The 52,249-nt window shown below is 45.7% G+C and carries 45 protein-coding genes; 8 read left to right on the top strand and 37 right to left on the bottom strand.

Features of this window, described 5'->3' with window-relative positions:
- Window positions 1–61 precede the first annotated feature (61 nt).
- The 15 genes from ABEQ74_RS14715 to ABEQ74_RS14645 all read right to left on the bottom strand — a co-directional run bounded on the left by ABEQ74_RS14715 (window position 62) and on the right by ABEQ74_RS14645 (window position 19,864).
- The gene (locus tag ABEQ74_RS14715; protein ID WP_430122910.1) at window positions 62–733 is read right to left on the bottom strand and encodes a bifunctional 2-keto-4-hydroxyglutarate aldolase/2-keto-3-deoxy-6-phosphogluconate aldolase; all 672 of its coding nucleotides are present in this window, start codon (window positions 731–733) and stop codon (window positions 62–64) included.
- Between the two features lie 26 nt (window positions 734–759).
- Window positions 760–2,421: a hypothetical protein gene (locus ABEQ74_RS14710; RefSeq protein ID WP_430122909.1), complete on the bottom strand. Its 1,662-nt coding sequence runs from the start codon at window positions 2,419–2,421 to the stop codon at window positions 760–762.
- Window positions 2,422–2,690: 269 nt separating this feature from the next.
- On the bottom strand, window positions 2,691–4,550 hold the full coding sequence (locus ABEQ74_RS14705) for a glycoside hydrolase family 35 protein (RefSeq protein ID WP_430122908.1): 1,860 nt from the start codon (window positions 4,548–4,550) through the stop codon (window positions 2,691–2,693).
- A gap of 35 nt (window positions 4,551–4,585) precedes the next feature.
- Window positions 4,586–5,839 carry an alpha-L-fucosidase gene (locus tag ABEQ74_RS14700; RefSeq protein ID WP_430122907.1) on the bottom strand — a complete coding sequence of 418 codons (1,254 nt, stop codon included), beginning with the start codon at window positions 5,837–5,839 and terminating at the stop codon, window positions 4,586–4,588.
- Between the two features lie 117 nt (window positions 5,840–5,956).
- Entirely contained in the window at window positions 5,957–7,324 is a 1,368-nt protein-coding gene (locus tag ABEQ74_RS14695; protein WP_430122905.1) for an ABC transporter substrate-binding protein, read from the bottom strand.
- 154 nt (window positions 7,325–7,478) lie between these two features.
- Window positions 7,479–8,315 carry a carbohydrate ABC transporter permease gene (locus ABEQ74_RS14690; protein ID WP_430122903.1) on the bottom strand — a complete coding sequence of 279 codons (837 nt, stop codon included), beginning with the start codon at window positions 8,313–8,315 and terminating at the stop codon, window positions 7,479–7,481.
- An 18-nt stretch (window positions 8,316–8,333) separates the two neighbouring features.
- Window positions 8,334–9,254, bottom strand: a complete 921-nt coding sequence (locus ABEQ74_RS14685; RefSeq protein ID WP_430122901.1) for a carbohydrate ABC transporter permease — start codon at window positions 9,252–9,254, stop codon at window positions 8,334–8,336.
- A 293-nt stretch (window positions 9,255–9,547) separates the two neighbouring features.
- Window positions 9,548–11,143 (bottom strand): response regulator transcription factor, encoded by a 1,596-nt coding sequence (locus ABEQ74_RS14680; RefSeq protein WP_430122900.1) that lies wholly within the window; start codon window positions 11,141–11,143, stop codon window positions 9,548–9,550.
- Window positions 11,143–12,867 (bottom strand): cache domain-containing sensor histidine kinase, encoded by a 1,725-nt coding sequence (locus tag ABEQ74_RS14675; RefSeq protein ID WP_430122899.1) that lies wholly within the window; start codon window positions 12,865–12,867, stop codon window positions 11,143–11,145. Before ABEQ74_RS14675 ends, ABEQ74_RS14680 begins: the two co-directional genes overlap by 1 nt.
- 69 nt (window positions 12,868–12,936) lie before the next feature.
- Window positions 12,937–15,105, bottom strand: a complete 2,169-nt coding sequence (locus ABEQ74_RS14670) for an alginate lyase family protein (RefSeq protein WP_430122898.1) — start codon at window positions 15,103–15,105, stop codon at window positions 12,937–12,939.
- Entirely contained in the window at window positions 15,095–16,216 is a 1,122-nt protein-coding gene (locus ABEQ74_RS14665; protein ID WP_430122897.1) for a glycoside hydrolase family 88 protein, read from the bottom strand. Before ABEQ74_RS14665 ends, ABEQ74_RS14670 begins: the two co-directional genes overlap by 11 nt.
- A 217-nt stretch (window positions 16,217–16,433) precedes the next feature.
- Complete coding sequence (locus ABEQ74_RS14660) at window positions 16,434–16,943, bottom strand: ClbS/DfsB family four-helix bundle protein (RefSeq protein ID WP_430122896.1); 510 nt, start codon at window positions 16,941–16,943, stop codon at window positions 16,434–16,436.
- Window positions 16,944–17,048: 105 nt separating this feature from the next.
- Window positions 17,049–18,956, bottom strand: coding sequence for a threonine--tRNA ligase (gene thrS, locus ABEQ74_RS14655; RefSeq protein WP_430122895.1), 1,908 nt, complete (start codon window positions 18,954–18,956; stop codon window positions 17,049–17,051).
- Window positions 18,957–19,323: 367 nt separating this feature from the next.
- Complete coding sequence (locus ABEQ74_RS14650; RefSeq protein ID WP_053493681.1) at window positions 19,324–19,467, bottom strand: hypothetical protein; 144 nt, start codon at window positions 19,465–19,467, stop codon at window positions 19,324–19,326.
- Window positions 19,468–19,642: 175 nt separating this feature from the next.
- Window positions 19,643–19,864, bottom strand: coding sequence for a hypothetical protein (locus tag ABEQ74_RS14645; RefSeq protein WP_430122894.1), 222 nt, complete (start codon window positions 19,862–19,864; stop codon window positions 19,643–19,645).
- 143 nt (window positions 19,865–20,007) lie between these two features.
- Between ABEQ74_RS14645 and ABEQ74_RS14640 the strand changes: the two genes are divergently transcribed.
- Complete coding sequence (locus tag ABEQ74_RS14640) at window positions 20,008–20,700, top strand: YetF domain-containing protein (protein ID WP_430122893.1); 693 nt, start codon at window positions 20,008–20,010, stop codon at window positions 20,698–20,700.
- Between the two features lie 112 nt (window positions 20,701–20,812).
- Here the strand turns inward: ABEQ74_RS14640 and ABEQ74_RS14635 are convergent, their stop codons facing one another.
- Genes ABEQ74_RS14635 through ABEQ74_RS14625 form a run of 3 tightly spaced genes read right to left on the bottom strand, consistent with a single transcriptional unit; the run spans window position 20,813 to window position 23,049 of the window.
- Complete coding sequence (locus tag ABEQ74_RS14635) at window positions 20,813–21,010, bottom strand: hypothetical protein (protein WP_430122892.1); 198 nt, start codon at window positions 21,008–21,010, stop codon at window positions 20,813–20,815.
- Between the two features lie 57 nt (window positions 21,011–21,067).
- Window positions 21,068–21,859: a GNAT family N-acetyltransferase gene (locus tag ABEQ74_RS14630; protein ID WP_430122891.1), complete on the bottom strand. Its 792-nt coding sequence runs from the start codon at window positions 21,857–21,859 to the stop codon at window positions 21,068–21,070.
- A 17-nt stretch (window positions 21,860–21,876) separates the two neighbouring features.
- Window positions 21,877–23,049, bottom strand: a complete 1,173-nt coding sequence (locus tag ABEQ74_RS14625; RefSeq protein WP_430122890.1) for a GNAT family N-acetyltransferase — start codon at window positions 23,047–23,049, stop codon at window positions 21,877–21,879.
- Window positions 23,050–23,320: 271 nt separating this feature from the next.
- Between ABEQ74_RS14625 and ABEQ74_RS14620 the strand changes: the two genes are divergently transcribed.
- Window positions 23,321–23,860 (top strand): NADPH-dependent FMN reductase, encoded by a 540-nt coding sequence (locus ABEQ74_RS14620; RefSeq protein WP_053493687.1) that lies wholly within the window; start codon window positions 23,321–23,323, stop codon window positions 23,858–23,860.
- A gap of 98 nt (window positions 23,861–23,958) precedes the next feature.
- On the opposite strand, the gene ABEQ74_RS14615 is transcribed toward ABEQ74_RS14620, so the two are convergent.
- The 3 genes from ABEQ74_RS14615 to ABEQ74_RS14605 form a co-directional block, all read right to left on the bottom strand.
- Window positions 23,959–25,152, bottom strand: a complete 1,194-nt coding sequence (locus tag ABEQ74_RS14615; RefSeq protein WP_430122889.1) for a DUF4179 domain-containing protein — start codon at window positions 25,150–25,152, stop codon at window positions 23,959–23,961.
- Window positions 25,118–25,711, bottom strand: a complete 594-nt coding sequence (locus tag ABEQ74_RS14610) for an RNA polymerase sigma factor (protein WP_430122888.1) — start codon at window positions 25,709–25,711, stop codon at window positions 25,118–25,120. The genes ABEQ74_RS14615 and ABEQ74_RS14610 overlap by 35 nt, the downstream gene beginning before the upstream one ends.
- A 159-nt stretch (window positions 25,712–25,870) precedes the next feature.
- Window positions 25,871–26,740: a LysR family transcriptional regulator gene (locus tag ABEQ74_RS14605; RefSeq protein WP_430122887.1), complete on the bottom strand. Its 870-nt coding sequence runs from the start codon at window positions 26,738–26,740 to the stop codon at window positions 25,871–25,873.
- A gap of 127 nt (window positions 26,741–26,867) precedes the next feature.
- Here ABEQ74_RS14605 and ABEQ74_RS14600 point away from each other — a divergent pair, with 127 nt between their 5' ends.
- Window positions 26,868–27,782: a DMT family transporter gene (locus tag ABEQ74_RS14600; RefSeq protein WP_430122886.1), complete on the top strand. Its 915-nt coding sequence runs from the start codon at window positions 26,868–26,870 to the stop codon at window positions 27,780–27,782.
- A 78-nt stretch (window positions 27,783–27,860) separates the two neighbouring features.
- Here the strand turns inward: ABEQ74_RS14600 and ABEQ74_RS14595 are convergent, their stop codons facing one another.
- The 6 genes from ABEQ74_RS14595 to ABEQ74_RS14570 all read right to left on the bottom strand — a co-directional run bounded on the left by ABEQ74_RS14595 (window position 27,861) and on the right by ABEQ74_RS14570 (window position 36,879).
- Entirely contained in the window at window positions 27,861–29,690 is a 1,830-nt protein-coding gene (locus ABEQ74_RS14595; protein WP_430122885.1) for a sensor histidine kinase, read from the bottom strand.
- A 15-nt stretch (window positions 29,691–29,705) separates the two neighbouring features.
- Window positions 29,706–31,280 carry a response regulator gene (locus tag ABEQ74_RS14590; RefSeq protein ID WP_430122884.1) on the bottom strand — a complete coding sequence of 525 codons (1,575 nt, stop codon included), beginning with the start codon at window positions 31,278–31,280 and terminating at the stop codon, window positions 29,706–29,708.
- A 43-nt stretch (window positions 31,281–31,323) separates the two neighbouring features.
- Window positions 31,324–32,910: an extracellular solute-binding protein gene (locus tag ABEQ74_RS14585; protein ID WP_430122883.1), complete on the bottom strand. Its 1,587-nt coding sequence runs from the start codon at window positions 32,908–32,910 to the stop codon at window positions 31,324–31,326.
- Window positions 32,911–33,198: 288 nt separating this feature from the next.
- Complete coding sequence (locus ABEQ74_RS14580) at window positions 33,199–34,896, bottom strand: extracellular solute-binding protein (RefSeq protein WP_430122882.1); 1,698 nt, start codon at window positions 34,894–34,896, stop codon at window positions 33,199–33,201.
- A gap of 72 nt (window positions 34,897–34,968) precedes the next feature.
- Entirely contained in the window at window positions 34,969–35,832 is an 864-nt protein-coding gene (locus ABEQ74_RS14575) for a carbohydrate ABC transporter permease (RefSeq protein WP_430122927.1), read from the bottom strand.
- A gap of 66 nt (window positions 35,833–35,898) precedes the next feature.
- Window positions 35,899–36,879 (bottom strand): ABC transporter permease, encoded by a 981-nt coding sequence (locus ABEQ74_RS14570; protein ID WP_430122881.1) that lies wholly within the window; start codon window positions 36,877–36,879, stop codon window positions 35,899–35,901.
- 524 nt (window positions 36,880–37,403) lie between these two features.
- Here ABEQ74_RS14570 and ABEQ74_RS14565 point away from each other — a divergent pair.
- A complete protein-coding gene (locus ABEQ74_RS14565) occupies window positions 37,404–38,228 on the top strand; it encodes a TerC family protein (protein WP_430122880.1) in 825 nt (274 codons plus the stop codon).
- Between the two features lie 125 nt (window positions 38,229–38,353).
- Here ABEQ74_RS14565 and ABEQ74_RS14560 read toward each other — a convergent pair whose 3' ends face one another.
- Together ABEQ74_RS14560 and ABEQ74_RS14555 are read right to left on the bottom strand one after the other, a co-directional pair.
- Window positions 38,354–39,262 (bottom strand): NAD(P)/FAD-dependent oxidoreductase, encoded by a 909-nt coding sequence (locus tag ABEQ74_RS14560; RefSeq protein WP_430122926.1) that lies wholly within the window; start codon window positions 39,260–39,262, stop codon window positions 38,354–38,356.
- Window positions 39,263–39,320: 58 nt separating this feature from the next.
- On the bottom strand, window positions 39,321–39,815 hold the full coding sequence (locus ABEQ74_RS14555; RefSeq protein WP_430122879.1) for an RrF2 family transcriptional regulator: 495 nt from the start codon (window positions 39,813–39,815) through the stop codon (window positions 39,321–39,323).
- Window positions 39,816–40,004: 189 nt separating this feature from the next.
- On the opposite strand from ABEQ74_RS14555, the gene ABEQ74_RS14550 reads away from it, so the two are divergent.
- Together ABEQ74_RS14550 and ABEQ74_RS14545 are read left to right on the top strand one after the other, a co-directional pair.
- Window positions 40,005–41,063: a cytochrome P450 gene (locus tag ABEQ74_RS14550; protein WP_430122924.1), complete on the top strand. Its 1,059-nt coding sequence runs from the start codon at window positions 40,005–40,007 to the stop codon at window positions 41,061–41,063.
- 172 nt (window positions 41,064–41,235) lie between these two features.
- On the top strand, window positions 41,236–42,153 hold the full coding sequence (locus ABEQ74_RS14545) for an aldo/keto reductase (protein WP_430122878.1): 918 nt from the start codon (window positions 41,236–41,238) through the stop codon (window positions 42,151–42,153).
- A 113-nt stretch (window positions 42,154–42,266) separates the two neighbouring features.
- On the opposite strand, the gene ABEQ74_RS14540 is transcribed toward ABEQ74_RS14545, so the two are convergent.
- The 5 genes from ABEQ74_RS14540 to ABEQ74_RS14520 all read right to left on the bottom strand — a co-directional run bounded on the left by ABEQ74_RS14540 (window position 42,267) and on the right by ABEQ74_RS14520 (window position 45,627).
- Window positions 42,267–42,374, bottom strand: coding sequence for a YjcZ family sporulation protein (locus ABEQ74_RS14540; protein ID WP_430122877.1), 108 nt, complete (start codon window positions 42,372–42,374; stop codon window positions 42,267–42,269).
- 134 nt (window positions 42,375–42,508) lie between these two features.
- Window positions 42,509–43,291, bottom strand: coding sequence for a hypothetical protein (locus ABEQ74_RS14535; protein WP_430122876.1), 783 nt, complete (start codon window positions 43,289–43,291; stop codon window positions 42,509–42,511).
- A 111-nt stretch (window positions 43,292–43,402) separates the two neighbouring features.
- On the bottom strand, window positions 43,403–44,368 hold the full coding sequence (locus ABEQ74_RS14530; protein ID WP_430122875.1) for a hypothetical protein: 966 nt from the start codon (window positions 44,366–44,368) through the stop codon (window positions 43,403–43,405).
- Entirely contained in the window at window positions 44,329–44,910 is a 582-nt protein-coding gene (locus ABEQ74_RS14525; protein ID WP_430122874.1) for an RNA polymerase sigma factor, read from the bottom strand. The genes ABEQ74_RS14530 and ABEQ74_RS14525 overlap by 40 nt, the downstream gene beginning before the upstream one ends.
- 180 nt (window positions 44,911–45,090) lie before the next feature.
- Window positions 45,091–45,627 (bottom strand): GNAT family N-acetyltransferase, encoded by a 537-nt coding sequence (locus tag ABEQ74_RS14520; RefSeq protein WP_430122873.1) that lies wholly within the window; start codon window positions 45,625–45,627, stop codon window positions 45,091–45,093.
- 328 nt (window positions 45,628–45,955) lie between these two features.
- Between ABEQ74_RS14520 and ABEQ74_RS14515 the strand changes: the two genes are divergently transcribed.
- Entirely contained in the window at window positions 45,956–46,462 is a 507-nt protein-coding gene (locus tag ABEQ74_RS14515) for a DUF3231 family protein (RefSeq protein WP_430122872.1), read from the top strand.
- A gap of 109 nt (window positions 46,463–46,571) precedes the next feature.
- Here ABEQ74_RS14515 and ABEQ74_RS14510 read toward each other — a convergent pair whose 3' ends face one another.
- Entirely contained in the window at window positions 46,572–47,543 is a 972-nt protein-coding gene (locus ABEQ74_RS14510) for a DMT family transporter (protein ID WP_430122871.1), read from the bottom strand.
- Between the two features lie 132 nt (window positions 47,544–47,675).
- Between ABEQ74_RS14510 and ABEQ74_RS14505 the strand changes: the two genes are divergently transcribed.
- Window positions 47,676–49,070, top strand: coding sequence for a PLP-dependent aminotransferase family protein (locus ABEQ74_RS14505; protein WP_430122870.1), 1,395 nt, complete (start codon window positions 47,676–47,678; stop codon window positions 49,068–49,070).
- 104 nt (window positions 49,071–49,174) lie between these two features.
- On the opposite strand, the gene hisC is transcribed toward ABEQ74_RS14505, so the two are convergent.
- Together hisC and ABEQ74_RS14495 are read right to left on the bottom strand one after the other, a co-directional pair.
- The gene (hisC, locus tag ABEQ74_RS14500; protein ID WP_430122869.1) at window positions 49,175–50,302 is read right to left on the bottom strand and encodes a histidinol-phosphate transaminase; all 1,128 of its coding nucleotides are present in this window, start codon (window positions 50,300–50,302) and stop codon (window positions 49,175–49,177) included.
- A gap of 323 nt (window positions 50,303–50,625) precedes the next feature.
- The gene (locus ABEQ74_RS14495; RefSeq protein WP_430122868.1) at window positions 50,626–52,230 is read right to left on the bottom strand and encodes an alkaline phosphatase family protein; all 1,605 of its coding nucleotides are present in this window, start codon (window positions 52,228–52,230) and stop codon (window positions 50,626–50,628) included.
- Window positions 52,231–52,249: the final 19 nt, after the last annotated feature.

The raw sequence follows: 52,249 nt of genomic DNA, 5'->3' as shown, positions 1-52,249 counted from the left end.
CTACTTTGAGGGGATAATACCAGTTACGGGCTAGTTTAAATCTACCAATTAATAAGTATTGCTATTGCGTCAGCCCTTTAGCCTGCAGATAGGCTCGCTTGTATTCAGCCGCTTTTTGGGCAATCAAGCTGTAATCCTGCTGCTTCAAAGCCTCACTTGTCAGATCTGAACCAATACCGACAGCGATCGCTCCCGCCTTGATCCATTCGCCAAGATTATCAAGCGAAACACCACCGGTCGGCATGATATTCGCCTGCGGGAGCGGGCCCTTGATCGCCTTAATCATCGACGGGTCATACAGGTTGCCTGGGAACAGCTTGACGATGTCCGCACCTAGTTCCAACGCTTCCTGGATCTCCTTAATCGTCATGGCCCCAGGCATGACTGGAATCCGATAGCGGTTGCATAGCATTACGGTTTCCCTGCTCAGACACGGCCCAACAACAAATTCGGCACCATTCAATATCGCAGCACGCGCGGTTTCCGGATCAAGTACTGTACCTACACCGATAATGGCATAGGAGGATGGGTCTTCGGCGTCCCATGAATATTTGCGCGACAACGTTTCAATGGCCCGCAGTGCAAACGGTACGGTCATCGTCACCTCGATTACTTTGATGCCGCCGGCTATGGCTTGTTCAGCCATCTCCACAACCTGCTCCGGCGTTTCACCGCGCAGGACCGCGACCACGCCCTCTTCCGCTATTTTTTGAATCAACTGCAGTTTCTTCATCCTTACTCCTCTTTTCTTATCGAAAGTTACACAGAATACAATTCAAACGTACATTCCGCTCCGTTTATCATTTTCACTGGACTGCCTGAAGCCATATGTTTCAAACATAGTTGATCTTCAGTCGTCCATCCTGTATACGCTACCTCAAGCGCTTCGTTTGTCTTGAATTCCGGCTTCTGCTCAGACATACGTCGTGCGAACGCCGCCATTTCTTCGATTCCCCTGTGCTCCGCATCCCGAACGGACACCGCCTCTACGGTTAGAGCAATGTCGTCGCCACGGCAAACGACCAGATGATATCCGGACTGTTCCCTAATGTCATAAGTCGTCCCAGGGCTCAAATGGATGGCAAAATAAACCTCGTCTACCTTGCCGTACAAAGCTTCTAAATCGTACAACCATTCCCCTTCCGGTAGAACGCCGACAACTTCTCTGCCCCCGGCATCAGCTGATTCAGACAGCGGATATAGAGCCAACACGACATTTTTGTGATACAGCACCTCCATCCACTCGCTTTGGTGGCGGGGATCGCTTCCAGAAGGCTCATATCCCTCCCCCGGGTGAAAGAAGTACAGCTGATTCACTTTGCCTTCGGTGCGGACAGGGAGACTGTACATCCAGCGCAGCTGCTCGTTGTCGAACTCAAGAACCCGTTCCCACAATCCTCCCACCGCAAAATATTCCGTCACATAGGCATAGGAATGCAGCCGCCGCATCTCGCCTTCAACCGATTTCATCACCGCCTTGCGCACTTCCGTCGGTTCGCTCCGATTTAGGGCAAGCTGCCGTTTCGCTTCCGGTGCTTCGTAGAATAGAAAACCGGCATACTCCGTGCGCGGCATCTCCTCCGGCAGGCTGAAATCACCGAACTGAACATAATCGTGAAGCACATTACCATCCCTCGGTGCATCGTGAGGCCATCCCCTGGAGTGGGCTCCTACCCAGGACCCTTTCAAATAATAGAGCGTGCGCAAGCTCCACAGTTCATCCAATAGTTCACGAAGCTCCTGCTTCAATTGCGGATCCTCCACCAATTCCAGCGTACAGGTGAATGCCTGCGTCCAATGCCAGAACCACGGCAGACACCCGTACTCTGCCATACCGTCCTGGCGGAGCACAGTCAGGGTATCCCTAAGACTTTGTTTTCCGTCCTCCAAAAGCTCCTTATCACTGAAACGCTGGCCGAATATTAACTTGGCCGCCGTATACTTAGCCTCATGATGGTTGCACACGGTAAGCGGCTTGCGAAAAAATCCTCCATGATATATGTGCTCCAGCGCAGTCTCAAACTCCCTCGCCAGTCCTTCACTCATCTCACTTTCAAACTTACGATGGAAGTAAACCATCAAGCTCCCCATCAATTCTACCGGCAGCACATGTGGACTCGCCGCTTCCGGCTCAGGCTCCAGGTTCAGCGGCCAGTGTCCGTACATCGGGCTCTTTGCATCCCTATTCTGCAGCCGCAGCACACGACCTAAAACCTCCTCTGCCAGCCGTTTACCTTCCTGCCGACTGAACTGCGGATCATGCTCAAAGTCTAACGAAGCTGCAAACAGATAGGAGGCATAATAGAAGTTGTCACGCACATCACTATGAAACCACAATCCGCTAGAACGCAGAGGTTTACTCCATGCTTGTTCCGCAACGTTTCGAACAATCAGGCTCATTCTCTCTTTATATTCGTTCATAGATACTCCTTTCCCAATCCGATGAAAATTCTGCTTCCCAACACTAATGTACGATAAAAACAAACAAAAATAAACCTATTTGAACTTATATATACATAGCGAACCAAAATATACAATCGAAAAGGTGAATTTTTGATTAAAAACGTATAGGTTTCTGACATTATCCAACTGGACTCCTACTTTAGGAACATACGATAATAGCCCGGCCAGAGAATCTCTCTGGCCGGGTTATCCCGAAAAGGATGAACCGTAAATCCTGTCGTAATGGACTACTTGTCTTCTTCGTCCTGAACGAAATTAAGCACAGCTTCGTCCACTGCCGCAGTCTGACCAAGGTCCGGTTGATCAGACAGTTTAACTTCACAAGATTCGGGTCGGCCATGCAATTCAAAAAGAACCAGCTCATTTTCCCCTTTCCGCAATAAAGGACCAGGAATATACAAGGCCTTCTGAGGCCCGGCGTTCCAGTACCGGCCAAGATTGAAGCCATTGATCCAGGCGACACCCTTTGTCCAGCCATCAAAGCGAAGAAACGTATCTCCGATGTCCTCCACTTGAAAGCAGCCGCGGTAAAAGCCGGGCAGTCCTGCGCTTGCCGACTCTTGCATGGACAGTTCTTCCTGCTCCACCTGACCTTTATCCGTAACCGGTTTATACGAGAGTGATGCCAACATCTCCGGCTCAAGCGGCAGGGGCTGAATTGTCCAGTCATACAGGAACTGGTTATCGATTCTCACGCCTTCCGTGATTCCCTTGGGATCGCGGATCAGCGGTCCGTAATTGATCCGGCCCATGTTCTCAACGAGAATATCCAGTCTCGCTCCGTTTGCTGGTACACTTATATCGAGCGACCCCGAATTCCATCGTTCGATTACGCCAAGCGGCTGACCGTCCAGAAATACCTGGGCGCGATCACGAACCTCCTGAATAAACAGCTGCTGTCCTTGCCGCGGTCCCTGAATAAATGTGCTGTACAATATAAAACCATAGGACTGTCCGAATTTTTCCATCGGCTGGATCGATACGCTTTTTATCGGTTCTGAGAGATGCTGCAGATTGGCATCCGTAAACAGTCCGGCCATCTCAGACAAAGCTACCTTTCCATAGGCTACCTTGGGAATCGGCTCCGGGAAGTCACAATCTGGGTAAAAGCCATGCTTGTTGAGCACTAACCGCACCGCCTCATATTTCTCCGTCTTATCTCCCCATTCTGTCAAAGGGGCATCATAATCATAGCTTGTCGTTGTTGGTTCATATGTCTTTATGTGATTCGCCCCACTGTAAAAGCCAAAGTTGGTTCCACCATGGAACATATACATATTAATCGAGGAGCCCTTCCCGAGCATTTCATCCAGTACGCCGGCGACGTCCGCCGCATCCCGCACATGATGATCCTCCATCCAGTGATCAAACCACCCGTTCCAGAATTCCATGACCATCAGCGGCTCATCCGTACGATATTCACGATATTTGCTGAAGGATTCTTCTACCCGGGAACCGAAATTCACAGTCGCGTGCACATGGTCAATTGACCCGCCTAACAGCATTTCGTCGGTTGGCCCATCGGACGTAAAGAGAAGCACATCAACCCCGCGCCGCACCAGTCCTGCGCGCAAATACTCCAGATATGCGTGATCGTTGCCATAACTGCCGTATTCATTTTCGACCTGAACGGCCAAAATCGGCCCTCCGTTTGTTGACAGCAGCGGAACCAGTCTTGGGATCAGCTCATCGTAATAATGATCCACCTTGCTTAAATAGAGCGGGTCACTGCAGCGAAGCTGAACTTCTCCATAACCAAGAAGCCAACCCGGCAAGCCTCCAAACTCCCATTCCGCACAGATGAACGGGCTGGGTCTGACTATAACGTACAGGCCCAATTTCCCTGCTAATTCGATAAACGAACCGACATCGGCCATACCGCTAAAATTAAATTTCCCTTCTTTGGGTTCGTGCACATTCCATGCGATATAAGTTTCAACAGTATTAAAGCCGCAGGCCTTTAATTTTAATAGTCTGTCTTCCCAATATTCAGGAACGACACGGAAATAGTGAATCGCTCCCGATATGATCCGGTACGGCTGACCGTTCAGCAAGTATCGTCCGTTCTTCCAAGTGAGCACTCCCATTACAGATCTCCTCCACCCATGTTATAATCCAAGGTTTATTGCCCGCAGCGATAAACCGCTATTTTATTGATTTTCGGACTTGCTGCCGATTCCAGTACCCGCAAACGCACCTTGTCAGCAGTTACTGGAGAGAACGCATCGATTTTCTTGTGACCGATCGCGCTGCCGCGTGTAAGTTCGTGCCACTCCCCATCGATGAAGGCTTCCAGCACATATTGACTGATCCGTTCCCCGTATGCAATTTCCTCCATGACAATAACATGGTCGATCACACATGCTTGAGGAAGGCTCAACTGGGTGACCTCTCCCGATCCCGAGCCTTCGGCCAGAGCATGACCAAACCGACGCTCAATCTCTCTGCCAAACTCCTGTAGCCGCTTTACATCTGCTTCCGGAAACAGCCCCCGCGGGTCCGGAGCGACATTGAGCAGCAAAGTCGCCCCGTGTCCAACCGAGCGATAATAGATTTCCATTAACTGATCAAGAGACAACAGCAAATGTTCTTCGTCCGGATGCCAGAACCATCTGTCTTTTCGGATGGGAACATCGCATTCCGCGGGCACCCAGTCCGGCGTCTCCGGTAGCCACTTCAGCGATTCTTCGCTGAACATGCTGCCCCTCGAAGAATCGGCCGTATTCCAGCAAGGATACGGAGCTAACCCATCCTCATTACCAACCCAACGGATCGTGGGCGCACCCATATTAAACACCATGGCGCTTGGCTGATGTCTTTTCACAAGATCCATGATTCGAGGCCAGTCATATTCACGGCCTTCCGACCCTGCGCCGTCAAACCAGATTTCCACAAGCGGACCATAGCCCGATAAGAGCTCCTCCAATTGTCTGCAATAAAAGTCATCATACTGCTTCGGGTCTGCATAACACGGCTCGTGCCTGTCCCAAGGGGATACATAAATACCGAAGCCGATGCCCTCTTCCCGGCAAGCTTCCGCGCATTCTTTTACGACATCGCCTCGCCCCTCCTTCCACGGACTCGAGGCTACGGAGTATTCCGTTGTTGCCGTCGGCCACAGGCAAAAGCCATCATGGTGCTTGGCCGTCAATATGAGATAACGGAATCCGCCTTCCTTCGCGGACCGGGCCCACTGTTTGGCATCCAGGCTGTCCGGATTAAACAAAGAGGGATCATCCTTACCTTCCCCCCATTCCTGGTCACAGAACGTATTGATTCCAAAATGGCAGAACATCCCGAGCTCCATGTCCTGCCAAGCCAGCTGCTCCAACGAAGGAACAGCAAGCCGGTCTTTAGGCTTTCTTGTAATTGCCATGCGTTTTCCCTCCCACTCTCTACCGTCGTCGTAATAAAAAAGGGCTTTGGGGAAGCCGGTTTATTGGCCCCCCGAAGCCCGATTCCTACCAGGATTCTCTACTTTGTGCTATCTCTGTTACTTAATAACGCTTTTTTCGTTAATGATTTTCGTTGCCTCATCGACCATCCATTTTTGAACCTCATCAATCGGCTCATTGCTGAGCATATATTTCGCAAAGCCATCATCAATGATCTTGGTCAATTCTGCTGTAGACGCGATCATAACTTTGGCCGCATCCAGATATTGGATTTCATCACTAAACAGTGTATATTTCAACGAATCCATATCGTACATATCCTCTTTACCTGCAACCAGCTTCGTCAGCAGATCCTCGTTATTCGCCTTCTTGTAACCAGAGAACTCAAGTCTGTTGTCGGAATCAGCTGTTGTCATGAATCTCATAAGTTTGAAGGATGCATCCTTGTTGGCGGAATTGGCGCCCATCGCCAGCATATTACCGCTGGTGAAGTATTTTCCTTCATACTCTTTAGGTTCCCAGCCAGCAGGAGGCACAGGTACAGGAGCGAAGGCTGTTTTGAATTCATGCGGATATTGCTCGGTATTGCCTGGGTCAGCGATCGTAAAGTTGCCTGTAAGAATCATAGCAGCTTCTTCATTAAAGAATTCAGTACGGTAGTTCAGCTTAGCAGCAAGTACGTCACTGTAAGGTTTAGCCGACTTGTCCTTCTCCTCCATGTCTTTACGGAGCTGGAAGAAATACTTGTAAGTCGGATCGGACAGAATAGTTGTTCCGTCCTCATACACAAACGGATCTTTCATCATGGTTTGGGCCGGAGCGTTCATATAAAGCTCCCATGTATGGAAGTAAGTTCCATAACGCTTGTCAACGCCTTCACCCTTGGTCATTTTATTAGCGTAGTCGCGGTAGTCGTCCCATGTCCAACCATATTTCGGTACCTCAAGTCCCGCTTCATCCAGAGCATCCTTATTGAGCATGACATAGTTCGTGCTCTTGGTGTACTGCATTCCATAGTACTTGTCGCTTAGCTTAGGATTTACAAAGTACTCATCTTCCGGAACCAGACTTTCCTTCTCATAGAGCTCGTTCAGAGGAGCAAGAGCTCCACGTTCAGCCCGTTCGAGAACTCCGCCCAAGCTTGGAAATTGAATAACATCAATCGTTTCACCGGAAGAGATCAGGAAATCAAGCTTTTTCAGCATTTCCACGGAATCGCCGGGAACCAGAACCACATGTTCAACCTTGATTTCCGGATTTTGATCCATAAATTCCTGGAGCATGGCATCCGTTCCAGCCTGTTGAGCTTCGTTATCCCAGTTGTAGTACTTGATGGTGGTAACCTCTTTGCCTGACTTGCTGGCATCCGCATCTGACCCGGAGTTTCCGCAACCGCTTAAAATCAGGGTGCTTGCCAGGATCGTGCTAAGAATGACGGATAATCTGTGTTTGACTTTTTTCTTCATCTTACTTCCCCCTGCACAGATAAATTAGTTGTGGTGCTATTTCCATGTTCATTATAGGCACCCGCGAGACCAATCAAGTGCACAATTTTGATGTTCTATGATCACTTTTTTGACTTTTGCGTATACTTTTGATCTCTTTTTCATTAAATTTGTATCAACCTTTTACCCCGCCTAAAGCGATACCATTTATGACTTGCTTTTGCAATACGATGAACACGATGACGAGCGGAATGATCGCCGATACTGCTGCCGTCATCATGATGGCATAGTTGTTGGTGTAGTCATCACGGAATAGTGTCATACCCAGCGGAATCGTGTATAAATCCTTGTTCAGCAAGAAGATGAGCGGATTCTGATAATCGTTCCAAGTCCAAATGAACTTAATAATCGCTACCGTAGCAAGCACCGGCTTGCATAGCGGAACAATAATGGAAGCAAATGTCCGCAGATGACCCGCTCCGTCAATTCTGGCCGCTTCCAAATATTCATCGCTGATCCCGATCATAAATTGACGCAGAAGGAACGTGAAGTAAATCGAGAACATACTCATGAAGATGATAGCCGCATGTGTATTGTAGAGACCAAACCAGCGAATGAGCAGAAACCGCGGAATCAGCGTAGCCTGATCGGGAATGATCATGAACGAGAGCAAGGCCATAAAGACGATATTCCGTCCTTTGAATCGAATTTTCGTTAGAGAATAAGCTGCCATGGATGAGATGATTAGCGTGATTAAAGTGGTGATAATTGCTATTTTAAAAGAATTAAAATAGAAATCATAGAAGGGAACCTTTCCCATCCAAACCGTCTTGAAATTGTACGCCAGATTCACCTTTTCCGGTATCCATTGAATCGGGAAACGCATAACATCCTTCTCATATTTGAAAGCCGCGGAAATCATCCAGATAAGGGGAACGAGAAACACGATGGACAATGCCCCCATGAAAAGGGTAATTACTGCTTTGGACATGTTATTTCGAAGCAACTGCATGTATATTCCTCTCCCTCTTTATTCTTCATTTCTCATTTTCCAGGTGAGCGCGGTAATCAGCCCGATAATCGCGAACAGCAGCCAGGAAATGGCCGAAGCGTATCCCATATTGTAATATTTAAAGCCTTCCTCATAGATACGGAATACGAGCACGGTAGAAGAATTGTTCGGTCCGCCTTCCGTTAAAAAGGCGATGATGTCAAACACTTTAAACGAACCAATCAACATCGTAATCAACAGGAAGAAGGTTGTTGGACGCAGCATCGGAACCGTAATCGCAAAAAACTTTTTAATCGCCCCGGCACCATCAATATCCGCCGCTTCATAAATCTCATTCGAAATGTTCGTGAGACCGGCCATATAGATAATGATCGTATAGCCAAGGCCCGCCCAGGAACTGATAATCGAAATCGCCAAGAGCGACGTTTTCGGATCGACCAGCCATTTCGGCGGATTGCTGATCCCGATATCCATCAGAAACTGGTTGATCGGTCCCAGCGATGGGTGGAATAATGCACTCCACACCGCAGCAACTGCGATAATCGAAGAAATATAAGGAATGAAGAACGCAACTTTAAAATAACTTTTGAAGAACACACTGTTGTGAATCAAAACCGAAAGCACCAGGGCGATGGCAATCGGGATTGGCACCGTAAGAACCATATAGATCAAATTGTTCTTTACCGCTTGAATAATGGTCGGATCATGGAACATCTTGATGTAGTTATCAAATCCGGTAAACTCAATCCCCTTGACACCCGACAGCAGATCCCAATTGGATAAGCTCAAATACAAAGAAAATCCAAGCGCAAATACGTTTAATAGCAGCATCCCGATGATTTCCGGGGCAAGAAACAGCCACCCGATTAAAGCCTCTTTCCGCTTGGGAGTCCAAAACTTCCGCCGGCTCTTTGGCACTGGTCGTTGTACAGCCTCCATGAAGCATCACCTCAACAATTTGTAAGTTGTCATTATAGTAATACATTCGACCTCATCAAGAAGGAGGGATTATGACCAGCCATGTGCAAGATTTTGACCTAAAGAAAGCCCCGCAAAGTGGAGCCTATGCTTCGATGTTTATTCCAAATACTTTGCGGAGACCCCAAAACATATAAATGCGAATACATTATTGCTAACGCTTCGTAGAAAACTCATACATTCTTAAATCTTAAAAAGCCGCCCTTGCCAGGCGGCTTGCTGCTGTAAATGTGAATTGAACTGTAGCGCTCCACTTATTTTCGCGCCGTGTACTTCGCTTTATATTCGCTCGGCGTGCTCCCCACGTATTTTTTAAATACTTTTGAAAAATACGTCCGATCCGAATAGCCGAGTCCCATGGCCAGAGATTCCAGATTTTGTCCGGACATTCTGAGCTTTTTGGTGGCAATCTTCATTTTGTATTGATGCACGTAATCCGTGAAGGTAAGCCCCGTCAACCGTTTGAAATATCGTGAAAAATAGCTCGGGTTCAAATACAGATAGCGTGCCATGTCAATCGACGTAATGTTATCGTCAAGATGCTGATCGATATACTGCTGGATCACCTGCAGCTTCGGTTCGTTCGTGGTACTCCCCATTCCCGTTCCCGTTTGCCGGGCTCCCATCATCTGTACAAGGTTACTCTCCACCAGTTCCATCATATCCTCCAGTCTGCGAGATAAAGCAAGGTAGGCGAACAGTTCCTCTTCGAATTTCAAGCTGGAGAACATCAATTCAATACTGCGAAGCATGGAGGATAAATCCCTGGCAACGTCACCCGGTTCAATCGACAACTCTTTCGCGGATGTGGCGATCTTCTGTAACGTTGTGCGTATACCGTCCAAATCCTGCTTGATGAGCATCCGTTCCAGCTCCGAAACATAGCTGTCAAGAAACCGCTGAGGCGCATTTTGAAACCATCGGGACCTGATTTGCGAAACTTCAGTTATCGTAAAGTCGGCGGTATTCTCATAAAACTCGTACTTGCCATGAAGAATTTCCTGATAAATCGAACCTATCGAGCTTAATTCCATTTTATCCGTGACTGTTATAACATTCGGTTGAATTTTGAGAAAATTAACACACTGGTAACGCAGCCGCTGCAAGTAGTTATGAAGATGCAGACTAGCATTCTGTGCTAGATTGAGACGATAGTTATATAGAATTACGATGTTCCCCTGCTCCATGAACGGCGTAATCCCTTCATATAATTCAGACAATTCCGCCGCGATATTATAGACAGCGTATAAAATCAGTGGAAACTCCGTTTGTCTGAAACGCTTGTCAAAGCTGGGAAGCTGAATGCTGACCAACCCCATCATAAACCACGGATAAGTCCAAGCGATTCCGATCTGCGCCGCATAAGCCAGAGTTGTCTCAGACGGTGAGCCATTGATTACCCTTTGCAGCAAATCTTGACGGTAAAGCTGACTGTTGTAATTCGCCGTCTCGCGCTGAATCAGACCGGATCGCTTCTTTAACAAATGCATGGATTTGCCGAGGCTCTCCTCCAACTGCTCCGCTGTAAGCTGATCCTTAATCAAATAGTCATCCGCTTGCAGTTTTACGGCTTGCTGGGCGTAATGAAAATCCTCATGACAGGTTAGGAAAATAATCCGTACCTCCGGCTTCGTGCGAATAAAATGGTCCGCGAGCTCAATGCCATTTTTTTGCGGGAGTCCAATATCGGTAATGACAATATCCGGCTGCACTTCCTCAAACATGTGCAGGGCTTTGGCGCTGGAATACGTACTGCCGGCAATCTGCAGATTGTTTGCCTCCCAGTCAATCATCTGTTGTAGTACCTTAAGCATAGGAACATCATCGTCTATGAGCATTACTCTATACATTATTCTTCCTCTCCCTCCGGTAGAAAACCGTGATGATGACTTAGGGGCAAATACAGTGAAACTGACATTCCTTCATGCGGAAGGTTGGCGAGTGTCAAACTCGCTTCCTGCCCGAAGGTCAATCGGAGTCTCTGGACTACATTCATAAGACCGACTCTCTCATACGATCCATCTTGCTCTTCGCTTGGTCTACCCAGACTCCGGTTCAGAGATTTGAGCATTTCTTCATCGGCCCAGGCACCATTGTTTGTAATCTCAATCCTGATACCACCGGGGTGGAGCTGGGATCGGATCTCAATACACGGAGTCTGATGATCAACAAGTCCGTGGACGATGGCATTCTCAACGATCGGCTGCAATATAAGTTTTGGCAAAATGAGCCCTTCGGTTTCCGGATCCAGATTGACCACTAATTGAAGCGGGATTTCGTTGCGGATTTTCATGATGTCGACATAATGGGCCAGCAGCTTGCATTCTTCGTGTAAAGTGGCAGGTTCATTGACCTTGAGATAAGCTCGGAGCAAACTCATTAAAGAATCAATAATCCCGCTGTGAAGTGTATCCTTCGTCAAGATCAGGCTGCATTTAATCGAATTCAATGTATTGATCAAAAAGTGAGGACGGATTTGCATAAACAAGGCTTCAAGCTCCATCACCCGCTTCTGTTCCTGCTCCTGTTCGATATCGTGAATCAGATGCTCTAATTGATCCAGCATCGTATTCAGTGTCTGTCCCAATTCGGCGATATCGTCCTTGCCCTTGACCTCCAGTCTGACATCCAGATTTCCCATTCCGAACTGGCGTACCACCCGCTGCAGCTTGAGAATCGGACTGTGCAGCCTTTTGGCGATCAGGATGGACATCCCGGAAAAAACGAGAAACAACAGAAGAACTCCGGTAAGACCGGTATAAAAGGTCCGGGAGATTGGCCCTGACCACTCTTTCTCCGAAGCTTCATAGGTCAGCTTCCAGTTCGATTTCAGAATCGTTCTATCCATTCGGACACTACCCTTGGTCTCCGTCTGTTGCGGGATCAGCCCCTGATGGCCTGCAATGTATTCCCCGTTTGTATCAAAAAGAGTCACCTTGCCAAAGTCGATCGTATCCAGCAGCCTGTTGAAGTATGTATCGGAAATAGCACTAAGCAATACGGACACTTGCCTCTTCTCGCGAGTGTCATAGATGACCCTGGCAATATAGTAACTTTTACCTTGACCTTTCGAGTTGCCACCCGTCATTCCAATCCATTGCAGGGTTTCCGGTTTATTGAGATCGACACGCTCCATCAACTTGTCGACACTTCCGTTAATCTCTGTCATATCCTCCGTCCCGGATGAGATAACGAAATTCTGCCGGTTGACCAAGTACATGTGAACGTTATTGTTCAGCGGCTTGGAATTAATGAGGGAAAACACATCCTGAATCTGTCTAAAATGTACATAATCCTGATAACTAGCCAACCGCTTAGTGTCTGCAAATGACCCCAGGATATTGCGAACATTCTTATCGTTCACGATGAAATGGGAAGCAAACGTAACATCGTCAATCGTCTTACTCAGCTCATTCGTCATGACGTTTAGGACATTCTCGTTGCTGAGCTGAAGCTTCTCTACCATCGTATCCCGGATCAGAACAAACGAAATGATAGAAACGGCTATCAGCGGAATAAAGATCAGCACAAGAAACGACAGCTGGATGCGTTTGTAGAAGGTGAATTTGAACATTTTTCTTCGCGCCTCTCTTTATGCTCTTGTCCTCTTTATTCTATCAATCCTCTCAGCTGGAAGCATTCATTAAATGATGACGGTTACTTTCCTTCTTTCTCCTAGGAAGGTCATCAGCGCAACCTCTCCGAAAATCTGCATACCCTCCACCACATATGAATCATAATGACCGGACGGTGGACGGTGACTAACAACGAGAATAAACTCCTCTTCCATTCCCGGGAGCTGAACCCCACATGCCTCAGCTTGCCCGTCATGAACCCGCTCACCCGTATGGCGATATACGGGTACCTTACGGACTCGCGGAGAGGTTGTCTCCCCTGGACGATGAGGATAAAGAACCTGCATGATGCTGAGCAATCCTCTCCCTATTTTGGAATAAGTTGCATTCGAATTCGGTTCGAGCAAGTTATATTCACGGGATAAGACGCCCTCGCCCACTTCCCCACACAGGTCAACTATGTTTACGGGGATGATTGAGAGATTCGCTTCTCCAAGGGTGTGTGTTCGGCAAATCATTGAAGCCGCTTCCATCATGACTTCTCCAGGCGGGTGTGGAAAATGAAAATGCTGAGTCAGGGTGTGCTGCTCAAGGCAAGTCAGACTGTCGATCAGCAGCCAAAAATACGGCTTGATAAAGATAATCCTTCTACGAGGAATCAACGGTTCACTCCCATAAAGGTAGCCGTCATGTGCCCCCTCAACATAGTCAAAGTCAGGCCTGCTGATCCATTTGCAGCCCAGCGGCCCAGCAATCCGGTCGTAAGACCAGGTGTCCTTGATCCCGGTAAACCCGATCCCATCGACGACCGTTGTGTTGTGGGCGGAGCTCTCTTTTAACGCTTTTCTGAGCGGTGTATGATCGCTATAATTGTATCTTCCAGAATCGGTGAGCAGATCACGGCCGTAGGCATGGAGATCAATATGCAGCATATCAGCGTGCCCGTGTCCTCCCCCGAGCGGACCGCAGTGAAAATAAAGGTACAACGCTTCTTCGTCCCAGCCCGTTCGCATCGTATAATGACCGGAATGGGTAAAAGCCCAGCTCCGGGACGGCGGCTCCCCGGGTGCCATCGCCTCGTAATCACGGATTCCCTCCATGCCGAACAACCACGCATTATCGTAATCCGGCCGAGCATGACCGCCAAAGCGCAGAACGGAATCCTCGAATAACCAGGCGGCATATGTCAGAATGCCACGGATATCGCTATCGTCGCTGTCTCCCAGCATCGGCTGCCTGTGATTCGGCTTCGCCCAATATAATGAGGCTGTCGCCATCTCGCGAATGGTTTGCCGAAATGAACCGTCAAGCTCAACCCCGTTAAGACTAGCGAGGTGAACGCAGTCAAGATAACAGGCCAGCACCTCATGATGATACGTTGGCGATTGCTCCCAGTGGATGCCATCCGCCATAACCTGGAGCCTTGCCGTCTCTTTCAGTCTCTCTTCCCCTAGTACCCGCCAACTTGCCGATTTGCTGAACTCGGGGAAGATCAGTGCAATATGGTATAAACCGCAAGTCTCCAGGACACCCCAGTTGCTGATATGCTTCCAGCTGGTGAAGGAAGCGGCAAGATACTCTCCGTGCTCGTGAAGCGAAATCAGCGCTTTCACGAGCACGGGTGGAGTCAGGGATGGACTACCGATGATGTATCGCAGTGACTTGATCCAGTTCACGCTGCGCAGACCCGCCTCGATCGGGCGCCAAGTCAACGTATCCGTCGTAGGTTCTTCTGGGACAGGATTCCGATCGATCCAGTCTTCAAGCTGGCAGCAAAATGTCTCCGCATACTTCTCATCACCTGTCATCGCATACGCTTGTCCGAGCGCCACCCAATAGCGGTGGCGATTGAGCATATAAGCCCACTCCACGTCTTGATCGGGGATATGGCACCAATCAATATCACCGTCAAATGTAACGGGAACTACGCTCCGTTCCATATCCCACGGAAAGCGGAACAGGAACGTCTGCTGTACCACCTCATTGGCCGTCTTCATTACGGTTTCCAGTTCATCTGCACAGTATTGCTTTACATAATTGGTGATATTCTGCTTATCCTCACTGCTCATCCACCATCCAGGTGTCTTTCGGAAAGAGAAGTATTCATGCAGCTTATTCAGCACATCAGACAGATGATCTTGATTCTCTGCTTCCTGCATCGGACCAATTACGGGATTCTCCGGATTCCAAAGCGCCCAAACGGCATTCACCAAAGCTTTTGTCGCATCAGCGTTCATACCAGTACCCCTTGTTTTCAGTCTCCATTCGAATCAAGGCTTCCAGGTAAAAATAATCCCCCCAGATCATGAAATCATCCGGTGACAACCCTCCGCGCACATGATAAGAACCACGCTGCAGCAGACCCTCTGCCTCTTTGCCGATGGTAGAATAATTTCGTACCAGCGAGGTCATGGAATCCTTCAGCCCTTGTTCAAAAGCGGCTCTGTCCGGATCCCCCTCCTCCAAATGTCCAATCAGTTCCAGCAAGCCCGCTGCCACGATGGCTGAGGCCGAGCTGTCTCGATACGTATCAGCGGTTACGGGAGCATTAAAGTCCCACAGGGCGACATGATCCTCCGGTAAGTGCTTAAGGAAATACCTCGCCATTCGTTTGGAAGTTTCCAGGTATACAGGATCTCCAGTATATTGGTAAGCCAGTGCGAAGCCGTATACCCCCCAGGCTTGTCCCCGTGTCCATGTCGAACCGTTCGTATAACCTTGGTGCGTCGCACCTCCAATCGGCTCCCCGGTTTGCTGATCGAAGAAGAAGGTGTGGTATGAGCTGTCATCTCCCCTTACCAGATAGCGTCTTGTCTTTTCCGCCTGCATGATTGCAATGTCCCGATATTGGGACTTACCGGTTTGCTGTCCCGCCCAGAAGAGGAGTGGTAGATTCATCAAACAATCGATAATGATGCGGCCGCCCTCCTGTTCATCTCCTTCAGGACCCCATGCTTGAATATATCCTCCACGTGAACGCCAACGTTTCAGCAGCAAGTCCGCAGCCTGAAGCGTCAACTCGCGGGCACTCTCGTCCTTCTCAACGATCCACTGTGCTTTGGAGGATAAGGAATACAGAAATCCGATATCGTGATGATCAAGCACCTTCTTTTCCGCAAAGCGCTGACGGAAGTCTTCTACCGTTCGTACTGCTCCCAATCGGAAGGCCTCGTCACCTGTGTATTCATAACATAGCCAGAGAAGACCGCTCCAGAAGCCGTTCGTCCAATCATCGTTGTCATTCAGCAAATAAGCCCCATCCCTGCTAACGTGGGGAAATCTTGTCCCAAAGCTATCCATGTTCTTCCGAATTTTCTCTACGGCATCTTTAATCGCACTGCTCCACATACCCTCGTGCCCCCTTCAAAACGTTCTGATTACGATTCATGATAGGGGGAGTCACCCGGATCTTATAGAGGCTATTTTTGCCTTGATGTGCACTATTTTGACTTTTGCGTGCCTATGGCGGTAAAAATGGAACAAGCCTGTTCCTTTTCGCTCGAATCCAGCCAAAAAAAACGATCCGAGGTAACCTCGAATCGTTCCGTTCTGCAGACCGATAGGTCTAGCCGTCGTACTTCTTCCACTTTCTGATTTTGGTTCTGAAGCTTTTGAACGGTGCGACGGAATTGATATGCAGCCATTTCCACATCGGCCAGTTGGCACTGGTTACCGTCCACTTGCGAACACCCGAATGAAATAATTCTTCCTCACTCAATTGGCTAATCCATTCACACCATTCTTCCGTCCTCTGCTTCAACAACGAACGTAATTCTTCCAAAGAATATCCATCATACGTATGATAGAATTGCTGATACAGCGCCCCCAATTGATTCCATTTATAGTCAGGGGTTGGCGTCGTAACTTCTTTACCCGCAAGTTCATCCTTCTCCCAGCTCATCACCAGCATTAGCCATCCAAGCTGATAGGCGATCATTTCTTGGGGTGTTCTGTCCACTTCGCCAATACGAAGATTCCTTTTATCCTCTGGAACATCATCAAATTCTTGGTCAAAAAGCCTGTACGTCTTCTGGATTTCAGTGATTAAAGCTTCTTTGCTCTGGTACGTTGGCAACGGGACTCTCCCCTTCATCTTTCCATGTTCCGCTTAACAGGTATATCCAAATGATACCATGCCTAAGCATCATGAACGGTGAAGAAAATCATCCAATCCCTTTTCTTATTTCCTAGTCTCGATCTCACTCTGAAGCCGTTCAATCACTTGGTCAATGGAGCTTTCACCAAGTTCGCCCTCGCCCCGTTTACGGACCGATACATGATCGGAGTTCATTTCCTTTTCCCCAAGGACTAATGTGTATGGCGTTTTCAGCAGACCTGCTTCGCGGATTTTATATCCCAGCTTTTCATTTCTGACATCGACGTCCACCCGTATGCCCGCATTATCCAGACGTTTCTTCACCTTTAACGAGTAATCGATATAGTGATCCGACACTGGAATGATCATGACTTGTATGGGAGCAAGCCACATTGGGAAAGCCCCAGCGTAATGCTCTGTAAGGATACCAATAAAGCGTTCGATCGATCCAAAGACTGCTCGGTGGATGACAACCGGTCGATGCTTCTGGTTATCTTCTCCTATATATGATAGATCGAATTTTTCTGGGAATTGAAAATCCAATTGAATAGTACCGCATTGCCAGCTTCGTTTTAAGGAATCCAGGATATGAAAATCGATTTTCGGCCCGTAAAACGCTCCATCTCCTTCATTAATCCGGTATGACAGCCCTTGTTGATCCAATACCTGCTGCAGGGAGGACTCCGCCTGTTCCCACAATTCTTCAGACCCCATGGAGTCTTCCGGTCTTGTCGATAACTCTATTGTATATTCAAAGCCAAATACTTGATAAACCTGGCTGATAAAATCGATAACCTGCTTAATCTCCTCTTGAATCTGGTCAGGTCTGACAAAAATATGAGCATCATCCTGGCAGAATGTCCGCACCCGCATCATGCCATTCAATGCGCCCGAGAATTCATGTCGATGTACCTGCCCGAATTCTGAAATTCGAATTGGGAGCTCCCGGTAGGAATGCAGCGAATTTTTATAAACTAACATATGCCCCGGACAGTTCATTGGTTTTAATGCATATTCTGTCTCGTCCACCTGGGTAAAGTACATATTATCCTTGTAATGATCCCAGTGTCCGGACATTTCCCACAATCGTTTGTTCATCATCAGCGGAGTGCGTACTTCATCATAGTCGCGATGGAACTGAAGCTCTCTTGCGAATTGTTCCAGTTCATTGCGGATGATCATCCCATTAGGTAAGAAAAAGGGCATTCCCGGCGCCTCTTCGGAGAACATGAATAACCCCAGCTCTTTTCCCAGCTTGCGATGATCCCTTTTTTTGGCCTCTTCCAGGAAAAATAGATGTTCCTCAAGCTGCGACTTTTTGGGAAACGCTGTACCGTAGATTCGTTGCAGCATTTTATTGTCCGAGTTCCCCCGCCAATAGGCGCCTGCCACACTCATTAACTTGAATGCCTTAATTTTGCCTGTTGAAGGCAGATGAGGCCCCCTGCACAAATCAACGAACTCGCCCTGCTGATAAACGGAAATGACCTCGTCCTCCGGCAGCTCACGGATCAATTCCATTTTATACGGATCTTCTTTGAACAGCTGTTCAGCCTCCTGGCGACTGACCTCTTTGCGTACGATTGGGAGATCTTCCTGAACGATCTTCTGCATCTCCCGCTCAATGACAATCAAGTCATCATTCGTAAGGGAATGCCCCAGATCCATATCATAATAAAAACCATCCTCAATAACGGGCCCTACACCGAGATGTACCGACGAGCTGCCATAGATCCGTTTAACAGCCTGGGCCATCAGATGGGCCGCGCTATGTCGATAAACGTACAATCCGTCATCGGAATCCAGTGTAACGATGCTGACTTTTGCATCATGAGACAGCTCATACTCCAAATCCACGAGCTTCCCATCCACTTTGGCTGCGACGGCCTGTTTCAGAAGTCCTGCATGAATGGATTCCGCGATTTCCTTCATCGTCGTTTGAGCAGGATACTCCTTTTTACTTCCATCTGGCAGTGTAACTACGATTGACATTGCTATCCCTCCATCAAATTAAGATTGAACGCAAAAAAACACCCGGTCCCAAAGGGACGAGTGCGTTCAGCTCGTGGTTCCACCCTAATTTGATCCGGAAAGGCAAGCATTCGCCAATGCAGCATGCTCTTCTTCGGATCCTCATTCAGACATCCGGTAACGGGGATGATTCGGTGTTTTCTAATACCATATAGGGTTCAAAAACACAGCTACAAAGGGGTAATTCAAGAAGCAAGCACTGTAGAAGCTTTCACCAATCACTTCTCTCTCTGTACAGGTTGTTTCAGGAATCATGTCTTTGATCGTTGCTGATAGTAAAGTACTATAAGTCAATAAATTCTAATTGTCAACACTCACTGGCCTATCATTATTCCTCGTTTGTTAACGACATTTTTATCAAATAGCCAACTCCCAGACCGACAAGAACACCTGGAAACGCACTCCCTAACGCTAAACCGATTCCGGCCCCCACAATGACACAGGCATATATGATGCTGTCTCCCTTCTTCATTTAGCTCCACTCCTTCTCCTAAGATATGTGACATCATTCGTTAACTTCTATGCCAACTAATATCTTACAAGATGACGTCGCGTCACTTTCAAGTGTGTATTTTGTCCACGAATAGAGACATGCCTAATATCACAAAAAACCGCTGTAAAACAGCGGCTTCCGATTATGCATCTGATTAATGGATGTTGTTGATAAGACGAATAAACTCCTTTTTGTGGTGAGCGTCGTAGTTCTCGGGTAATCTTTCCAACAAATGATTTATGCTGCTCTGCATGACGGAGAAACGGCTCGTCTTGTTGTTATTTAATGCATATGTCGACATTTCATTAAACATCATTTCCTCGATTGAGGTAAGGATGACTTCAACACCGCTCATATCTAAATCTGTAGAAGACATCGAATGTTCGAATTCCCTCATGGATCTTTGTGCTAGATCGAGTCGTTCATCCGCGATCCAATAACTGGTGCTATCTCCCTAGTTTCTGCTTGATGTCTAAGCGTTTAATATCTAAGTAAATTGCCATTCAAGGAGGCTGACCCATGGAGATGTACATGGCGTTAGGGGTTAAACTGATCGTCAGCTTTTTTGGATTATGGATTGTTACCTTTGTTACCGGAAGAAAAACGCTTAGCCAGCTGACTCCGCTCGACTTCTTAACTTCGCTTGCTCTTAGCGAAATCGTCGGTAATACTCTATATGATGAAGACGTAAAAATCACGCATCTGATATTCGCTCTCGCCCTATGGACCACCTTATCCTATCTATTCGAGAAGGCAACGACTCACTTCGTGAAATTCGGATATTTGGCGGAAGGCCGAGCTGTAGTGCTGATCGATAACGGAAAACTGAATCAAAAAATGCTGAATAAATACGATATCGAATATAAACAATTGTTGTCCATGCTGAGACATCAGAATATATTCTCATTAACTGAAGTCAAATACGCTATTTTGGAAACGGATGGATCGATGTCCGTCATGCGAAAGCCCGAATATGAACCGCCCTCCAAGCAGGATTTGGGATTAAAAGCCACACCGGATGCTTTTACGGTAACGGTCATCGATAAGGGAAAGCTATTGAAAGAATCCATGCTGGGCAAGCAGATAAATCTGGAGGAGATCAGGGCGAAGGCACGGGAACAAGGGTATAATTCCTTGGATGATATCGCGTATGCAGAATATGCTGATGATGGAAAACTGCATATTTTCTCCGTGAAGGACGCTCGGGACTAAATCTACTAATTAACACCAGTTGCAGGGATGAAATAAATATATTTCTCCTTCATTATCCTCCAAAAAGAAGCATGCTGAAAAAACAGCATGCTTCTAATATATTCATGAACTATTATTTTCCTTTTTTACTATAAATTACATAAGCAATAACTCCAACGAAATAGCCTATCCCAGCTCCTAAACTAACTGAAAATACTAGAAAGCTTGGTTTGAAAAAGATGGCAGCAATGACACCGATAGCAGTACCAGCAATCATTCCGAATGGGATTAAACTATCGATTAAATCTTTAGCCTCTCTTGACTTTTTCATATCTGACCTTCCCTTCTGTGCTCCCAAACTGCAATATACATATCACTAGGAGAGTGGTCATTTACAACCTGAAACTGCGAATGTAACCATATACTGTTTGCATACTGTGACATAGCCAAGGGACTGATACAATTGGATCGCAGCCGTATTGCTTCCCAGAACATTGAGATACACATGTGGCGAGATGTCGCGAGCTCTTCGAGTCAGCTCAGCGCATACCTTTTTGCCAAATCCTTGTCTTCTCCATCCCCGATCCGTTCCTATATTCCCAAGCTCTACATAATCCTGACCGTATATATGATAGCCACCGACGGCAACAAGCTCTTGATTTCGCAATACACCATAGAAAGGATTTTGCAGCTCTTCTTTGGCAAATGCCATCGCTTGAATATCAGCTAATTTATCCTCAATCCGATCAAAATGGGCAGGACCGAGAAGGATGACCTCTTCTGCCGTCAGCGGTAAACTTTCTGAGTTGACATGCTTCATCAACCAGATTTCTGTGGGAGGTTTAATAACATCCACTTCCGGACTAAGCACCTTCCATTCATCTGCATGGACGATAAAACTCCCTTCCGTACTCCTGGGCAAATTCAGCTCTTGCTTTATATGTGCCAGTACGGAGCCGAGCTGAAACTGTGGCTGAAGAGGGTATACAGAGAAAGCATGAAAGGGCAGACCCTTCAGGTAAGCCAGAACACCAAGCAGCTCTCCCGATTCCAGAAATTGCCCATAATGAACGCTGCCATGCCTTCGATACGTAAGGTAAGAATAATATAAGAAATGCTGTTCCTGTTTTATCGATGCCAAGAGTATGTCTAATTCTTCTGGCCTAAGTCTGCGAATCACCGTGGCTTCTTCCTTCCTCAAAAGAAATCCATGAGATGTGTCTGACCTGCAGGAATCATGGTTTCCAATTGGGCTGCCGCTTGTGGATTACCATGTAAACGATGAATGGAATAAAGCTCACGCGGTCTTTTATATCCCGTAAACAGCGCGGATAGACTCTGAATATCGGTGCTCAGATCAGCCTGCTCCTCATCATCAGATGGAAGCTCTGTTATCTCCGCTCTTCCTGCTTCATCAACAGATAATCGCCATATGCCAGCATTCCAGGAGGCTGCTGAATCTTCCACCGCTAAGGTAATTACAGCTTCGTGATGCAACTCGAAAGTGTACGCTTCTATGAAGGATTTCAAATCCACGATGCGAGCCATGAAGTAGGGAACCACCTCCTGCATAACTCGAGGCTCCGGCAGAATAAAGGGCAGCTGATCATCCACGGGTACCATTTTCATCGTTGCCTGCTCGATTCTGGAATCATGGTTTCCAAAAAACGTCCAAAGCGCACTGCGTGCTTCCTCGTTGAAAAATACGAATTCATCACACACCAGTTCCTTGTCTTTGAGATGGTATAACGCATAACCAGTCGCTTGCCCCTCTGCGGAATAATAAACAACGTTATGCACCCCGTCCGTTAGTACGGATCTTGTCCACCAGTCCTCATCACGCACAAGCATACCGTTGTAGTTACTGGCGTAAACTTGATACATACCACTTAGCGTAGGTATATCGAGTACATCTCTTACCAGCCGTCCATCTACTGATACTTTACGTGGAAAATTGTTTATCGGAATGATGTACTTCTTATATTCTGCATAGAGTTCCCAGCCGAATTTGCGGTAGAACGGGACCGAAAAAGGATGCAGGCAGGATATGCTCTGGCCTTTGCTCTTCATCTCCTGTAATGCATGTTTAAGCAATGTATTTACATGCCCCTGTCTGCGGTTCTCCGGCCAAGTTGCCACACCTGCGATCCCGCCCATATCAAGCGTTCTACCTTGCATGTAGATTTGCAGCGGAATGATCGTCAATTTCGCTTGCAGGTCATCTCCGTCAAATATCCCCCAGTTTTGCTCTGGTTTAAAATGTTCCTTGCGGGATTCCCGCTGCTCTTGTGATAGCGAGAATTGAAATGCATACTCGGATAATTTTGTGCTCATTTCAAACTCACCAGATCTCAATTGTCTTAATTCCATAAGCGCTTCACCTCGTTAGAATCATTCCTATGTAATCAGGCAACACTAAGTTTCATAACATTCATAATATCAGTATAGCATTGTGACTAGCCTAAGCACTACATAGCAAGAAGCGATTTGAGATCTGTACTCAACGGTTAGTTGAAAGAAATTTAACAAACTTTTTGTAAGTTACTTGACAAAGATAACTCACTGAGATTATTATTGATTCATGCGAGATAGTTAACACATCACGATCAAATATATGAACAAATATTAGGAGGTAAGTATTATGTCCAAACTGAATATCGGTATTATTTTAGGAAGTACACGTCAAGGCCGCTTGAGTCCTCAAGTAGGCGAGTGGGTTAAACGCATTGCAGATGAGCGTGGAGATGCGAATTACGAAATCGTAGACATCGCGGATTACAAGCTTCCGCTGTTAGGCGAGGCTGACGCTACGGAACAAGCAACAGCATGGAATACCAAGCTTGCAACTTTGGACGGATTTGTGTTTATCGTTCAGGAGTACAATCACAGTATTTCAGCCTCTTTGAAGAATGCCCTCGATTATGCACGGGAAGCGTGGAACAATAAAGCAGCCGGTATTGTCAGTTATGGTTCAGTTGGCGGAGCTCGTGCTGCTGAGCATTTGCGCGGAATCTTAGGTGAGTTGTCCGTAGCAGATGTTCGCATCCACCCTGCCCTCTCATTGTTTACTGATTTTGAGAATGGTTCTGTGTTCAAGCCAGCTGATCTGCATCTTGTCAACTTGAATGGCATGCTGGACCAAGTGCTGGCATGGAGCGGGGCACTGAAAACACTTCGTTAATCTTTTGAAAAAAAGACTGTTTAGTATGTTCATGCTAACACGACTAAATAAAAAGCGAGACCCGATTGCTTTCGGGTCTCGCTTTTCTCATAGATTTGTTATGGAAGAACTGGAATGGTCAATTCCAAGTCTGTCAGGTATGTTTTTTCACCCGGGCTGTTCTGTCCTTGACCAACTACGCTCCAATCCTTGTTGTTTACCGTCAGGGTAAACGGCTTAATCGTAATGGATTTCGTCTGTCCATTAAGAGGACTGAACAGTTGATCGATATGGTATTCGTTCTTAGGCTCGCTATTAAAGTACTCAAACTTCCGCGGAGCCAGAACATTGCTTTGGTCGTCTACTAATTCGTAATATACCATGCTCGCACTATAGTCACCGGATTGTTCTGTTGAAGTTGGAACAGGGCCTATACTGTCCAAAACCAGACGGGTGGATACCGGTGAAATATCCACTTGCTTGACCGTGTAGCTGAACGCTCCATCGGACTTAGATGCTGCTTCGGGCTTAACAACAACCGACTTATTCGTGACATTCACAGGCACCTTGAATTCAAAAGTTTCATTTACCTGAGTTACGTTTGCTTGAATGGTCAGTTCGAATTGATCAGGTAAGCTCAGACCCTTGGTAAGCTCAACGATATAGGCATTATCCTGTTGTGGATAGTCTCCGAATGTACCTTCACCCATCTCAATCTGTTGTCCGTTCACCAAAATTTTTGGTGTTTCAATATATCCCTTCTCCTGATCTTCCTTGGCTACTTTCTTCGACTTCACATACTCGCTATCGGAATCACCGATGATGACAGCATCCTCGCTTAAGTATGGAGAAGCGGTACTCGGCAGATCCACTCCCTCACGCTCCAGAATGAAGGACAACCGAGTTCCATCATAAAGAAGATCAGCCACCTTTAAAGTTACTCCATCATGAGTCACGCTCAGATTAGGTTCGGATAAAATCCCTTGTTCGATAGCAGTGTTTACCGCTTCCTCGCTGGTCCCCTCATACAGCACGCCGATCACAGGGATTTGTTTCAAGGTTGCTGCCATTACAGGCGACACAAATCCCGAGCCGATAACGGTTCCTCCCAGTACAACTGCTGCGGATGCAACGAGTAATGCTTTTTTAACAATATTTGGTTTGCTGTTGGTTGATGTTCTTGTCATTTCACGCTCTCCTATCTTGTTCATTATTCGATAACTCCTGCTATTCTTTGGAATTGCTGACTCACGTATCATCTCTTCCAGTTCTCTCATTTCAGTGAATTCCGTTTGTTTCGGCAATTGTCCCACGTGCCACCTCTCCTTTTTGGCTGATTCGTTCCATCAGTTTTTGGCGTAAACGCTCATACTTTTTCCGTACCGTAGCCGACTTAAGACCCATAATGTCGCTGATTTCATCAAAGGTATACTGTTCAACTGCCTTAAGCAGCAATATATGTCGCTCTTCTGCTGTAAGGTAGGTTAACAGCTCGTACACAACCGACTCGTGCTGAGATATTTGCATAACCGGCTGCTGTTCCTTGTAATGCTGAATCAGATTAAGGAAACGGCTCTGTTTCTTTTTGATATTGATCAAATGATGGTAGGCCATTTTGTACAACCAGGCAGAGAAAGACACTTGTCTTTTATACTGGTGAAGATTCTCATAGGCCCGAATGAAAATGTCCTGTACCGCATCTTCAGTCTCCGCATGATTCTTTAGAATATAGTAGCAATACGTGTACATCTGCCGCTCAAACTGGATGATTATCGCTTGGTAAGCCTGTTTGTCTCCTGTTTTGACCTGTTCTACTACGGTTTCAATGGCTTCTCTTTTTCCTTCCGCTTCCCCGGGGATGGTTGGCTGCAACTGAGCTCACCTCCTTCTTTGTTTACCTATATAACAATCCCAAGTAGGCGTTTTGTGACATGATTTATTTGACCTGAAGAAACACAATCAATGAAACACTGGGAACAATAGAATCTTGATGCTCTGTATAGCCGCCATTATTACATTTCTATGTAAGGTTTACAGTTTTGGATAGCTTTTCACATAATTCAAGAATCGCTGCGTAGCTGGCGATACTTCCCTCATCGAGCTTATGGCAATACCCAGTAACCGATAGCTTTTTTCCTTTAGTTCAATCAGCCGGATATTACGCTGCTGCCCTCGCAGCACAAGTTCCGGAAGAATACTTATGCCCAGCCCCTTCTCCACCATGGCCATAATGGCATAATCGTCTCCAAGTGTATATTTGATATCCGGCTTAGTCCGGGCCTTCTCCAGCAACCGATTCACATCATAGTCAGACCCTTTGGTCGGCATAATGAATGGCTCATTCTCAATCTGGGATAAGGTTATGGAATCCTCAGAACTAAGAGGATGGTCGAGAGGCAGCAAGACGAGCAATGGGTCTTGATGCAAGAGAATCGCCTCGAATGTATCCCAGGTTGGTAACGACAGGAAGCCGCAATCAATCTTGCCCTCCGCAATCCATTCTTCGATTTCCTGATAATCTCCTTCGACCAGTCGAATTTCGATATGCGGGTAATCCCGCTGAAAATCCTTAATAATTCCCGGCAGCCAGTGAACACCAACACTCGTAAAGGTACCTATGTGAATGGTACCCAGCTCAATCCCATGAATGGCAGCGACCTGCTGCTCCAAATATTCATTCCACTTCAGTATTTCACGTATCGTTTTCAGCATCTCCTCACCATTGGTCGTCAACTTCGCACCCGAACGGTTTCGGATCAGCAAGGAGAAACCGAACTCTTCTTCCAGGCTGTTGATCATATGACTGACACCAGACTGTGTAAACCCCATGACTTCGGCCGCTTTGGTTAAGCTTCCGAGCTCCACAACCTTCAACAGAACTTTGAATTTATTGATACTCATGAGAGATCCTCCAGTAGTTAAATTACATGAATTTTACTCATGCTTATGATTACAAACATTCGTTTTACTTGTCTATTGTACGTGAGTATACTAATTCTGTTCAATCACTTGAAGGAGGAAAAAGAACTTGAAACCGCTGAAGGCTGATCTTATGATTTTATTCATCACCCTTTGTTGGGGCTCGTCCTATCTTCTTATGAAAATAGGGCTGGATACGCTCGGAGCGTTCAATTTAATCGCCCTGCGCTTTGGATTGGCCTTTATACTTGCTGGAGCAATTTTTATCCGCCGCTTGCGCCAGGTTAATGTAAAGACGATTCGATATGCTATGCTTCTTGGCTTCATTTTATTTATCATGTTTACCGCCCTGACCTTCGGTCTTAAGACCACTACAACATCCAATGCCGGATTCCTGGTCAGTCTAACGGTGGTGTTTGTCCCCTTAATACATACGTTTCTATTTAAGAAGAAACTAGAAAACAAAGTCATTATCTGCATTATACTAGCCTTAGCTGGCATTGCGCTGTTAACCATCCAGCTCCCTTTCAGATTCAGAATCGGTGATCTGTTCTGCATTACGGCGGCATTATGTTATGCGCTGCATATCAATATAGTAAGTACAGCCGCGCAGAAAGTGGATACGCTTAATCTTGGCATCCTGCAGCTTGGGTTTACTGGATTGTATGCGTTCGTTTCTTCCCTGCTCTTTGAAACTTCGCTCTGGCCCAGCACAACCAACTCGTGGATGGCGGTTCTCGTCTTGAGTATTCTATGTACCGCTGTAGGATTCATCTTCCAGACGATTGCTCAAAAATATACAACGGCTACCCGAACAGGGCTTGTGTTCTCCCTGGAACCTGTATTCGCAGCACTGGCTGGATTCTGGTTTGCTCATGAGTTCATGAACATCAATCAATACTGGGGTGCTGCGCTTGTGTTTCTCAGCGTTATCTTATCAAGCATTAATGTGAAAACGAGAGGACATTCTTCGATCAAGAATAGTCCCGTTTCACTGGACACCTATACACCCGAATTCAAATAAAGAAGAGCAAAACCTGTTTACAGGTTTTGCTCTTCTTCAATCCATAAGTGCATGAATCGTTCATAACTAAATTGTAGATTATTCACCCGATGCTTGATCATCATCCAGGAACAATCGGCGTTTTCTTGCAGGAATACGAACCGTAACCGAAGTGCCAATCCCTACTTTACTGAAGATCGATACTCCATATTTGTCTCCATATTGAAGCTGAATCCTCTGGTGGATATTTCGAATCCCAAATCCAGTCTCACTGTCACCCGACGGATTCAGGATGTCTGAAATACTCTCTTGTCTGACTCCTATCCCGTCATCAATAATTCGGTATAGGATTTCATCATTCTCCAGCCGGGCAACAATCCGAATATGAATTCGATCACCGCCGCTCCAAGCATGTTTCAGAGCATTCTCAATAAATGGTTGTAATATCAATTTAATAGTCTCGTATTTCCAGACATCCACATCGACATCGAAGGTAACTTCTAATCGATGGCCATACTTTACTTTTTGGATATCAAGATATGCGTTGGCCTGCTCAATTTCTGATGAAACCGGAATTAAGTTCTTCCCTGAATTGAGGGTCAGTCTGTAGAATTTAGCAAGCTCCACGACCATCTTGCGCAGCTTCTCGTTCTCACCGAACTTAGCTAACTGATTAATCGACGAGAGCGTGTTATAAAGAAAGTGAGGATTGATCTGGGTTTGAAGCATTTCCAGCTCAGCTTCCTTCTTCTCAAGTTCAGTTAAATATACTTTCTCGATTAGCATCTCGATGTCTTCGCCCATGTTGTTCATGGCTGTTGCAATCTGTGAAAATTCATCTTTCCCTTTATATGTGATTCGTTTACGCAAGTCCCCTTCCCGGAACGCGTTTAAGGTTGAAACGAACTTCGTAATCCGTTTAGAGAAGTAACCCGAGATATAGACGCCAGTAATGGTAAATACAATAAAACATAAGATACATATTCCAATGATGAATGCACGTACACGCTCAGCCTCTTGTTTGATAATGGTTAAGGGAACGTGGGCCACAATCGTCCAACCCTGCGGTGCCATATATTCTTTTAATGTCAAATACTCACCCTCCGGCTTCAATTCCGGTATCGTGGTCCGCCTTGTCAGACTGCTGTTGTTATCATTCGAAGCAGCCTGCATCTCTTGGTCAGAGGCATAGATGACTCGGCCATTGCGATCCAATACATATAGCATGGAGCCTTCGCCAAGCCTGCGGTAATCCACACTCTCGAATAATTCATCCATGCTTACACTGAATCTCATGATCCCAAGTTCGTGGATTTTTATGGGATCATGCAGATCGATTATCCGGCGAATCATAGAAATACGGCCGCTCTCTTGATCATTCTCTACTTCTTCCCAGCGCATCGTAATACCGTATTCTTCTGTAGGAAGTGATTGGTACCATGATCTGTTCACAATGCGTCCCATATGATAGATATTAAACGTTTGATTGGGAAAATTAGAACCTGGTTTGTAACTATAATATACTTGTGAGATGGTTTCGTTCTTTACATATATGAATAAACGCAGATTAATCCCAATTGACTTCGAGGCACTTTCCAGCTTCGGTTCAAAGACTTTTTTCGCTCTTGTATGAATATCTTGTGCGTTTGTAAGATTCAGTTTAAGATTCTCTACAAACTGTTCATCATCATAAAGAGTTGACGAAATCCGCACAATATCCTCTGTTTTATAAGCTACATTGTCTCGTATTTGAGCCAGTGTGTTCTGAATATTTTCACTCGTTTGCTTCCGCATGGAAGAATCGTACATGGAGTGGGACACATACCCGATCGCAACCAAAAACACAATAAAAATAAGATAGGACATCATGAGTTTGTATCCGATGGGTACATAGCCGCGTTTTGTTATTTTCCCCCACACCAGTTTCATGTTTGCCTCCATTGACTACTGCACTTTTTTCCGGTATTCAAGTGGTGTCATGCCGAATTTTTCTTTGAATTGCCTGCTAAAATAAGGCAAATGGCGGTATCCTACCTTATCCGATATTTCATAAATCTTCATTCCCGGTATTTTTAGCAGTTCACAGGCTTTCTCCATACGCAGCTGTACGAGTAGTTCGTTAAATGTATATCCTGATTTCTCTCTGATAAGAAACCCAAAGTAACTGGGAGAAAACGAAAATTGCTGTGCGATATCCTTAATCGTAATATTCTCTCTCATCCGGTCCTTGATCGTCTTCATCACATTTCGGATAAACTGGCTGTCAATCGTGTTGTTTTTTTGATGGAGCTTTTCTGATATTTCATATACGCGGTATAGCAGCCAGCGACGAATATCGTTAATGGTTTCAAATTGAAGTAATATATCGAGTTTGCGGATATCAATGTCCAGCAGTTCGAAGAGATCCTCATTCATGGCGCTGAGATATTGATCCAATTTCCAAATGAAGTAACTGATCAGATTATGTACAGTGAACTTGGAGCGAAGGCTTGTTACGGAACGGAACAGGTTTTCCAGCTCATCGTGAATACGGACGAGTTCGTATTCTTTAACCGCTTTCATTAATGCATTCATATGTTCATTCAACATATTGAAGTCAAGCAAGGCAGGTTCAACGCTTACATCCTCAAACTTGATGACGCCTCCCTTACCAAGAAACATTTTTCCTTCAACGGCTTGAACGGCTTGTAAATAGGATTCGTAGAGTTGATCCGATGTATGGACCGGCGAACCCAAACCCGTCGTAACCGTGATCGATAGTTTTCTCTGGGCAGAGTCCAGCACACTGGTTATGATGTCTTCTATGCCCTCTGACTCCAATAACAGAGCGACCCGGTGGGAGCTCAGCTTGCAATACGGGATAACGCCTATTCGATGAATCACTTCATCCAGTTGTTTCATGAATGATCTGGTCCCTTGATGACTCGCTGGAGATCTTTCGTTCAGTCTCGATATCAGATCCAGTTCCATCACGGCAACCCTTACAGGCCATTTTAAGCGATCAAGCTCATGTGTTTTCATCAGCTTTTCCATATACTCGCGATTTGACGTATCTTCTCCTTCGAAGAGTCGCAGCAGCATATCGCTTTTGGCAATTGGAATCAAATCCTGATAGGCTTCCTCAACTTCCCGCAGTTTGTGCTCCTCATCCAAATCCTGCTTCACCTTCATTAAGGAAGCGATCAGCTCACTGTCTTCCATGGGCTTCAGGACATAACTGTATGCATTAAGCGACAACGCTTGCTGCACATAGCTAAATTCCTGATAACCGCTTACAAATATGATTCTTATTTTGGGTTTCCGCTGCAGCGCGATCCGTGCTAATTCCAATCCCGACATATACGGCATGTTTACATCACTTATAAGAATGTCAATCGCATGCTTATCCAACACTTCACAGGCGGACAAAGCATTATTCACACAGCCCTTGACCTCCATACCCAGTTCAGCCCATGGAATAAACCGCTTCATTCCTTCCAAATCAAGTTCTTCATCATCTACCAACAACACATTATACATAGTCTCTTCCTCCCCATGCCGCATCCATGCTAAATGTTCGTTGCTATTCATCGTTCAGAACTTTCAAATTGTCATGCCATCTCCTTGTGATATAGTCTAGGTACTTTTCGAATCCAGCTTCCATAGAAGCACGATGCGCTTCATCGAGGATAGCCAGCACCTCTTCATCGGACTGGCCGAATAGCGCTTCTTCCCTTGCATCAAGCCAGATCTCCTGGATAACACGCATGATTTGTCCTTCTTCGTTATTCAAGACAGGCTGTACATTAATGAACGGGGTTGCGTCACCCTGCGATTTCCATGTCACCTTCTGCTGCCAGTAAGTCGCCCAATTCCTTTCTTCTTCAGGTAAAGACTGTTCGTAATTGCTTTTGGTTTGATCCAGATAAACGGTATTTCCAACCCATATCATATCCCCTGAGATCGATTGGATTTTGGCTAATCCAGCCCGATCGGAACTATATTTAGAAGTAAAAAGGGGAGTTTCCCCGTCGGGTCCAAAACCGTTCCAGTATCCATCCGGTCCTGGTGGTCCCCACATTTGTACTGCGGATCCTTCTGGACCTGTCATCCAATCCAGCATTGCGAATATTGCTTCCGGCTTCTTCGCGTCTGTGGTAATCGCAGCCACATTCCAGCCAAGAATATTGTACGTCCCCGGATAAATCTTAGAGCGGTCCAACCCCTTTTTATATATAGGATCGATAAATATATAACCATCCTCAGGGTTGAGTTTGCGCTGCTCGGCATCAGCTGGCATCACATGAATCATGGGATTGGCACTTGCATAAACCGCTACTTTACCTTCTGTCAACTTCTCGCTGACTTGATCCTCTGTCTGGATCATAGCCTCGGCTGGCATGAGACCTTCGCGCATAAGCCTAGCCACGTAAATTGCAGATTCGCGAAACGCCGGATCTTGATAGATTGAGGTCATTCGGTTACCCTTTGGGACGGCATACAAACGTGTAAAACTGTAATTTTCTTCTTTGAATGCCGAGAATAATTGATCTATTCCATGACCGTCTTTCGCCTGCCCTGTCTCAAAAGGAACCACGTCCGGGTAGCGCTCTTTAACCTTCTTAAGATAGCTATACAGATCATCGGTCGTCTCTAACGGGGGGGAGCCCAGGAGACGATATATTTTTTTATTCACAACATATCCGGCATTGCCATAAGGCTTGCTTGTGTAGTAATTCGGGAAATAATATATTTTTCCATCCGGTGCGCGCAGTAGATCCAATACTTTCTCTCCGGCCCACTTCTTTAAATTGGGATACTTTTCGATATATTCATCCAGTGGTACGAAGAGTCCCTCTTCACGCATTCTCTGCAGATCAAAATCCCGATCGCCCCATACCACATCAGGTAGTTGTTTGCTCGTTATCATCTTCTGCAGCTTCTGCTTGGCATTTCCATCCGAGCTTATTGCTTTAATATGTATATTAAACGTATCCTGAATCCATTTGGATGATGGATCGGCGCCCCATTGCGGCATTGTGTATGAATTATAATGAGCGTAAAAACTTAGCTCTAGCGGCTCATCATGGGTTCGGAATATCTTCTGCTGCTTATCAAGCTGTGGCGCTTCAGTGCTTGGGTTAGGTAGATGCTTTGACTCTTTTGGCATGAAGCTGCACCCTGCAAGTATCAGCACGATAAACCCAATCCATAGCAACCGTATTGGTCTTCCCTTGAGAACATGCACGGTGTTACGCCCCCTGACAATTTGCTTTAATGTAGAAAAGCATGCTTGTCAAATTATAACAATATTTGGAGAAGAATACATCATAATCTTTTGTATTTCTGAATCCACTCATTTTTTATACTTTAGACTCATTCTTATTTAAGGGATAGAATCCACCCCCAGGAATGTATGCAACATTTCCTAAGGATGGATCCTTAGCTCCTATACGTATTACTGGCCTAACATTTCTTTGTTTTTAAGCCACTGCTGAGTGCGCCACTCAAGAAGATCATTATATCCGAGCGCTACAGCATCTTGCTCTGCTTTGTCCAAGATTTTATCGACATCCGCATCACTCTTCGCGGTACCGGAAGCTGACAATGCTTGCTGGAAGATATCTACTACGTTAACGCTGATATCAGCCAGCTCGGTACCAGCCTCTGGAACCAGATTCGTTCCGAGTGCCGTGTGGTCGATATGCGTTTTCCAAGTAATTGATTCCTGATAACGCGTCATCCAGCCTCTTTCTTCAAATGGCTTATCCATTTCACGTTTTACTTTGATTGGGTCGATATAGGAGCTGTTACCTGCAATAATGACTGCATCATTATCTGACTCAATTTGGGCAACTTTTACAGGGTCATATGCGTCTGTGAAAATCGGCTCCTGATTCTCGTTGAAGCCTTCCCAATAACCACCCTCAGGACCAAAGTATTGAACAGCCATGCCTTCCGGGCCTGTCAACCAGTCAAGGAATGCGAAGATTTTCTCAGGCTCTTTGGCATCTGTCGTAATAACGCTTACGTTCCAGCCTAATTGATCATAACCGCCTGTGTAAATTTTATTTTTGTCCAGGCCCTCTTTGTAAAATGGCCATGTTACAAAATAACCTGCATCCGGATCTTCTTTCGAAAGTTCCGCATTGCCTTGAGATGCATAAGCCAGTGGACTTGCACCTGCAAAAACAGCTACCTTGCCGTTTATAACCCGTTCTTGGATCTTGCCTCGATCCGTCGTAAACATATCCTGGTTGATCAACTTCTCACGATAAAGTTTAGATACAAATTTCTGTGATTCACGGAATGTCGGATCGGTAAAGAGAGAAGTAAGTTTGTTATTCGCATCATCTACAACAGCAATCGTGTTGGAGTTAAAGGACCGGTAATACGCATTCTCTTTGAAGCCGCCATAGAGAAGGCCAATTCCTTGAGCATCAAATGCACGTTCTGGATCGAAGGGAATGATCTCACTACCGTAATTTTCCTTAACCTTAACCAAGTAATTATACAAATCATCCATCGTCTCCAATTTTGGAGAGCCCAGTTCTTTGTATATCTTTTTGTTGATGACATAGGCCGAGCTTCCGTTAGGAATGGTGGCATAATAATTCGGGAATTGATATAGTTTACCATCCGGAGCGCGCAGCAAATCTGCTGCTTTCGGGTTTAGCCATTTTTTCAAATTCGGGTACTTCTCCATATAGTCGTCTAGTGGTACCAGCTTTCCAGCTTTATAGAGTCTCTGAATATCATTATGATTACGTTCTCCATAGATGAGATCGGGAAGCTTATTATCTGCCATCATGGTAGCCATTAACTGATCATTGTTCCCACTTGCTAGGATAGATTTGATATTCACCTTTTTGTTTTCCTTTAAATACTTCCACAGAGGAGCATCTTCCATCTTTTCAGGGAAATCCTGCCAGCTGTAATGAGTAAAAGCTGAAAATTCCAACTCGCTCGAACCAAACTCCCATACGTCCGATGGATTTTCCTCACCCGTTTTCTCTGTGCCCTCTTTCTGGTTATTCGATGACGTAGGCGCTGGATCTGTCTGCGGCCCATCGGCTGATTTCGAGCAGCCTGCGAGTACCGTTGCCAGAAGGAATACAGCGGTGATCACCAATAATAGTGCTCTTCTTCTTTTCACTTCCTTATTTCCCCTCTCGAATAATATTTATGTCTAAAGCGCTTATAGCGCCTCAAACCACAGATTACGTACCTACTCTTTCAACGAACCTACCATGACGCCATTCACAAAGTACCTTTGAACAAATGGATAGACCACGATAATCGGAAGTGAGACAACCATGACCGTCGCACTAATAAGTGATTTGGAGGTCAGGCTTTTTTTAGACAGTTTTTCTGACGCCAAACTATCCCCTCCTCCGATTACATCATTAATCAGGTTGGCATTCAGTATTCGCCGGAGTATGGTTTGGACTGGCATCAAGTCTTGATTGGTAATATAAATCGTTGGTGTAAACCAATCATTCCAATGAGAAATCGCCGTAAACAAGCTGAGTGTTGCAATAACGGGACCTGAGAGGGGCAGCACGATTCGGAGGAAAACACCCCAATTTGAGCAGCCGTCAATTTGTGCAGACTCTTCCAAACCATTCGGTAAACTCTTAAAGAAAGTACGAAATATGATCATATTCCACACGCTGATCAAGCCGGGAATAATGAATACCAGGAAATTATTCATGAGGCCAAGAGATTTGATAAGCAGGTAGGTAGGAACCAGCCCTCCGCCAAAATACAAGGTGAATATAAAGAAAATGGTTAAAAACTTCCGTCCCATCAAATAGGATTTGCTCATTCCATAAGCCAGCAAAGCGGTCATAAAGATTGCTGAAACCGTACCTATGACGGTTCGCAGTATACTAATGCCAAAGGACTGAATTATGCGGTCATTTGTAAATACGATCTCATAGTTGGTCCAAGTAAATGCCCTTGGCCAGAATGTAATTCCGCCCTTGGCTGTATCCAAGCCTTCATTCAGTGACACCACTAATGTATTCCAGAACGGATACAGCGCCGTGAAGGACAGCAGAATTAATAGAATGTAAATGAAAATCACCATAACCCGGTCGCTATATCCCAATCGTTTAAAAGCCAATGGTTTCCACCCCTCCTTGAGTTGAATGACTTACCATAAACTGTTGCCTGATCTTCTGGCCAAATAGTTAGCCATCGTCAATAGAACGATACTTACTACTGCTCGGAACAATCCAACGGCAACACCGTAATCGTATCTTTGATTTTGAAGTCCAACCCGGAATACATAAGTATCAATTACATCAGATACAGGACGCAGACTTGGGTTTTGTGCCAGGATCAAGATATCCTCAAATCCGGCATTCAGAAGGCTGCCCATTTGCAGGATCATAAAAATGATGATAATCGGCATAATGGTTGGAATCGTAATGAGATACATCTGTTTAAACCGGGTTGCTCCATCAAGCTCGGCGGCTTCATACAAGCTTGGATTAACTCCTGAAATCGCAGCCAAGTAGATAATGGAGTTAAAGCCTATGTCTTTCCATACATTGGTCGTGACGAGAATCCCCCAGAAATATTCCTTCATGGACAAGAAGTTAATGGGTTCGTCGATCGCCCCAACACCTTGCAGGAGCATATTGACGCTGCCGTTTTCCGTTGACAGCAAACTCATGACCATACTGCCGACGATGACCCAAGACATGAAATAAGGTAAGTATGTAATCGTCTGCACCGTGCGTTTAAAGAATCTCCCCCTGATTTCATTCAACATGAGAGCCAGAATAATGGGTGCCGGAAAGCCTATAATGAACTTCATAAGACTGATAGCCAGCGTGTTTCTCATGATCGTTACGAATTGCGGGGCTGAGAAGAATGCCTCGAAATGTTTAAACCCTACCCAAGGATTATCAAAAATCCTCGCTCCGGTAAAAATGTTGTAGTCCATAAATCCGGTGAGCACGCCATACATCGGAATGTAAGCGAATACAAAGATAAGAATAGCTCCCGGCCAAACCATTAACTGAATATCAATTTGCTTCCACCATCGCTGAAAGGCATTTCTTTGATGAATCGGCGTATAATCTGCTGTATTCTTCGCGTCTGGTTCCTTTACTGTTGCCTGCGGCATAACGGTCCTCCCATACTTATTGATTGATTTCGCCCCTATTTGCCAATCGATTATTATGACTGACTGGGATGTTCTTCCTTTCCCTTGTTAAACATTGTACTTCTCTGGTAAAAATGTAACGAGACCATAGAACCATGATTTTTTGCTCTTCCACATTAACTTTTTTTTGAGAATTTATAGAAATTCACGATGGAATTCAAATAATCTTCAAATCTGTTATTAATTCATGATGAAATGAATATAAAATCAAAAACTTGACTTCTTTCCCAAAAATCTATATCTTTATATCACGGCTTAACTGATGAAGAGATCAGTTATGCAGGAACGTGAATAAAGGGGAGTAGCTGTCACAGCAAAGTCGTCATTACGGGAGTTCACCCCGGCTTTGCTGGCAACGATAACGTTGTTTGCGAGACCTTTACCACTGACTTGTGGTGAAGGTCTGTTTGTGGTTTCCAAGACCCTTCATCTGCCGGTGGAGGTCTTTTTGTGCCTTCAAATAATTCGTAGAAGGAGGAAATCGCATGGAGCTAATGTTGGAGTATGGGTGGGTACTGTTAGTACTCGTCGCACTGGAGGGACTGCTGGCTGCGGATAATGCGCTGGTCCTGGCCATTATGGTTAAACACTTACCGGAGACCCAGCGGAAGAAAGCTTTATTTTTCGGATTACTCGGAGCGTTTGTATTTCGCATCGGGTCACTCTTCTTAATCTCGTTTCTGGTGGATGTATGGCAGGTTCAGGCAATCGGTGCATTATATCTTCTCTATATTTCCATTAATCACACCCTGAAACACGTACTCAAAGGCAGAAAAGCAACGGAAGAAACGAAGCCTGAATCGTTGAAACCGAAGAAGCAATCCGGATTCTGGATGACCGTATTTAAGGTCGAGGTGGCGGATATCGCATTTGCTGTTGACTCGATCCTCGCCGCTGTTGCGCTGGCTGTTGCCTTACCGCCCAGCGGATTGCCAAACATAGGCGGCCTCGATGGAGGGCAGTTTATCGTTATCTTCCTGGGAGGATTTATAGGTCTGATCATTATGCGTTTTGCCGCATCCTATTTCGTTAAGCTGCTGCAGCAGCGTCCCGGTCTTGAAGTGGCTGCATTCCTTATCGTGGGCTGGGTCGGCGTTAAGCTAGCCGTTATCACCCTTGCCCATCCAGACGTGGCCCTAATTGACCATCATTTCCCCGAGAGCTCAATCTGGAAGGCAGTTTTCTATATGGTCCTTGTTCTGATCGCCGTTGTTGGATGGTTTAGTTCATCTAAACAGAAAGTACAGGATGACGATCTTGCCATCAAGGAAGTAGAAGCACAGCAACCAGGAAAGACGCATCAAAGTTAGATCTTGTTTCGGATTAGAATAGAACACTATTGATTCACAAACATTTTAGAAATAAAAAATCCCCCCGTGGTACCAAAAAAGCAGACTTGGATGTTACCCAAGTCTGCTTTTCGTATATTCACGAACTAACGATTCCATCGTTCATTAAGCAGTTCTCCATTGATGCTAGCCGCAGCCAATGACCCCATCGAAGCGGCTGCAATCGCCTGATACATTTCGGTGGCTGCATCACCGGCGCTGTAGACGCCAGGTACGCTTGTTTTACTAAATCCATCTACAACCACGCTTCCAGATTCGTTGACTTGGCAGCCGATGGCTGCCGGTAATTGAGATCCGGGGACAAGATTCGGAGCGAAAAAGATGCCTGTGCACGGAATGACTGCTCCATCCTCCAGTACGACTTGCCGAACCATCCCCTCATTCGATTCAATGCGATGAATCGGGGAGTTGAATACAGGGACGTCATGATCCTTTAATTCCCGCCGTTGTTCATCCGTCAGTCCATCAGGATCGTTCGTACAGATCGAATAGTGGTCGCTCCAACCTGCAATGATTTTGGCTAAGTGCATGGCCGCCTCCCCCTTGGCAATCACCACCAGCGGCTGGTCCCGTAATTCCCATCCATCGCAGTAAGGGCAGACAAAGGCGCTTTTTCCATATACATCGGCCAAACCGTTAATATCCAGCGGACTATCCTTCTTCCCAACTGTGAAGAGCAGCTTCTTGCTTCGGTATACCGTTCCATCTCCGGTTGTTATCTGGAAATCACCATCAACTCCTGTAACGCCGACAGCCGTGTCCTGTACAAAACGTACAGAGGGATAAGCGCTAATCTGTTCCCTTGCAATGCTGCGAAACTCAGCTGGACCGATACCGTCTCGGGTAAGAAAACCATGGGTCTCCCGGGTAACCTTGTTTCTTGGCTTCCCTTCGTCAATCAGCACTACATCTTTTCTCGCTCTACCCAATACCAGCGCAGCACTTAATCCTGCCGGACCTCCGCCAATAATAACGACATCCTGTATTTGTTCCATCACTCACACCATCTCCATTCCAGATCTTTTATATCCATAATAAAAGTACAAGAAGCCGTTACTTCTTGTTTGTTTCTTCATGCCCGCAATCGAAGGATGCCGAGTCCAATACAGATTGGATCGTGTGCCGCCGCAGATAATCATTCATCTGCTTCTCAGCGCCATCCATCACCTTTTTAACTAGGCAACCTTTACTCTGAACGGAAAATCGCTCGGCTTCTGCCCCAGCGGGGTCTGCTTCAAAAAATAACTGATGGCGTTCTTCATCCATATTAAAACAATCATATAGCTGCTGCCGACCTTCAATGATTTCTACAATATCAAGAAATGTGATTTGATCGGCTGACCGTGCCAACTCATATCCCCCGTTCACACCCGTCACAGCCTTAAGTACACCGTCCTGCCGCAGCTTGGACATGATTTTAGATAAATAGCTTTCCGAAACACCAAGCAGCGCAGAGAGCTCTTTGATTCCGACATTCTGCCCACGCTCGGCACGTGCAAGATGAATCAAAGCATGCAGTGCATAACCCGTGCTTTTGGAAAATTGCATAAGAACACCTCCTTACTAAGCTGAGTGAAGTTTATTATAGACTCTCTGTATCCATTATAGACAGTTATTATCTATAAAGCAATGGTTTTGTTCAAATCCTGTTTGATCGGGTATGTAAACTGTGTTGTAACGCATACGTGACTCCCTATTATATATTGACATTCCAGGAGGCTGATCTTATTGGATAACATGAAATGGATTCCCAAGGAACAAGGTATGGATCATAGCCTTAACATGCTCCGAGAAGGTTATTTGTTCATAACAAATCGTACCATCGGATTCCAATCCGACATATTCGAAACTCGTCTATTGGGAGAACGTGCAATCTGCATGCGAGGAGAAGAAGCGGCCAGGTTGTTTTATGATCCGGATAAGTTTGTTCGAACAGGGGCAGCTCCCAAACGTGTGTTGAAGACTCTCTTTGGGGAAGGCGGCGTCCAAACTTTGGATGATGGTGAACATCACCATCGCAAAGCGATGTTCATGTCCCTGATGAACAAGGAAGCTCTTCATCAGATGAGAATGATTACGCATAAGCATTGGGAGCTTGCGGGAAGCCGATGGAAATCCGCAGACCAAGTCGAAATCTACAAGGAAGCACAAGAAGTGCTGTGCAGGGTAGCCTGCGAATGGGCTGCAGTACCGCTCCCTGAGTCAGATGTCACGGAGAAAACGGGCTGGTTTGCTGCCATGATTGAAGCAACCGCAGCTTTTGCAATCAAGCACAGAAAGGGAAGAACTTCCCGCAGGCAAGCAGAAGAATGGATTCAGAGACTTGTTGCTGATGTTCGTAATGGGGCTTTGAAACCGCCTGAAGATTCCGTCCTGCATACGATGTCATGGCATCGCGACCTTACTGGGGAACTTCTGGATGAGAAAACAGCTGCAGTTGAAATCATTAATATCCTGCGTCCCATCGTGGCGGTAGCCATTTATGTATGCTTCACTGCTTTGGCAGTCATCCAGCAGCCTGATGAGCGAGTGAAATTAATGACATCAGATGAACAGCTATTAAAGAATTTTGTCCAGGAAGTGCGCCGGTTTTATCCCTTCTTTCCTTTTGTGCCGGCTCGGGTCCGCAAGGATTTTAACTGGCAGGGTTATTCATTTGATGAAGGTGTTCTTACACTGCTCGATCTGTATGGAACGAACCATCATCCAGGCATATGGGAGCAGCCGGAGCTAATGCCTTCTCTTCCCCACAGCCGGATCGTCATTCAGAAAGTTAAAACGCTGTATATAAGTTGAACGGCTTCTGTCGTTCTATCCAAATATCACTTGATCCTGCACCCGTTTGCATGTCACAATAACATGGAGACTGTCAGCATGAATTTGGACAACCAGATAGCTAACAAGATCTCAGCTGCCCCGTAAAGGTGGCCGCACAAACAACTTACACGTATAATGGGAGGTCCCTATCATGAAGAAAATGAAGCTTGGAAGCAGTTCACTTGAAGTCCCTGTTGTAGCCGTTGGTTGCATGCGTATAAATTCGCTGGAAAAAGCGGAGGCAGAGCGTTTCGTACAGGCTGCCTTAGAAGAAGGCGCAAACTTCTTCGACCACGCCGACATTTATGGTGGCGGCGAATGTGAGGAGATTTTTGCCGAGGCCATACATATGAATGCAGAAATCCGTGAGAAGATTATTTTGCAATCCAAGTGCGGAATTCGTCCAGGTATGTTCGATTTCTCCAAAGAACATATCTTGAATTCTGTTGATGGCATTCTGAAAAGACTAAAAACAGATTACCTCGATGTATTGCTCCTTCATCGTCCAGATGCGCTGGTTGAACCTGAAGAAGTAGCGGAAGCATTCGATCAACTCGAATCCTCTGGCAAAGTACGTCATTTTGGGGTATCCAATCAGAATCCGATGCAGATCCAGCTTTTGCAGAAGGCCGTGAAACAACCGCTAGTGGCAAACCAGCTGCAGCTTAGCATCATGAACACAACGATGATCCAAAGCGGAATTAATGTAAATATGGAGAATGATGCAGCGGTCAATCGTGATGGCAGCATTCTCGATTTCTGCAGGCTGCACGACATTACCATTCAGCCTTGGTCACCTTTCCAATATGGTTTCTTTGAAGGGGTATTTCTTGGAAGCGATAAATTCCCTGAGTTAAATCAGAAGATCGATGAAATCGCTGATAAATACAACGTAACAAATACAACAATTGCTATAGCATGGCTTCTTCGTCATCCTGCACATATGCAGCCGATCGTCGGAACGATGAACACCGAGCGTCTGAAGGATTGCATCGCAGCCGGGGACATAAAGCTTACCCGCGAAGAATGGTATGCAATCTATCGTGCGGCAGGTAATATTCTTCCATAACATTTCACTTGTTCACCAAACAGCCTCCTATCCTTTGATAGGAGGCTGTTTGCATGGTTTGCTAATAGCAGCTCCGCACCTCTTACGCAGTGCGGAGCTTTTTATTTTAGGACTTAAACAAATGCAGAAAGGATGATGACCAAAAGAATAAAGAGAACCAATACGGCTCCGACAGAATTGTTGAATCCACCATATCCACCATATCCAGCAACTTCACCCATTGTTCTAACCTCCTTTATTTTTCCGAACACAACATCCTATTCTCGATAAACAAAAGAGCTTAGACTATAGAGCAAAAAATGAAAAACTTAGAAAAATGGGTTGCTATGGAGAATCCTCCACTTCAGATTTCATCTTATTTGGCGAGCAAACCTTTTGCGAAACTTAGAACGTCTGACTTGGCGTCTTCGGCCCAAATGCTGTATCGAATCTGCTGCTCCTCATCCACCCAGTCCAGATGGTCTCTTCCCTTGGAGTCAGCTGTATAGACACATTCCACTCCATTAATGACGATGGTTTCCTTTTTCTCATTAGGTTTTTCAAATGGTACAAAAACTCCGCCTGCTGGTGGCGCTGGGTATATATAACTCGCTACAAGCTCAAGCTTTTCTTTTCCTTTTTCGAACATCAGAACTGCCGCAGAAGCTTCTTTGGATTGCATCGTCTCGGAATATACAAACTTCTTGTTGCCGTTAGCAGCCTTAGCCTTTAACTCCTGATCCAGCTTTTCATACTGGCTTGACGTTATCTCAGGACTCTTTAAGTATAGAATCGAATTCTTTAACTTATAGCCTTTAGGTAATGCAGAAGGCTGTTTAAGTGTTGGGGCATTCATGGCTTTCGCCTTTGCCAGGTAGTCCGTATACTTGGTATATACAAGTCCTGAAGATGTAAAGTAGATCTCATCCTGCTCGTTATATTCCTCGTCGGCCACATAGTAGGCAACGAACTGCCCTGGCTTAAGTTTGCTGCTCAATTCATTGATACGCTCCTCATACGACTTCTCTGCTTGGGTGGAAGCAACCACTGTTGTCGTCTTCTTTGTAGTGCCTGCTGTGTTTGCTGCATAAACATTCGCTGAACCGACCATCATTGTTGCTGCGAGTAATAATGCGACCTTCATTTTGTGATTCTTCATGATATAATCTGTTCTCCTTTCGGCGGCAAGGCCTTTTGAAATAATGTTGAATTACATCTTGTATAACACCTAACCATACGTAAAAGGGACATTTTGTTATAAAAGGATAAATTATTCTGTTTTAAGACCAGCCGCTATTTTTGCGAACTCCTCCTTGGACAGGGGATCCTTTGGATCATCTCTAATAACATACAGAACTTCCTCACTGTCGCTAAGCCACGTCAAGCTGCGAGTTTCCGTAGTCGAATCGTTGGAAAATATCCTCTCTCTCCCTTTTACCGTCAGTATTATGACTTCGTTCGAGGGTACCCCTGCTTTTTTGCCTTTCTCCCTGGCAAATGCCAGAATCGTGATCCGATGCTCGCCTTTACGATATTCCATTCCTGTAGAAGCAATCCCAGCGCCCGGCAAAATCCTATAAAAAAGTCCCTGTTCTTCATCTGACTTCTCTGCCTGCATTTTGAGTTCATCCAGCAGACTTTCATACTCCGGAGTCCCCAATATAGGGTAGTTATTAATGTTAATCCGTCCAAAATCAAATCGATATCCTTCCGGTACATATTCAGGCTCCTGCAGCAGCGGTGCGCCTTTCTTCTCGATTTCCTTCGCAAGCTCCTCATAATTCGGATGCTTTGTCGCCTTATAATAATATTTCAGCGGATATTTCTGAGAGGATGAAGTCAGATGCTGATCTTTGATATAATATACGGCTTGTTCTCCCGTCTTTAAGATCTCACTCAGTTCTTCTTCTGACTCTTTTACACGTTTAACGTTATATTCCGATTCGGTATATTTCCAAGGCTTTATGGTAGACAGAACGACTTTGCCTTCCTTGTTCTTGATCTGAATCAGGTAATTTCCGGCGTAGACACTAAGCGACGAAAGAATCAGTATTGCGGTAACCAGCACAGGAATGAAGGATTTCTTGCGATAACCGTTACTTTTTCCATGTTTCTTCTGATGTATTTGACGAACCTTGTGCATGATGAGGGGGGTTACATCTAACTCTTCATGTGTGGAGCCAACTTCCATCCTTCTCAACATTTGATCTTGCTCTGATTGTCCCGAATCTCGCATTGCGCTATCCTCTCCTTCTCTCGGATTAGCTTAACGGCCTTTTCTTTCACCCGAGCATATTTTTTCTTAACTGCACTTAAATTTTTGTCCAGAATCTGCGCAATTTCCATGAACGGCTTCTCTTCGAAAACCCGAAGAACGAGTAGATTCCGCTCCTCCACCGAGAGCTTGGTCATGGCATATTCCAGCGGTTCGCTGAACCAGCTGCGCTCCAAGGTCTGTTCCGCACTATCTGCATACCCTGGCGGCCGAATGAGTCGGCTCACTCGCATACGAACTTGCCTCTTGCGAAGCAAATTGAGGCAGTGATGATAAGCAATTTTGTATAACCATGATGAGAACGATACCTTCGCTTCATAGGAATGAATCTTGGTAAAGGCCTTGATAAAGACATCCTGGACGGCATCTTGTGCATCCTGCTTGCAGCCAAGCATCCGGCAGCAATATATGTAGATCTGTTTTTTGTACGTTTCGACGATAGGCTCAAAACAATCCACCTCTCCTGTTTTAACACGCCTTACGCACTCATCTATTGAATCCAATTCGAAGCCGCACCTCCGCGTAAATCTTATTTACGTTTATATAACACCTCATCTGTGGTAAAAGGGATATTTGCCTCCTAAAAAATAGAAAAACAACCCATACCCTAAGTATGAATTGTTTTTCTGCAATGTCGATCTTTTCTTTTACTTTGTTTCAGGCTCACATATCTTTGTAAAAGGCTAGCTCCTCTTTGAATCAAACTGAAAAACTAATTTCTCATTGTCGTCCCTCAAATCAACAAGTTCCTGCGCTTGTAGATCCGAAGCATAATGGTTCACCGTCTTTCTCCAGAATGCCTGCGCTCGTTTATTACGATCCGTGGGATTCGTTTGAATCTCCCAGCTGCCGACATGCTTGTCAAACACTAGCGTTGCAGCTTTCTCAGCAACATCCTTGCCTCGGAAAGGTTTCATAACAAAGAACTCATTCATGTAAAACTCACTGCCATACGTGTATGGCGGGGTTGCCACCATAGCAAATCCTGCCGTGATGCCATCCACCCGAATCAGGTAAGGAAACAAAATCGTGGGCTTTTCCCACCATATATCAAAAACTTTGTTCTGATCATTCAAGGTTTTTGTATCATCTTCTTCAAAGATGCCAAATGAATTCGGCTTCCAACCCCAGATTCCTGATAAATCATGTAAGTACAGCGGATAAATATTATTAATGATAAATTTGTTAGAAGTATCCGTTAGCTCCACAGTAACATCCATCTATTCTTCTCCCTCCATCCTGGTTGTACTCCATATGTTGTAATTCCAATTTAGCTAAGTGATATGTAACCCTCCCACACTTCAGGTTATCATCTCAACTATCTCTTCTATATAGTTTATATGCTTATAAATTATTTTTTACATAAATCATCGCTTGTCAAAATTCAAGAACCATTGCTGCGCCCCCCTGAACAGAAGGGAATTAGCCTATCCCTTTTCATATAAAGAATAGTATCGCATTTTTGGGATCGTTCATTTCAAACGAATGAATTGACAGCGATTAGTACATAATGACTCTGTTGATTAAAACGTAAAGGAGTTTATATAAATGGGAATTTTAAGCGGCAATCCTAAAGATGAGCCTATGCATTATGGTGAGATCTTCAGCGTATGGGAAGCATCTATGTTGGCAAAAGGCATGGTGTCCTGCTATGAAGCTTTTCTCTACCATGCAGGTGATAAGGATTTGAAGAAAATCCTCCATGATCTGCTGGATCAAGCTAAACTCGAAGTTAAAGAATGTGATGAACTGCTTACAGACAACGGAATCACTCCCGCTCCGGGCCTCCCTGAGCGTCCTCCGGCGAAGCTTGAGGATATTCCAGTTGGAGCAAGATTCTCTGATCCGGAAATTGCAGCTAAAATCGCTGCCGACACATCGCTTGGATTAGTGGCCTGCAGTTCCGTCATGGGGCAATCCATTCGTGAGGATATCGGCGCATTATTCGCTAAATATCACCTCACCAAGACGGCATTGGGTGTAAGAATCCTTCAAATGCTCAAGGAAAAAGGCTGGCTCATTCCGCCACCATTGCAAATCAAAAGACCCGAATAAATAACTCGATCGCGTTAGACCCTGCAATGCATTAGAAGGACATAACGCTACCGCTTATACAGCAAACAAAGAAGCGGCCTATGGGCTGCTTCTTTGTTTATTTTCTTCCTCAGCTCTCTTCTATGACTCGCTGATCAGAAACCATCTTCTTCTTCTTCAGAGGGATATTCTTGGCCTGCTGTCTGCCAATAAGAATCATACCTAGTATAACGAGGATGCCCCCGCCCCACTGTTCCAGTCCGGCCGTTTCTTTTAATATGAGGACCGATAATAACAAGGATGTAAAAGGCATCATACCAGAAAATGCAGCCGCAGTTGAAACCGGACATCGTTTGATGCCGGCATACCACATGATAAAAGCCACTGCTGTGACCATGGGCCCGTACCATACGAGCGCAAACCATTCCTGTATTCCTATTGCTGCAAGAGCGGCTATCGGTCTCTCTAAACAGGCAGGGATCAAGCATAACACCAATGTAATCGCAGAAACCAATGTGGTTTGAACTACAGGATGAATAGCTTCACTTTCTGAGACCTTTTGATGAACAGAACTAACTCGAGATAGCAGGTTAAAGATAGACTCGCTTAAAGCTGCGCATAGAACCAGCAGATTACCGAATACATGCTGCAATGTGAAAGAATGACCTGGCGTAAACAAACCTTGGATTACCATAATACCAACGATTGTACTAAGAATCCCCGCTAATTTCGAGCCGTTTATGGATTCTTTCAATAAAGTGATAGCCATGATCACCGTGAAGGCCGGTGTTGTTCCTGTCAGTATCCCCGCCTCCGCTGTGCTAGTATACTGGAGGGCATACAGCAGCAGCATTCGAAATAAAAACATTCCCAGTAACGCCTGAAAAAAGAGAAGCGTCCATTCACGAAATGTCAGTCGCTGAATCGTCCTCATCAGATCCTTCATACATAGAGGAAGCATGCATAGTAATGCCAATATCAAGCTGACAGCCGTGATCGTAAACGTCCCTATCTTTCCATTCAAAAACCATGCAGTAATGACAGAAGTCCCGGCAAGCGTGAAAGCCCCCAGCAAATAAAACATCCCGCTCCAGCGTGCCACTTAAATCCCTTCTCTCCCAATATTCCAGATGGGTATCAATAGAAACTATGCTACAATCATAGAAAAAACTGGGGAATCACAACAGGTCCAGTTGAGCACGATTTTATGCAAACCAGTTGGAGGACGGGGTATATGTGGGGAATTAAGCTGCAACGAAGCAGCGATGTTTCATTAAAACGGCAGATTTATGTTGCCTTGCGGGAACACATCATCCGAGGAAACTTAAAAGCAGGAGAAGCCCTGCCATCATCCCGACAATTGGCGCAGGAGCTTCAAGTATCTCGCAACACGATTATGGAGGCTCTCGAGATGCTGAATGTGGAGGGTTATATCGTCAGCCGAATCGGGGCACCAGCAAAAGTTGCGGAAGGCATCATACTGGATACGAGGACCGAGTCCAGGCCATCACCGGGGATCGAAGATATACCTGAATATATAGCTGATTTCCGAACAGGGCTGCCGGATCTGAGATTGTTTCCGCGTTATGCTTGGCAGCGGGTAACAATGAAAGCCCTCTCCGAACTAAGCCCTCCTCTACTGGGTTATACAGGGCCTCAGGGAATGCTGGCGCTTCGGGAAGAAATTGCTTGTTGGCTTCTTCGAAGCAAGGGGCTTGTTGTGGATACCGAGGATATCTTTATTACGGCTGGCGCAACACACGCACTGCATATTGTAGCCGAACTACTCTATCAAGATACCCAAAACATATACTTTGAGGATCCGTGCAATATTGAGATGTTGAAGACATTTATAAACAAAGGATTCAAGATATCACATATCCCGGTGGATCAATACGGTATTCAAACCGATCACCTGAAAAATGCACCTGGTTATCCGGTATACGTTACGCCTTCTCATCAATTTCCTTTTGGAGGCATTCTGCCAGCAGAGCGACGAGCAGCGCTCATTCGTTTTGCCAGACACACCGATAGCTATATTATTGAAGATGATTATGACAGCGAATTTCGGTACGTTGGGGAGCCGGTGGCCCCTTTGCATGCTATGGATGCCGAGCGGGTCATTTATATTGGTACATTTAGCAAAACGCTATTCCCCGCTCTTCGCATCGGATACGCGGTCGTTCCGCGAAGCCTGCAGCAGCGTTGGAGTTATTTACGTACGCATACCGATGTTCAGAATCCCCCTTTTGAGCAAGCCGCCCTTGCCGAGTTTCTACATACCCGGAAGTTGGACAGACATATCAGCAAGATGAGGAAGATTTATCGTGAACGCAGACAGGTCTTATTATCTTCTCTCAAAGAATACTTCGGAGATAATTGGCGCGTTTGGGGGGATGCCGCTGGACTGCACCTTACAGTAGAATTTCAGGAAGCGATGTTTGATGATGTTTTCCGACAGCAAGCCCGGCAGAAGTCCATTCGCATCACGCCCCTGGACTATCACTGTATTCAAAAGGGCATTCATGCAAACAAGTTATTGTTCGGATACGGTCATCTAGAACCAAGTGAAATACGCGTTGGGATTGACCTTTTACACACCTTTATGAAAAAAGGCGGATATGTATAAGGATTCCGCATAGATAACCAATGAAACAATATGCCTTCCACTTATGCACCTCTTAACAACACAAAGGCTGCCATTCGGCAGCCTTGTCTATTATTTCTATTTTTTCAATCCTGCTTCGCAAGAATTTCCTCTAAAACTTCTAACAGCCTCTGATTCTCTTCCGATGTTCCTACCGAAATTCGGATATGCCTTGGAAGTCCCCATCCCTTGGCGTACCGGACAATGACCCCATTCTCAAGCAGCTTAAAGTATAATATTTCCGCATGTTCACCAAGCTCCGCCAGAATGAAATTACTCATGCTCTCGGTGTAAGGAATCGATAAACGGTCCAGCCCATCATAGATTTGCTGTCTGCCTTGTTCGTTCATCCTGCAAGATGACCGCACATGTTCCTCATCTCCAAGTGCGGCCGATGCCGCTGCTTGAGCGAGCACATTCACATTAAATGGTTCTTTTACTTGAAGCAGCGTCCGAATAATACCTTCTGAAGCGGCGCCGTACCCTACTCGTATTCCCGCAAGTCCGTAAATTTTGGAGAAGGTATTCAGGGTGATGACGGGATACCCCATCTTGATGTAATCGATTCCATCCGAATAATCAGGCGCAGTCGCATAATGTCGATATGCCGTGTCAATCACGACCAGAACTCGCTCTGGAAGGCGGTCCAACAGATTTTTCATTTCTAATTCGGAAATGTAGGTGCCTGTTGGGTTATTCGGAGTGCATAGATACACGATTTTGGTTCGCTCCGTAATCGCGGCGAGTATATCTTCAACAGAGAAAGCAAATTGCTCATGCAGCGGTACCTTTATGACCGTACCCGACATAAGAAAAGCGCCAAATTCATATTCGCTGAACGTCGGATCAGGAACTACGATTTCATCGCCAGGCTCCAGGTACGCACGAGAAATAAGCATGATCAGCTCATCTCCCCCGTTTGTAACAATGAATTGATTCGCCGTTAATCCCAAGTGCTCGGCCAGCGCTTGGATAAGTCCCGAAGCACGTTCATCAGGATAACGGTGTAGATCAGGCAGCTGCTTCTGAATGGCTCTCAATGCTTTGGGTGAAGGACCCAAAGAATTTTCATTGGAAGCCAATTTGATGACGTGATCCAAGCCGTATTCCTGCTGTACTTCCCAGATCGGCTTACCTGCCGTGTATGGCTTTAACCGTTCTAATGCCTGACGCGGTGTTACTCGCAATTTCTGAGCTTCTCTTGCTTCGTTCAATGTGTTCTCCCTCCGTTACGGTAATGTCTTTTATATTTAATAGTAAAAACTATGCTGATCTTACGGCAAATAAGTAAATTAGCAGATATACAATCATGATTGCAACCAGTACATAAATGAGTTTCTTCATTTCATATCACCTCATAGTAAATACTCTTCTTTTACATTTATTAGGTCTGGTTACAACATATTATAATCGCTTAAGCCAAATAAATCGCTATAAAAAAGACGCTATTTTCCAAATTAAATGAAAAATGGCGCCTCATCTTATTTCATTATTCTCTTTATAGATCTATCCAGCTTGTGAAGGTGAGCATTTTTGTTCATTCCGTCTTCAGCTTGTGGCCTGACAGCAGACCAAGCAAATAAGCTTTAAGGTCCACCATTCTTAAATGGGCCGGTTTCTCATCGGTCCCGGCAATAATAAGTGGAACAAGCGACTCGGATTGTCGGATCGATCCATGTCCTCCGCCCCCCTCATGCGTTGGTGAGCTGCGGTCCTTCAATTCATACCCCGGTTTAGCCGTGACAACCAAGAAATCACCTGCATGAGAATTCAGGGCACCTGATAATCTCTCCAACGCATCGGGATACTGTCCGTAATCCAGCGTCCGATCATCTGCATTCACTGTGAGGTCCAGCACTTCAGCATTCTGTCTCACAGTCCACGTTTGTTTATACTGGTCGACCAAGTTCCCCTTTGCCTGATATTGAAGTTCTTTTGCAGTGGATCCTTGAAGGGCATGAATCCATCCATTCTCTTTCCAAGCTACAAAATCGATGCGGTCATCCTTGCTGAGTATCTCCGCCAAGCTTCGCATAGATCGGCTGGGCTTGAAATTATACACATAAGCCATCGTTTCATTGACCGCGAGTGCAACTTCCGTCTCATCCGTTACTTCTTCACCGGGCCTAAGAACGGAGATGCCTTTCAGCATAGCGGGCATATGAATCTCCGAATGCTGCTTCGCCTGAAGAAGCTGTGTCATTCCACTGTCCCCAGCGATAACGATAATCACTTCGTTTAGCGCTTTTTCCGGTGATCCGAAAGCATTTAATAACGATTGAAGCTGCTGATCCACCTTGATGACGCCTTTGAGCTCGGATGGGCCATGCTTATGAAGTTTCTGGTCTAGGTCAGGTAAATATACATATAGAAAATCAGGGAGCTTGTCGGCTTGTATCAGATAGTTAACGGCATTAATTGCATACTTATTATTTAAGCCTAGTCGATCTGTAAGATCATCAGGCAACTTCTTCGTACCTTCCAGGGGATTGGACAAGGCTCCCAGAGTTAAAAAATCCGGACCTTTGACTTTTATGTGTTTCGGCAGGGAAGTCGGACCTTGAATCCAATCCGGGATCGTCAGCGTATGCTCGGTCGGCCCCCGATATATCAAGCCGTTAATCGACCCTGATTTCAAGCCAATGCGGGCTAATTCTTCGTAAATCGTAGGTGAATCCGGATTTAAATGTTTCCCGTTCAAATGGATTAATGCATCAGTCAGAACCGGATTGATGCCTTGCTTGAGGATTTCCATCGGCCCTGTTCCGTAGTTGATCATCTTCTTATCGTCGGACGAATACCATAGGAGACCTGGTACACCATGGCCATTCGGATATTTTCCTGTCAACATCGTGCTGTCAATCGTGACAGACATTGTAGGAAAAGAGCTGACCAGATCCTTGTAATATTGTCCATGTTCGATCAAATATTGAAAGGTGGGCAGCTGTTTTTGAGAAATGCCCTTATCAATCGCCTGTGCCATTAATGAGTCGACCATCAGGAATATGACTTTCTTATGTGTAGAACCTTGTTCGGATTTAACCCGCAGCAAATCCTGTTCGCCAGGTTTTTGATGTTGGCATCCCATTACCGTGATCAGTACAAGGGACAGCATTACGAGGATCATCCTGTTTATTCGCATTTTCACATTCACCACCTTA

Origin of the sequence: Paenibacillus solani (assembly GCF_050475945.1) — a bacterium.
GTDB classification, from domain to species: Bacteria; Bacillota; Bacilli; order Paenibacillales; family Paenibacillaceae; genus Paenibacillus_AQ; species Paenibacillus_AQ solani_A.
This window is presented reverse-complemented; position numbering and strand designations above follow the sequence as displayed.

What these genes read in the sequence shown, in the direction of transcription:
- ABEQ74_RS14540 (WP_430122877.1), bottom strand. Translation starts at nt 42,374, where the DNA reads ATGGGTGAAGTTGCTGGATATGGTGGATATGGTGGATTCAACAATTCT.
- ABEQ74_RS14535 (WP_430122876.1), bottom strand. Translation starts at nt 43,291, where the DNA reads ATGAAGAATCACAAAATGAAGGTCGCATTATTACTCGCAGCAACAATG.
- ABEQ74_RS14700 (WP_430122907.1), bottom strand. Translation starts at nt 5,839, where the DNA reads ATGGCAATTACAAGAAAGCCTAAAGACCGGCTTGCTGTTCCTTCGTTG.
- ABEQ74_RS14650 (WP_053493681.1), bottom strand. Translation starts at nt 19,467, where the DNA reads ATGAAGAAGGGAGACAGCATCATATATGCCTGTGTCATTGTGGGGGCC.
- ABEQ74_RS14495 (WP_430122868.1), bottom strand. Translation starts at nt 52,230, where the DNA reads ATGCGAATAAACAGGATGATCCTCGTAATGCTGTCCCTTGTACTGATC.
- thrS (WP_430122895.1), bottom strand. Translation starts at nt 18,956, where the DNA reads ATGTCAATCGTAGTTACACTGCCAGATGGAAGTAAAAAGGAGTATCCT.
- ABEQ74_RS14635 (WP_430122892.1), bottom strand. Translation starts at nt 21,010, where the DNA reads ATGAAAAAGTCAAGAGAGGCTAAAGATTTAATCGATAGTTTAATCCCA.
- ABEQ74_RS14715 (WP_430122910.1), bottom strand. Translation starts at nt 733, where the DNA reads ATGAAGAAACTGCAGTTGATTCAAAAAATAGCGGAAGAGGGCGTGGTC.
- ABEQ74_RS14710 (WP_430122909.1), bottom strand. Translation starts at nt 2,421, where the DNA reads ATGAACGAATATAAAGAGAGAATGAGCCTGATTGTTCGAAACGTTGCG.
- ABEQ74_RS14690 (WP_430122903.1), bottom strand. Translation starts at nt 8,315, where the DNA reads ATGCAGTTGCTTCGAAATAACATGTCCAAAGCAGTAATTACCCTTTTC.
- ABEQ74_RS14680 (WP_430122900.1), bottom strand. Translation starts at nt 11,143, where the DNA reads ATGTATAGAGTAATGCTCATAGACGATGATGTTCCTATGCTTAAGGTA.
- ABEQ74_RS14575 (WP_430122927.1), bottom strand. Translation starts at nt 35,832, where the DNA reads ATGGTGATTTTCATTTACATTCTATTAATTCTGCTGTCCTTCACGGCG.
- ABEQ74_RS14505 (WP_430122870.1), top strand. Translation starts at nt 47,676, where the DNA reads ATGTGGGGAATTAAGCTGCAACGAAGCAGCGATGTTTCATTAAAACGG.
- ABEQ74_RS14620 (WP_053493687.1), top strand. Translation starts at nt 23,321, where the DNA reads ATGTCCAAACTGAATATCGGTATTATTTTAGGAAGTACACGTCAAGGC.
- ABEQ74_RS14520 (WP_430122873.1), bottom strand. Translation starts at nt 45,627, where the DNA reads ATGGATGTTACTGTGGAGCTAACGGATACTTCTAACAAATTTATCATT.
- ABEQ74_RS14670 (WP_430122898.1), bottom strand. Translation starts at nt 15,105, where the DNA reads ATGAACGCTGATGCGACAAAAGCTTTGGTGAATGCCGTTTGGGCGCTT.
- ABEQ74_RS14675 (WP_430122899.1), bottom strand. Translation starts at nt 12,867, where the DNA reads ATGTTCAAATTCACCTTCTACAAACGCATCCAGCTGTCGTTTCTTGTG.
- ABEQ74_RS14570 (WP_430122881.1), bottom strand. Translation starts at nt 36,879, where the DNA reads ATGCCGCAGGCAACAGTAAAGGAACCAGACGCGAAGAATACAGCAGAT.
- ABEQ74_RS14545 (WP_430122878.1), top strand. Translation starts at nt 41,236, where the DNA reads ATGAAGAAAATGAAGCTTGGAAGCAGTTCACTTGAAGTCCCTGTTGTA.
- ABEQ74_RS14565 (WP_430122880.1), top strand. Translation starts at nt 37,404, where the DNA reads ATGGAGCTAATGTTGGAGTATGGGTGGGTACTGTTAGTACTCGTCGCA.
- ABEQ74_RS14605 (WP_430122887.1), bottom strand. Translation starts at nt 26,740, where the DNA reads ATGAGTATCAATAAATTCAAAGTTCTGTTGAAGGTTGTGGAGCTCGGA.
- ABEQ74_RS14560 (WP_430122926.1), bottom strand. Translation starts at nt 39,262, where the DNA reads ATGGAACAAATACAGGATGTCGTTATTATTGGCGGAGGTCCGGCAGGA.
- ABEQ74_RS14665 (WP_430122897.1), bottom strand. Translation starts at nt 16,216, where the DNA reads ATGTGGAGCAGTGCGATTAAAGATGCCGTAGAGAAAATTCGGAAGAAC.
- ABEQ74_RS14685 (WP_430122901.1), bottom strand. Translation starts at nt 9,254, where the DNA reads ATGGAGGCTGTACAACGACCAGTGCCAAAGAGCCGGCGGAAGTTTTGG.
- ABEQ74_RS14550 (WP_430122924.1), top strand. Translation starts at nt 40,005, where the DNA reads ATGAAATGGATTCCCAAGGAACAAGGTATGGATCATAGCCTTAACATG.
- ABEQ74_RS14625 (WP_430122890.1), bottom strand. Translation starts at nt 23,049, where the DNA reads ATGGAATTAAGACAATTGAGATCTGGTGAGTTTGAAATGAGCACAAAA.
- ABEQ74_RS14590 (WP_430122884.1), bottom strand. Translation starts at nt 31,280, where the DNA reads ATGTATAATGTGTTGTTGGTAGATGATGAAGAACTTGATTTGGAAGGA.
- ABEQ74_RS14695 (WP_430122905.1), bottom strand. Translation starts at nt 7,324, where the DNA reads ATGAAGAAAAAAGTCAAACACAGATTATCCGTCATTCTTAGCACGATC.
- ABEQ74_RS14530 (WP_430122875.1), bottom strand. Translation starts at nt 44,368, where the DNA reads ATGCGAGATTCGGGACAATCAGAGCAAGATCAAATGTTGAGAAGGATG.
- ABEQ74_RS14555 (WP_430122879.1), bottom strand. Translation starts at nt 39,815, where the DNA reads ATGCAATTTTCCAAAAGCACGGGTTATGCACTGCATGCTTTGATTCAT.
- ABEQ74_RS14640 (WP_430122893.1), top strand. Translation starts at nt 20,008, where the DNA reads ATGGAGATGTACATGGCGTTAGGGGTTAAACTGATCGTCAGCTTTTTT.
- ABEQ74_RS14585 (WP_430122883.1), bottom strand. Translation starts at nt 32,910, where the DNA reads ATGCCAAAAGAGTCAAAGCATCTACCTAACCCAAGCACTGAAGCGCCA.
- ABEQ74_RS14515 (WP_430122872.1), top strand. Translation starts at nt 45,956, where the DNA reads ATGGGAATTTTAAGCGGCAATCCTAAAGATGAGCCTATGCATTATGGT.
- ABEQ74_RS14595 (WP_430122885.1), bottom strand. Translation starts at nt 29,690, where the DNA reads ATGAAACTGGTGTGGGGGAAAATAACAAAACGCGGCTATGTACCCATC.
- ABEQ74_RS14705 (WP_430122908.1), bottom strand. Translation starts at nt 4,550, where the DNA reads ATGGGAGTGCTCACTTGGAAGAACGGACGATACTTGCTGAACGGTCAG.
- ABEQ74_RS14645 (WP_430122894.1), bottom strand. Translation starts at nt 19,864, where the DNA reads ATGTCTTCTACAGATTTAGATATGAGCGGTGTTGAAGTCATCCTTACC.